56 protein-coding genes (1 of these 56 only partly in view) are annotated in these 56,811 nt (G+C 72.5%); 31 read left to right on the top strand and 25 right to left on the bottom strand.

Annotated features, from left to right (window positions below; all coding sequences use genetic code 11):
- The first annotated feature begins 110 nt into the window (after positions 1–110).
- Positions 111–1,247, top strand: coding sequence for an Mrp/NBP35 family ATP-binding protein (locus LB823_RS11215; RefSeq protein ID WP_224647194.1), 1,137 nt, complete (start codon positions 111–113; stop codon positions 1,245–1,247).
- A gap of 197 nt (positions 1,248–1,444) precedes the next feature.
- On the opposite strand, the gene LB823_RS11220 is transcribed toward LB823_RS11215, so the two are convergent.
- The 5 genes from LB823_RS11220 to sigE all read right to left on the bottom strand — a co-directional run bounded on the left by LB823_RS11220 (position 1,445) and on the right by sigE (position 5,798).
- On the bottom strand, positions 1,445–2,365 hold the full coding sequence (locus LB823_RS11220) for a type IV toxin-antitoxin system AbiEi family antitoxin domain-containing protein (RefSeq protein ID WP_224647196.1): 921 nt from the start codon (positions 2,363–2,365) through the stop codon (positions 1,445–1,447).
- A 242-nt stretch (positions 2,366–2,607) separates the two neighbouring features.
- Complete coding sequence (gene tatB / locus LB823_RS11225) at positions 2,608–3,099, bottom strand: Sec-independent protein translocase protein TatB (RefSeq protein WP_224647197.1); 492 nt, start codon at positions 3,097–3,099, stop codon at positions 2,608–2,610.
- Positions 3,100–3,159: 60 nt separating this feature from the next.
- Positions 3,160–4,635, bottom strand: a complete 1,476-nt coding sequence (locus LB823_RS24050) for a S1C family serine protease (RefSeq protein WP_224647198.1) — start codon at positions 4,633–4,635, stop codon at positions 3,160–3,162.
- A 10-nt stretch (positions 4,636–4,645) separates the two neighbouring features.
- Positions 4,646–5,026, bottom strand: coding sequence for an RNA polymerase subunit sigma-70 (locus tag LB823_RS11235; protein WP_224647200.1), 381 nt, complete (start codon positions 5,024–5,026; stop codon positions 4,646–4,648).
- Between the two features lie 118 nt (positions 5,027–5,144).
- Positions 5,145–5,798, bottom strand: a complete 654-nt coding sequence (gene sigE / locus LB823_RS11240) for an RNA polymerase sigma factor SigE (RefSeq protein WP_224647201.1) — start codon at positions 5,796–5,798, stop codon at positions 5,145–5,147.
- Between the two features lie 242 nt (positions 5,799–6,040).
- Between sigE and LB823_RS11245 the strand changes: the two genes are divergently transcribed.
- Entirely contained in the window at positions 6,041–6,694 is a 654-nt protein-coding gene (locus LB823_RS11245) for an O-methyltransferase (protein WP_224647203.1), read from the top strand.
- 180 nt (positions 6,695–6,874) lie between these two features.
- Here LB823_RS11245 and LB823_RS11250 read toward each other — a convergent pair whose 3' ends face one another.
- Genes LB823_RS11250 through rfbD form a run of 4 tightly spaced genes read right to left on the bottom strand, consistent with a single transcriptional unit; the run spans position 6,875 to position 10,601 of the window.
- Positions 6,875–7,681, bottom strand: coding sequence for an SGNH/GDSL hydrolase family protein (locus LB823_RS11250; RefSeq protein ID WP_224647204.1), 807 nt, complete (start codon positions 7,679–7,681; stop codon positions 6,875–6,877).
- Between the two features lie 8 nt (positions 7,682–7,689).
- A complete protein-coding gene (locus LB823_RS11255) occupies positions 7,690–8,793 on the bottom strand; it encodes a sugar phosphate nucleotidyltransferase (protein WP_224647205.1) in 1,104 nt (367 codons plus the stop codon).
- Positions 8,793–9,695, bottom strand: a complete 903-nt coding sequence (locus LB823_RS11260; RefSeq protein WP_224647207.1) for a glycosyltransferase family 2 protein — start codon at positions 9,693–9,695, stop codon at positions 8,793–8,795. Before LB823_RS11260 ends, LB823_RS11255 begins: the two co-directional genes overlap by 1 nt.
- Before the next feature lie 9 nt (positions 9,696–9,704).
- The gene (gene rfbD / locus LB823_RS11265) at positions 9,705–10,601 is read right to left on the bottom strand and encodes a dTDP-4-dehydrorhamnose reductase (RefSeq protein ID WP_224647208.1); all 897 of its coding nucleotides are present in this window, start codon (positions 10,599–10,601) and stop codon (positions 9,705–9,707) included.
- Between the two features lie 123 nt (positions 10,602–10,724).
- On the opposite strand from rfbD, the gene LB823_RS11270 reads away from it, so the two are divergent.
- Positions 10,725–12,467, top strand: coding sequence for an LCP family protein (locus LB823_RS11270; RefSeq protein WP_224647210.1), 1,743 nt, complete (start codon positions 10,725–10,727; stop codon positions 12,465–12,467).
- On the top strand, positions 12,455–13,156 hold the full coding sequence (locus tag LB823_RS11275) for a TIGR03089 family protein (protein WP_224647211.1): 702 nt from the start codon (positions 12,455–12,457) through the stop codon (positions 13,154–13,156). Before LB823_RS11270 ends, LB823_RS11275 begins: the two co-directional genes overlap by 13 nt.
- Positions 13,157–13,160: 4 nt before the next feature.
- Here the strand turns inward: LB823_RS11275 and LB823_RS11280 are convergent, their stop codons facing one another.
- Both LB823_RS11280 and LB823_RS11285 read right to left on the bottom strand, forming a co-directional pair.
- Positions 13,161–13,769 carry a hypothetical protein gene (locus tag LB823_RS11280; protein ID WP_224647212.1) on the bottom strand — a complete coding sequence of 203 codons (609 nt, stop codon included), beginning with the start codon at positions 13,767–13,769 and terminating at the stop codon, positions 13,161–13,163.
- Between the two features lie 98 nt (positions 13,770–13,867).
- The gene (locus tag LB823_RS11285) at positions 13,868–15,028 is read right to left on the bottom strand and encodes an acyl-CoA dehydrogenase (RefSeq protein WP_224647214.1); all 1,161 of its coding nucleotides are present in this window, start codon (positions 15,026–15,028) and stop codon (positions 13,868–13,870) included.
- 201 nt (positions 15,029–15,229) lie between these two features.
- Here LB823_RS11285 and LB823_RS11290 point away from each other — a divergent pair, with 201 nt between their 5' ends.
- Positions 15,230–16,003: a DUF6882 domain-containing protein gene (locus LB823_RS11290; protein WP_224647215.1), complete on the top strand. Its 774-nt coding sequence runs from the start codon at positions 15,230–15,232 to the stop codon at positions 16,001–16,003.
- Positions 16,004–16,013: 10 nt separating this feature from the next.
- On the opposite strand, the gene LB823_RS11295 is transcribed toward LB823_RS11290, so the two are convergent.
- The 3 genes from LB823_RS11295 to LB823_RS11305 are packed head-to-tail and all read right to left on the bottom strand — an operon-like array spanning position 16,014 to position 18,374.
- Positions 16,014–16,670, bottom strand: coding sequence for a dihydrofolate reductase family protein (locus LB823_RS11295; protein ID WP_224647217.1), 657 nt, complete (start codon positions 16,668–16,670; stop codon positions 16,014–16,016).
- A gap of 20 nt (positions 16,671–16,690) precedes the next feature.
- Positions 16,691–17,197: a 5-(carboxyamino)imidazole ribonucleotide mutase gene (purE, locus tag LB823_RS11300; RefSeq protein WP_224647218.1), complete on the bottom strand. Its 507-nt coding sequence runs from the start codon at positions 17,195–17,197 to the stop codon at positions 16,691–16,693.
- On the bottom strand, positions 17,190–18,374 hold the full coding sequence (locus LB823_RS11305) for a 5-(carboxyamino)imidazole ribonucleotide synthase (protein ID WP_255603462.1): 1,185 nt from the start codon (positions 18,372–18,374) through the stop codon (positions 17,190–17,192). Before LB823_RS11305 ends, purE begins: the two co-directional genes overlap by 8 nt.
- Positions 18,375–18,590: 216 nt before the next feature.
- Between LB823_RS11305 and LB823_RS11310 the strand changes: the two genes are divergently transcribed.
- Both LB823_RS11310 and LB823_RS11315 read left to right on the top strand, forming a co-directional pair.
- Positions 18,591–19,076 carry a GtrA family protein gene (locus LB823_RS11310; RefSeq protein WP_255603464.1) on the top strand — a complete coding sequence of 162 codons (486 nt, stop codon included), beginning with the start codon at positions 18,591–18,593 and terminating at the stop codon, positions 19,074–19,076.
- 11 nt (positions 19,077–19,087) lie between these two features.
- Entirely contained in the window at positions 19,088–20,395 is a 1,308-nt protein-coding gene (locus LB823_RS11315) for a HAMP domain-containing sensor histidine kinase (RefSeq protein ID WP_224647222.1), read from the top strand.
- 12 nt (positions 20,396–20,407) lie between these two features.
- Here LB823_RS11315 and LB823_RS11320 read toward each other — a convergent pair whose 3' ends face one another.
- Genes LB823_RS11320 through LB823_RS11335 form a run of 4 tightly spaced genes read right to left on the bottom strand, consistent with a single transcriptional unit; the run spans position 20,408 to position 24,066 of the window.
- A complete protein-coding gene (locus tag LB823_RS11320; protein ID WP_224647224.1) occupies positions 20,408–21,979 on the bottom strand; it encodes a GMC oxidoreductase in 1,572 nt (523 codons plus the stop codon).
- A gap of 48 nt (positions 21,980–22,027) precedes the next feature.
- Positions 22,028–22,714, bottom strand: a complete 687-nt coding sequence (locus LB823_RS11325) for a response regulator transcription factor (protein WP_224647226.1) — start codon at positions 22,712–22,714, stop codon at positions 22,028–22,030.
- Positions 22,711–23,256: a PH domain-containing protein gene (locus LB823_RS11330; RefSeq protein ID WP_224647228.1), complete on the bottom strand. Its 546-nt coding sequence runs from the start codon at positions 23,254–23,256 to the stop codon at positions 22,711–22,713. The genes LB823_RS11325 and LB823_RS11330 overlap by 4 nt, the downstream gene beginning before the upstream one ends.
- Before the next feature lie 3 nt (positions 23,257–23,259).
- A complete protein-coding gene (locus LB823_RS11335; protein WP_224647230.1) occupies positions 23,260–24,066 on the bottom strand; it encodes a biotin--[acetyl-CoA-carboxylase] ligase in 807 nt (268 codons plus the stop codon).
- Between the two features lie 61 nt (positions 24,067–24,127).
- Here LB823_RS11335 and LB823_RS11340 point away from each other — a divergent pair, with 61 nt between their 5' ends.
- The 14 genes from LB823_RS11340 to LB823_RS11405 all read left to right on the top strand — a co-directional run bounded on the left by LB823_RS11340 (position 24,128) and on the right by LB823_RS11405 (position 39,187).
- Complete coding sequence (locus LB823_RS11340) at positions 24,128–25,780, top strand: acyl-CoA carboxylase subunit beta (protein WP_224647232.1); 1,653 nt, start codon at positions 24,128–24,130, stop codon at positions 25,778–25,780.
- A complete protein-coding gene (locus tag LB823_RS11345) occupies positions 25,777–26,049 on the top strand; it encodes an acyl-CoA carboxylase epsilon subunit (protein ID WP_224647233.1) in 273 nt (90 codons plus the stop codon). Before LB823_RS11340 ends, LB823_RS11345 begins: the two co-directional genes overlap by 4 nt.
- Positions 26,050–26,069: 20 nt before the next feature.
- A complete protein-coding gene (locus LB823_RS11350) occupies positions 26,070–26,699 on the top strand; it encodes a nucleoside triphosphate pyrophosphatase (RefSeq protein ID WP_224647234.1) in 630 nt (209 codons plus the stop codon).
- 265 nt (positions 26,700–26,964) lie between these two features.
- Positions 26,965–28,206: a hypothetical protein gene (locus tag LB823_RS11355; protein WP_224647236.1), complete on the top strand. Its 1,242-nt coding sequence runs from the start codon at positions 26,965–26,967 to the stop codon at positions 28,204–28,206.
- Positions 28,207–28,261: 55 nt separating this feature from the next.
- A complete protein-coding gene (locus tag LB823_RS11360; protein WP_224647238.1) occupies positions 28,262–29,548 on the top strand; it encodes an acyltransferase in 1,287 nt (428 codons plus the stop codon).
- Positions 29,545–30,252, top strand: a complete 708-nt coding sequence (locus LB823_RS11365; RefSeq protein WP_224647239.1) for a VC0807 family protein — start codon at positions 29,545–29,547, stop codon at positions 30,250–30,252. The genes LB823_RS11360 and LB823_RS11365 overlap by 4 nt, the downstream gene beginning before the upstream one ends.
- Position 30,253: 1 nt before the next feature.
- Positions 30,254–31,636: a glycosyltransferase gene (locus tag LB823_RS11370; protein WP_224647241.1), complete on the top strand. Its 1,383-nt coding sequence runs from the start codon at positions 30,254–30,256 to the stop codon at positions 31,634–31,636.
- Between the two features lies 1 nt (position 31,637).
- Positions 31,638–32,885, top strand: a complete 1,248-nt coding sequence (locus tag LB823_RS11375) for an acyltransferase (RefSeq protein WP_224647242.1) — start codon at positions 31,638–31,640, stop codon at positions 32,883–32,885.
- On the top strand, positions 32,882–34,156 hold the full coding sequence (locus LB823_RS11380; RefSeq protein ID WP_224647243.1) for a hypothetical protein: 1,275 nt from the start codon (positions 32,882–32,884) through the stop codon (positions 34,154–34,156). Before LB823_RS11375 ends, LB823_RS11380 begins: the two co-directional genes overlap by 4 nt.
- Positions 34,157–34,226: 70 nt before the next feature.
- Positions 34,227–35,120 carry a sulfurtransferase gene (locus LB823_RS11385; RefSeq protein WP_224647245.1) on the top strand — a complete coding sequence of 298 codons (894 nt, stop codon included), beginning with the start codon at positions 34,227–34,229 and terminating at the stop codon, positions 35,118–35,120.
- Positions 35,117–35,533 (top strand): SufE family protein, encoded by a 417-nt coding sequence (locus LB823_RS11390; protein WP_224647247.1) that lies wholly within the window; start codon positions 35,117–35,119, stop codon positions 35,531–35,533. Before LB823_RS11385 ends, LB823_RS11390 begins: the two co-directional genes overlap by 4 nt.
- Positions 35,534–35,557: 24 nt before the next feature.
- Positions 35,558–37,018, top strand: coding sequence for a condensation domain-containing protein (locus LB823_RS11395; protein ID WP_224647249.1), 1,461 nt, complete (start codon positions 35,558–35,560; stop codon positions 37,016–37,018).
- 129 nt (positions 37,019–37,147) lie between these two features.
- A complete protein-coding gene (locus tag LB823_RS11400; protein WP_224647250.1) occupies positions 37,148–38,956 on the top strand; it encodes an acetyl/propionyl/methylcrotonyl-CoA carboxylase subunit alpha in 1,809 nt (602 codons plus the stop codon).
- Positions 38,957–38,959: 3 nt separating this feature from the next.
- Complete coding sequence (locus tag LB823_RS11405; RefSeq protein WP_224647251.1) at positions 38,960–39,187, top strand: hypothetical protein; 228 nt, start codon at positions 38,960–38,962, stop codon at positions 39,185–39,187.
- Here LB823_RS11405 and LB823_RS11410 read toward each other — a convergent pair.
- Positions 39,184–40,404, bottom strand: a complete 1,221-nt coding sequence (locus tag LB823_RS11410) for an HNH endonuclease signature motif containing protein (protein WP_224647253.1) — start codon at positions 40,402–40,404, stop codon at positions 39,184–39,186. The genes LB823_RS11405 and LB823_RS11410 overlap by 4 nt on opposite strands.
- A gap of 186 nt (positions 40,405–40,590) precedes the next feature.
- On the opposite strand from LB823_RS11410, the gene LB823_RS11415 reads away from it, so the two are divergent.
- Positions 40,591–41,007: a hypothetical protein gene (locus LB823_RS11415; protein ID WP_224647255.1), complete on the top strand. Its 417-nt coding sequence runs from the start codon at positions 40,591–40,593 to the stop codon at positions 41,005–41,007.
- A 3-nt stretch (positions 41,008–41,010) separates the two neighbouring features.
- Here LB823_RS11415 and LB823_RS11420 read toward each other — a convergent pair whose 3' ends face one another.
- The 3 genes from LB823_RS11420 to LB823_RS11430 are packed head-to-tail and all read right to left on the bottom strand — an operon-like array spanning position 41,011 to position 42,280.
- Complete coding sequence (locus LB823_RS11420) at positions 41,011–41,589, bottom strand: helix-turn-helix domain-containing protein (RefSeq protein WP_224647257.1); 579 nt, start codon at positions 41,587–41,589, stop codon at positions 41,011–41,013.
- 20 nt (positions 41,590–41,609) lie between these two features.
- Positions 41,610–42,023 (bottom strand): type II toxin-antitoxin system VapC family toxin, encoded by a 414-nt coding sequence (locus tag LB823_RS11425; RefSeq protein WP_224647259.1) that lies wholly within the window; start codon positions 42,021–42,023, stop codon positions 41,610–41,612.
- Positions 42,020–42,280 carry a type II toxin-antitoxin system Phd/YefM family antitoxin gene (locus LB823_RS11430; protein WP_224647261.1) on the bottom strand — a complete coding sequence of 87 codons (261 nt, stop codon included), beginning with the start codon at positions 42,278–42,280 and terminating at the stop codon, positions 42,020–42,022. The genes LB823_RS11425 and LB823_RS11430 overlap by 4 nt, the downstream gene beginning before the upstream one ends.
- 125 nt (positions 42,281–42,405) lie before the next feature.
- Between LB823_RS11430 and LB823_RS11435 the strand changes: the two genes are divergently transcribed.
- The 8 genes from LB823_RS11435 (at position 42,406) to LB823_RS11470 (ending at position 52,162) form a co-directional block, all read left to right on the top strand.
- The gene (locus LB823_RS11435) at positions 42,406–42,966 is read left to right on the top strand and encodes an NADPH-dependent FMN reductase (protein ID WP_224647262.1); all 561 of its coding nucleotides are present in this window, start codon (positions 42,406–42,408) and stop codon (positions 42,964–42,966) included.
- 93 nt (positions 42,967–43,059) lie between these two features.
- On the top strand, positions 43,060–44,823 hold the full coding sequence (locus LB823_RS11440) for an amidohydrolase family protein (RefSeq protein ID WP_224647264.1): 1,764 nt from the start codon (positions 43,060–43,062) through the stop codon (positions 44,821–44,823).
- Between the two features lie 177 nt (positions 44,824–45,000).
- Entirely contained in the window at positions 45,001–46,272 is a 1,272-nt protein-coding gene (gene mdo / locus LB823_RS11445) for an NDMA-dependent methanol dehydrogenase (protein ID WP_224647266.1), read from the top strand.
- 29 nt (positions 46,273–46,301) lie between these two features.
- Positions 46,302–47,363 (top strand): MoxR family ATPase, encoded by a 1,062-nt coding sequence (locus tag LB823_RS11450; RefSeq protein ID WP_224647268.1) that lies wholly within the window; start codon positions 46,302–46,304, stop codon positions 47,361–47,363.
- Positions 47,350–48,846, top strand: a complete 1,497-nt coding sequence (locus tag LB823_RS11455) for a VWA domain-containing protein (RefSeq protein WP_224647270.1) — start codon at positions 47,350–47,352, stop codon at positions 48,844–48,846. The genes LB823_RS11450 and LB823_RS11455 overlap by 14 nt, the downstream gene beginning before the upstream one ends.
- 159 nt (positions 48,847–49,005) lie before the next feature.
- Positions 49,006–50,178, top strand: coding sequence for an iron-containing alcohol dehydrogenase (locus tag LB823_RS11460; protein WP_224647295.1), 1,173 nt, complete (start codon positions 49,006–49,008; stop codon positions 50,176–50,178).
- Positions 50,175–51,509 (top strand): histidine kinase, encoded by a 1,335-nt coding sequence (locus tag LB823_RS11465; RefSeq protein WP_308011446.1) that lies wholly within the window; start codon positions 50,175–50,177, stop codon positions 51,507–51,509. Before LB823_RS11460 ends, LB823_RS11465 begins: the two co-directional genes overlap by 4 nt.
- On the top strand, positions 51,506–52,162 hold the full coding sequence (locus LB823_RS11470) for a response regulator transcription factor (protein WP_224647271.1): 657 nt from the start codon (positions 51,506–51,508) through the stop codon (positions 52,160–52,162). The genes LB823_RS11465 and LB823_RS11470 overlap by 4 nt, the downstream gene beginning before the upstream one ends.
- 6 nt (positions 52,163–52,168) lie before the next feature.
- On the opposite strand, the gene mftM is transcribed toward LB823_RS11470, so the two are convergent.
- The 3 genes from mftM to LB823_RS11485 form a co-directional block, all read right to left on the bottom strand.
- Positions 52,169–52,975: a mycofactocin oligosaccharide methyltransferase MftM gene (gene mftM / locus LB823_RS11475; RefSeq protein WP_224647273.1), complete on the bottom strand. Its 807-nt coding sequence runs from the start codon at positions 52,973–52,975 to the stop codon at positions 52,169–52,171.
- Positions 52,976–53,062: 87 nt separating this feature from the next.
- Complete coding sequence (locus LB823_RS11480; protein WP_224647275.1) at positions 53,063–53,680, bottom strand: LGFP repeat-containing protein; 618 nt, start codon at positions 53,678–53,680, stop codon at positions 53,063–53,065.
- 109 nt (positions 53,681–53,789) lie between these two features.
- Complete coding sequence (locus LB823_RS11485; protein WP_224647277.1) at positions 53,790–55,214, bottom strand: carboxylesterase/lipase family protein; 1,425 nt, start codon at positions 55,212–55,214, stop codon at positions 53,790–53,792.
- 171 nt (positions 55,215–55,385) lie between these two features.
- Here LB823_RS11485 and LB823_RS11490 point away from each other — a divergent pair, with 171 nt between their 5' ends.
- Positions 55,386–56,811, top strand: partial view of an ATP-dependent helicase gene (locus LB823_RS11490; protein WP_224647279.1) — the start only. It continues 3,041 nt past the right edge of the window; only the first 1,426 of its 4,467 coding nucleotides appear in the window; its start codon is at positions 55,386–55,388; the stop codon falls past the right edge of the window.

The following is a 56,811-nucleotide window of genomic DNA, read 5'->3' on the forward strand; positions in this document are numbered from 1 at the left end:
GCCCCGCCCCGTCGAGAGGGCCCGCGCCGTCGTCCTCGCCGACGGTGCCCCGTCCCCCGCGGTAAGGCGGATTTCTCGCGCCCGGGCCTGCGGATACGATGGAGGGCGTTATGAGTGCGGTTACGGAAGACGCGATCCGGTCGGCCCTGGCCACCGTGAACGACCCCGAGATCGGCAAGCCGATCACCGACCTGGGGATGGTGAAGTCGGTCGCGGTGCAGGCCGATTCGTCGATCGACGTCGAGGTGTACCTGACCACCTCCGCCTGCCCGATGCGCACGCAGATCGTCGACCGCGTGCGGGCGGCCGTCGCCGACGTGCCGGGCACCGGCGAGGTGCGCGTCGAGCTGGACGTGATGAACGACGAGCAGCGCGCGGAGCTGCGCAAGACGGTGCGCGGCGACAAGGCCGAGCCCGTGATCCCGTTCGCCCAGCCCGGCTCGCTGACCCGCGTGTACGCGGTCGCGTCGGGCAAGGGCGGCGTGGGCAAGAGCTCCGTGACGGTGAACCTCGCGGCGTCGCTGGCCGCACGAGGGTTGTCCGTGGGCGTGCTCGACGCCGACATCTACGGCCACTCCGTGCCGCGCATGATGGGCACGGACGCGCGGCCCACCCAGGTCGACTCGATGATCATGCCGCCGCAGGCGCACGGCGTGAAGGTGATCTCGGTGGCCATGTTCACCACCGGCAACACCCCGGTCGTGTGGCGCGGGCCGATGCTGCACCGTGCGCTGCAGCAGTTCCTCGCCGACGTCTTCTGGGGCGACCTCGACGTGCTGCTCCTCGACCTGCCGCCCGGCACCGGCGACGTCGCGATCTCCATCGCGCAGCTCATCCCGGGCGCGGAGATCCTCGTGGTCACGACCCCGCAGACCGCGGCCGCCGAGGTCGCCGAGCGGGCCGGCGCCATCGCGCTGCAGACCCGTCAGCGCGTGGCCGGCGTCATCGAGAACATGTCCGGGCTGACGCTGCCCGACGGCACCGTCCTCGACGTCTTCGGCTCCGGCGGCGGCGAGCAGGTCGCGGCGCGGCTCACCCGCGCCGTGGGCGCCGACGTGCCCCTCCTCGGCCAGATCCCGCTGGACCCGCAACTGCGCGAGGCCGGCGACTCCGGGACCCCGGTGGTGCTCTCCGCGCCGGACTCCCCCACCGGCTCCGCCCTGCGCGCCATCGCCGACAAGCTCGCCGTCCGCAAGCGCGGCCTGGCCGGCATGTCGCTGGGGATCGACACCACCCGCCACCTCTAACCCGACGGTCTGCGGTCCGCTCGCGCCGCGGAGATCGAAGCCGCGGGTGGCGATCCGCCCCTTGATGCTGCCGCAGGTAGCGATCCGCCCATCCGCTGCCGAAACTCGCGTGCGCTGCCGATCCGCGGCAGCGTCCGTTGATATCAGCAGCGCGGCAGCGAGTACCGGCAGCGTGCGCCGAAGTCGGCAGCGCACGATCACGCGGCCGACGGGATGATCCCGTTGCGCGCCATCGCGGGGAGGAGCAAGCGACGCAGGCCGTCGTTCGCGTTGAGCACTCGCCAACGCCAACGGACCACCTCGATCCCCGCGTCCGCGAACAGCTCGTGGCGACGCTTCTCCTCGGCCATCGCGGCGTCCACGTCCGCGGGCTCGTCGCCGTATTTGCCGCGGCCGTCGAACTCGCCGGTCATCGCGCCCCAGTCGAAATCGGCGTAGAAGAGCTCGTCGCCGAGGATGCGCGGCACCTGCAGGCGCGGCATCGGGAGGCGGGCCGACAGCATCTGCATGCGCGACAGCGACTCACCGGCCGATTCGCTGCACTCCACGGACAAGGCGAGCGCCCGGCGGGCGAGCGCCGCACCCCGGCAGCGGCCCAGCATCGCGATGCAGTCCTCCAACTGCGCCAGCGGCACCGGGGCCGGTTCCTCCGGTTGCCCGAACCGCGGTACCAGACGAACCGCGTCGAAGGCGACGACTGCGCGCTCGAGTCCGCCGGTCATGGCCGCATCCACCGCCGTGCGACACCGGGTGGTCACGCACACGCCGTCGCGGATCATCGTGTGCTCCGCGGGCAACGGCCGCGCGTGCACGTGCAGATTGCGTCGTCGGTACCCACCGCTCGTGCGGTCGATCGTGAAATGGACGTACCTCCGCTCGGGCCGGAGGAAGGGAATTCCGTGGAGGGCCGCAGCGCTTTCGTGACTGACCACACCGTCGCAGGTCAATGCGGTCGCTCGCACCCGATCGCGGTCCCTCACCCAGACCGGTGCGTCGTCGTCGCGCACGCCGTAGACACCGTGCGCGAGCCGCTGGATCTCTTCCTCGGAGGCACGCGCGATCCGCGTGTCACTCCACCCCATCGCCGTGAGCTGTCGCCGTGTCCAGATCTCCCCCATGCGGACCATTGAACCCGGGTGACTCCGCCCGGCTGACGCCCGTGACCGAGTTATCCACAACTTCAGCGTTATCCACAGGCCGCCCCGCACCCGTCGGGACGAGCAACGTCGCCGCTGCCGCGAACGAGCTTGAAAGCTGCCGAAACTCGTCAGCGCTGCCGGTAGTCGGCAGCGTTCGCAGATGTCGGCAGCGCGGCCCTGAACTCGGCGGGAATTCGCGGGCCACCGGAGGTTCGGACGCGCTACGTCGCGTCGACGTCGAAGGGCGGGCGCTCCTCGGGGGCCAGCGGCTTGTGCATCCGCGGCATGGTGGGCATCGGGCCGGCCGGGACCTCGGGCAGCGCCTTCTCCAACGAGGCGACGGGCGCGACGGGGGCGACGGGCGCGGCCGCGTCGACCGCCTTGCGCAGGTTCAGCGCATCAGCGGTGGAGCGCACCTGATCGCTCATCTCGCGGATCACGGAGTCGTCGCCGTTCAGGAGGTGCTTGGTGACGATCGCCGTCGGCGTCATGCCGCGCAGGTTCTGGATCTGCTGCAGGGGCTCGCGGATCGCATCGAAATCGCCGCCCATCTCGTCCTTGAGCTGCTGCGTCGCGCCGGTGGCGTAGTCGCGCACCTGCCGCAGCGCCGTGAAGAACCAGTTGACCGCGCCCGGGAGTCGCTCCGGCCCCAGGATCACCAGACCCACGACGACCAGCATGAGGATCTCCCCCATACCGAGATTCGAGAACACCCCGCCATGCTACGGGAAGCTCAGGAGCTCACGCACCTCGCGGCGGCCCGGCCCGGCCCCTCAGCTCAGCGGTTCGGGCGTGACCTTGATCGGGACCTGCCGGCCGTCGCGGGCGACGGTCACCGTCGTCTCCTTGCCGACGCCGACGGCGCGGATCGCGACGATCACGTCGGCGGCCTCGGCGACCTCGGTGTCGCCGACCTTGGTGATGACGTCGCCCTCGCGGATGCCGGCCTTCTCGGCGGCGCCGCCCTTCTTCACGTTCTCGACGCGCACGCCGGACGCAGCCTCGTTGCTCACCTCGCGGCCGTTGATGCCGAGGTCGGCGTGGACCACCTTCTGGCCGCGGATGATCGACTCGGCGATCGGCCACGCGACGTTCGACGCGATGGCGAAGTTCAGGCCGATCGACCCGGCGCCGCCCGGGGACAGCCCGAGCGTGTTGATACCGATCTGCCGCCCCTGCAGGTCCAGCAGCGGGCCGCCGGAGTTGCCGGGGTTGATGGCGGCGTCGGTCTGCACGGAGTCGAAGGTCGCGGGCGGGTTCGGGCCGCTCGCGGGCCCCTGCACCGGACGGTGCGTCGCGGACACGACGCCGGAGGTGACGGTGCGCCGTAGCCCCAGCGGCGAGCCGATGGCGACGACCTGCTGGCCGGCCGCGAGCTCCCCGGAGTCGCCGCGGGCGATCTGCTGCAGCCCGTCGACGGAGACCTTGACGACGGCCACGTCGGTGTACGGGTCGGTCCCGACGAGCTGCGCCGGGGTGCGGGTGCCGTTGAAGAAGACGACCTCGATCTTGGCGTCCTTGTTGGTGGACGCGGTCTCGACGACGTGGTTGTTGGTCATGATGTAGCCGCGCTCGGCGTCGATCACGGAGCCGGAGCCCGTCTCGCCGGACGTCTTGGTGCGCACCTCGATGGTCACGACGCTCGGCCCGACCTTGCCGACCATGGAGGCCACGGCGCCCGCGTCGGCCGGCGGGCCCTGCGCCGCCGGCAGCGACGCCCGCGAGTCGGTGAGCTTCTCGATCGTGGTGCCGGTGATCCGGCCGATGGCGCCGCCGAGCAGGCCGATGACCAGCGCCAGCACGCCGAGGACCGCGAGTGCGCGGATCGATACGCGCCGCCCGAAGAGGACGTCGCGGACGCCGAGCTGCTCCGGATCCGGCTGCGGGACCGCCCGCGGCGGCGCCGTGACGCCGGGCTCGCCGATCCCGGCGAGCGAGTCGGTGTCGCGCCACGGATCCTCGGGCTCGGGCTCCGGCTCGGGCACGAGCGGACCCGCGTACGGGTCGCGCTGCAGCGCCTCGGGGGCGCCCGGAGGGCGGGAGAAGGCCTCGGTGAGCACCGGGTCGGGGGCGGCGGCCTGCGGCTGCGGCCCGCGGGCGGTGGTGGCGCTGCGGACGGACTCGGGCGCGAAGGCACCGTCGACCCCGTCCGGCCTGCCGAAGACGACCTGCTCCCCCTCGGACACCGAGGGACGGTACGTGGGGCGCGGCTCCAGGCGCGGACGCCGAGTGTCGGGTTCGGAGGTCACGGAGTCGAATCTACCGAGCGTTCCGCCGCCGGCCGCGCTTGTTGCGCTCGTCGCGTCGCGAGGCCTCGGGCGTGAACGTCGGGAAACCGTCGAACGGCGGGCGACCCGTGTGGCAATCGGTGGGGATCTGGGACAGCTGGCCCAGCAGCCGGTGCGGCACGGTGATCTCGCCGGACTCGCGCAGCGCGGTGCGGACCTGCCGCTGCGCGTCGACCTCCGCCGCGCACACGGCGCACTGGGAGATGTGGGTCCCGGCGCGCAGGTGCGCGTTCATCCGCAGCTCGCCGTCGACGAACGCGACGACCGCCTCGTAGGCGAGGTGCTCGGTGGACGAGAACTCGCCCGGGCGACGCGAGAAGGCGCGCTTGATACTGCCACTGAGGTGCTCCACGCGCTCCCCTCCTCTGCTCGGTCCGATGGCGTACTGCGGATCTACCGCCACAGTACCTGCACTCCTCTACCCAACGAGCCGAGTCGCTCGGGAGTTCCCGACGGTGCCGGGCGCGCGCTCAGTAGGCGAGCGCGGCGCTGCTGGTCAGACCCTGATTCGCCAGGGCCTCGCGGATGGATTTGCGACCGCGGTGGATGCGCGAACGGACGGTGCCGAGCTTCACGCCCAGGGTGGCCGCGACCTCCTCGTACGAGAGGCCCTCGATGTCGGCGAGGACGACGGCGGCGCGGAACTCCGGCGCCAGCGCGTCGAGCGCGTTCTGCAGCTGCGGGCCGAGGTTGGCGTCCGCGTAGATCTGGCCGGGGTCCGGGTCGGACGACGGTACGCGCTCGTAGTCCTCCGGCAGCGCCTCCATGCGGATGCGGTTGCGGCGGCGGACCATGTCCAGGAACAGGTTCGTGGTGATGCGGTGCAGCCAGCCCTCGAAGGTGCCGGGCTCGTAGTTCTGCAGGCTGCGGAAGACGCGGATGAAGGTCTCCTGCGTGAGGTCCTCGGCGTCCTGCGCGTTGCCGGAGAGGCGGTAGGCCAGGCGGTACACGCGGTCGGCGTGCTCGCGGACGAGCTCGTCCCAGGTGGGCATGTCAGCACGGTCGCCCGACGCATCGAATGCGGCGGTACCCGCGGGTTCGGCGGCGCGCTCGTCGTCGAACGTCGCGTACGCAGCCTGGGGCTGCGGCTCCTGCCGGGGTCCGGCCTTGCGGGCCAGGGCCATGCGCTCCTCCTCGTGCCTCCGCCGGACGGCGGGGCGCTCTTACTACTGCAGAACTCCCGGAGTGACCGTTTTGTTCCCACGATCGGCAATTCCAGGTCGGGCGTTCTTCACTGTCCGATACCTTTCCCTGCCGCGGTGTGGGAGCGCTGATTCCTCCCTGAGTGTTGCCTGTGCATACATCGCCTTTGCTAACGATCGCGTCACGGCGGGGTGACCGGTGGGCGACGGGCTACGATTGCGGCGTGTCCAACTCCGCCGCATCCGCCCTCGTCACGTACGCCGAGAACGCCATCGTCGAGGACGAGGCGATGTCCTCCGCCCGCGAGCGGGCCGCCGACCTGGGCGTCGACGCCGTCTCCCCGTCCGTGGGCGCGCTGCTGTCGGTGCTGGCCGCGGCGGGCGGCGCGAAGTCCGTGGTCGAGGTCGGGACGGGCGCCGGCATCAGCGGCCTGTGGCTGCTCTCCGGCATGCGCCCCGATTCGGTGCTGACCACGATCGACTCGGAGCAGGAGTTCCAGGCCGCCGCGAAGATCGGCTTCCAGCAGGCCGGCATCGCCGCGAACCGCACGCGCCTCATCAACGGCCACGCACTCGACGTGCTCCCCCGGCTCGCCGACGCCGCCTACGACCTCATCTTCATCGACGGCGAGCCCGTCGACCACCCGCGCTACGTCGTCGACGCGGTGCGCCTCCTCCGCCCCGGCGGGGTCGTGGTGGTCAACCTCGGCGACGCGGGCTACCGCATCCCCGATCCGGAGGCCTACGACGACGAGGCCTTCGCCGCCCGCGAGGCCACCCGCATCATCGCCGCCGACGAGAACCTGCTCCCCGTCATCCTCCCCCTGGGCGGCGGCCTCATCGCCGCCGCGAAGGCCTTCGTCCCCCCGGAGCAGTAGTCCGGCCCCGTTCCCCGGTCCGACGGTCCGCGGCGCCCGCCCCACGGCGGGTCCCATCGCCCGTTCCTAGCGGTTTCGGCGGCGCTCACCTGCGATTTCCCCGCCGAAACCGCAGGGAACCGTGACGCCTCGGTGGATACCGGATCTGTCACCCATGGTCACGATGACATAGCCGACGGGTCAGGACAGCTCGCCCGCCGCCTCCGGCTCGCCGGCGTCCACCCCGACGGGCCGCAGCAGCGTCGGGTACTTCGGCGGCAGGCCGTCGCCGGTGGAGATGCCGCGCACCCGGCGCGAGATCCACGGGTAGGCGAACTCGCGCCGCCACTTCCGCTTGATCTCGCGGTCCTCGGCGGGCGTGATCACGGGCTCGGGCCCCAGGTCGGGGACCTCCAGCGCATGCGGCACGCCCAGCACGTCGAGCACCTCGATCGCCATCCGCAGGTGCCCGGGCTGCGACATGTGGATGCGGTCGAACTCCCACATCCGCAGGTCGCGATACTCCTTCATCCGCCAGTAGTCGAGCAGCAGCAGCCCCCGGTCGGCGGCGATCTCGCGGACCAGCTCGTTGTAGATCGCGAAGCGGCCGCGGAGCGCGCCGAAGATCCCGCTGCCGTGGGTGTCCGCGGCGGTCCACACCACCACCGTCGCGCCGGAGTCCACGAGCCGCGACAGCAGCGCATCGTAGGCGGAGACCACCGCATCCACGTCCACCGACGGTCGGATCAGGTCGTTCGCCCCGGCGTACACCGTCACCAGATCCGGCGCCAACTCCAGGCACGGCTCCAGCTGTTCGTCGACGATCTGGTCCATCTTCTTGCCGCGGATCGCCAGGTTCGCGTACCCGAAATCCGCGGAGCGCGACGCCAGCACCTCGGCGACCCGGTCGGACCAGCCCCGGTACTCGTGGGTCCCCGTCGGATCGGGGTCGCCGACCCCCTCGGTGAACGAGTCCCCGATCGCCACGTACCGCAGGAAGTCAGTCACCGGAGCCCCTATACGTCCGTCGAGAACCGCACGCCGCCGTCGGGCAGCTCGACGCCGGGCCAGACCCGCGCGCCGTGCAGCAGCTCGCAGCGGGCGCCGACGGAGGCACCGTCGCCGATGACGGCCTCGCGGATGCGGGCCCGCGGCCCGATGTGCGCGCCGAAGCCGATGATCGACCGCTCGACGATCGCGCCGGCCTCGATCCGCACCCCGTCGAAGACGACGGCGCCGTCGAGCCGGGCGCCCGCGCCGATCTCCGCGCCGCGCCCCACGACGGACCCGCCGATCACCAGCGCGCCGGGCGCCACGGAGGCGCCGGGGTGGATGAGGCACTCGCCGCGACCGCCGTCGAGGGCGGCCGACGGGGCGATGCCGCGGACCAGGTCCGAGCTGCCGGCGACGAAGTCCTCGGGCGTGCCCATGTCGCGCCAGTAGCCGTAGTCGACGTGGCCGTAGAGGCGGCTGCCGCCGTTGAGCAGGGCCGGGAAGACCTCGCGCTCGACCGACACCGGCCGGCCCGCGGGGATCTCCTCGATCACCGAGCGCTTGAAGACGTAGCAGCCGGCGTTGATCTGGTCGGTCGGCGGATCCTGCGTCTTCTCGAGGAACGCGGTGACCCGGCCGGTGGCGTCCGTCGGCACGCAGCCGAAGGCGCGGGGATCGGGCACGCGCACGAGGTGCATCGTGACGTCGGCGTCCTTCTCGCGGTGCGTCTGCACGACGGCGCGGATGTCGGAGCCGCCGAGCACGTCGCCGTTGAAGACCAGCACGGTGTCGGCCTTCAGCGCGGGCAGCACGTTGCGGATGCCGCCGCCGGTTCCCAGCGGCTCGCTCTCCACCACGTACGAGAGCTCGAGTCCCAGCTCGGTGCCGTCGCCGAAGTACTCCTCGAAGACCTCCGCCTTGAACGAGGTGCCCAGCACCACGCGACGGATGCCCGCGTCGCGGATGCGCGAGAGCAGGTGGGTGAGGAAGGGCTTGCCCGCCGTGGGCAGCATCGGCTTCGGCGCCGACAGGGTGAGCGGACGCAGGCGAGTGCCCTTGCCGCCCACCAGGATCACGGCCTCCACGTCGCTGAGGTCCACACCGGCGTCCTGATCCACCGAGGTCATCATTCCCCTTTTCGTCTCCGCGTCGCCGCGAGAACACTGATCCGCGAGCGCGCGGCCAGCCCCACCTTCATCGCCGCGCGCAGGGGCGCGGCCGCCGGACCGGGGTGCCGGTCGGCGAAGAACCGGTACGCGGAGGCGTGGTGCGCCGGGAGCATGAGCTCCGGCACCTTCCCGGCCGCGTGGCCCTTGGCGTGCACGATCTCCGCCGTCGGGACGTAGACGTTGCTCCAGCCGGCGCGGGCGAGCCGGTCCCCGAAGTCCACGTCCTCCATGTACATGAAGTAGCGGTCGTCGAAGCCGCCGATCTCCGCGAAGGCCTCCGGCCGCACCAGCAGGCAGGAACCGCTGAGCCACCCGGCCTCGCGCTCGGCCACCTCGGCCTGCGACTGCTGGTAGGCCCGCGTCCACGGGTTCGACTTCCAGACGGCGCCGAGCAGCGCGTGCCCGATCCCGAACCGCATGCTGGGCACGTTCCGCGCCGAGGGGTAGACAGTGCCGTCGGGGTCGCGGATCAGGGGGCCCAGGGACCCGGCGCGCGGGTGCCGCGCGGCCGCCTCGATGAGGGCGTCGATCGAGCCCGGGCCGAAGACCACGTCCGGGTTGCTGATCAGTAGGAAGTCGGGGAACGCGGCGTCATCGGCGCGCAGGCGGGCCACGGCGTAGTTGATCGCGCCGCCGTACCCCAGGTTCGCGCCGGTACGCAGCAGATCGGCCTCGGGATGGGCGGCCTCGGCGGCCTCGGGGGAACCGTCGACGGAGCCGTTGTCGGCCATCAGCACCCGCGGGGCGACCCCGGAGAAGGCACCGTCGATGCTGGTCAGGAAGTTCTCGAGGTGTTCACCCGGCGAATAGGTGACGGTGACCACGGCGAGCGTGGGCAGCGCATTGTCGGTTCCGGGCACGCGGCCAGGCTACCGGGCGGGGTTTGCGGGCGCGTCCAGCGCCCGGTCGAGCGCGTCGCGCCAGTCCGGCAGCGGCGTCAGCCCCCACGCGACCCAGGAGGCCGGAGAGAGCACCGAGTACGCGGGGCGCGGCGCCGGGCGGGGGAACTCCGACGTGCCGCACGGCGACACCCGCGCGGGATCGGCCCCGGCCCGTTCGAAGACCCCGCGGGCCACGTCGAACCAGGTGGCGGTGCCGCCGCCGGCGGCGTGCAGCACCGCGCCGGGCCGCTCCGGCTCCGCGCCGAGGAGCACCGCGAGGTCGAGGAGTCCCGCGGCCAGGTCCGGGGCGTAGGTCGGCGAGCCGGTCTGGTCGTCGACGACCTTCGGGTCGACGCCGTCGTCGGCGAGCCGCCCCATCGTCCCGACGAAGTCCCGCGCCCAGGCACCGTCGGCCCCGCGCCCCGTGTACACCCAGGCGGTCCGCACCACGACGGTCCGCGGGTCGGCGGCGGCCGCGTTCCGCTCCCCGTCGAGCTTGGTGAGCCCGTAGACGCTCGCGGGTCCCGTGGGGTCGCCCGTCTCCCACGGCCGCGGCGGCACGGGCGCAGGGCCGAAGACGTAGTCGGTCGAGACGTGCACGAGCCGCGCGCCGGTGGCGGCGCACCGCTCGGCGAGCAGCCCCGGGGCGATCGCGTTGAGGGCCGTGGCGGCGCCCGGCTCGGTCTCCGCGGCGTCCACCGCGGTGTGCGCCGCGCAGTTGATCAGCACCGTCGACGGGCCCAGCGCGAGCTCGGCGACGGACTGTGGCGAAGTCACGTCGAGGTCTCCGCGGCCCAGGGCGCGGGTCGCGATTCCCCGCGACGCGGCGCCCGCGACCAGCGCCGACCCCACCTGTCCGGCCGCGCCGGTGATCACCAGTTCCACACCGCGAACGGTACGGGACGGCCGCGTCTGCGGAGTCTTCACATGTCGAGTCGGTACCGTTATGGAGATGTGACCAACCGGGCCGGAGCAGATGGCCCGGTCCCGAACGATGAGGAGTGGTGGGTGTCCGACAGCCCGAGTGGACGCGGCGCGCGCCATTCCCGGAGCGCCGACGCCAAGCGCGCGGCCGCCGAGCGGTCGACCGCGCAGGGTGACGACGCGCGGGGGCGCGGCCGGCGCCGGAGCGTCCGCGCCGAGAACGAGGGCGACGGTGCGCAGCCCCTGCGCGCCCGGCCGGTGCCCCGCGCCGGCGACCTCTCGGTCGACACCCGCGAGCGGCTGCAGCGCAGCGGCAAGGCCCTCATCGCGCTGATCACGGCCATCGTGCTCGTGGTGACGGGCGTCGCCTGGTTCTGGTGGTCCCAGTTCGCCGGCGACATCACTCGCGGCCCCAGCATCGCGGCCAAGCCCGACGGCGCGACGGACATCCTGCTGGTCGGCACCGACTCGCGTACCGACGCCAAGGGCAATCCGCTCACCAAGCAGGAGCTGGCGCGGCTCAACGCGGGCGTCGACGACGGCACCCTGAACACCGACACGATCATCCTCATCCGCATCCCCAACGACGGGAAGTCGGCCACCGCGATCTCGATCCCCCGCGACGCGTACGTCGCGATCCCCGACCAGGGCAAGGGCAAGATCAACTCCGCCTTCGCGGGCGCGGCCAACGTGACCCGCGACAAGGCCATCGCCGACGGCGACGACGAGAAGACGGCCGTGCAGAAGGGCAACGGCGAGGGCCGGAAGGCGCTCATCGAGACCGTCGCGAACCTGACGGGCGTCTCGGTCGACCGGTACGCCGAGATCGGCCTCGTCGGCTTCTCCCGCCTCACGAACGCGGTCGGCGGCGTCGACGTGTGCCTGAAGAAGCCCGTCAACGACCCGTACTCGGGCGCGCGGTTCAAGGCGGGCAAGCAGACGCTCAAGGGCCCGCAGGCGCTGAGCTTCGTGCGCCAGCGTCACGGCCTGCCCCGCGGCGACCTCGACCGCGTCACCCGCCAGCAAGTCTTCATGGCCTCGCTGGCCAGCAAGATCCTCTCCACCGGCACCCTGACCAGCCCCAGCAAGCTCAGCCAGCTGCAGGACGCGCTCTCGACCTCCGTCACCCTCGACCAGGAGTGGGACGTGATGGGCTTCGCGAAGGAGCTGGCGAACCTCTCGGCGGGCAACGTCCAGTTCTCGACGGTGCCCGTGGTCCGCGACGACGGCTGGAGCGACGACGGCCAGCAGTCCGTCGTGGTCGTCGATCCCAAGCAGGTGCAGGCGTACGTCGCGGGCCTCCTCGGCGACAAGCCCGGCACCACGAAGCCGAAGGCCACCTCGACCAGCTCATCCCCGGCCGTGCCGTCGGTGAACCGCTCCTCGTACACGGTGGACGTGGTGAACGCCGGCACCACGTCGGGCCTCGCGAGCACCGTCTCGACGTTCCTCGGCGGCAAGGGCTTCGCGCAGGGCTCCACGGGCAACGCCTCGTCCACCGAATCCTCCTCCAGCTCGAAGAGCGCCGTGCTCGCGAGCTCCGCGAACGACCAGGGCGCGAAGGCCGTGGCCGCGCTGCTCGGCGGCCTGCCCGTCGTGGCGAGCACGTCCGTGCAGTCCGGGCACGTCAAGGTGCTGATCCAGGACGGCTACAGCGGCCCCGGCTCGTCGAGCGACTCCGGCTCGGACTCCGCGGCCACCACCACGTCGATCCCGCCCGGCATGACCGAGGCGCTCGACCCCAGCGAGGCGGCGCGCATCAGCTCGCTGCTCAATCGACCGGGCTTCACCGCCCAGCAGGACGGGGGCGTGCCGTGCGTGGACTGACCGTGACCGACCGGCTGCTCGTGCCGATCGTCCAGGCCGACGGGGCCGCACCCCGGTTCACCTGGTACGACGACGCCGCCGGCGCCCGCATGGGCCTCTCGGCGATCACCCTGGGCAATTGGGCCGCCAAGTGCGGCAACCTGCTGCGCGACCAGTACGGCCTCGGCCCGGGCGACCCCGTCGGGGTCCTGCTGCCGGCGCACTGGCAGACCGCGGGGATCCTGTTCGGCGCCTGGTGGGCCGGCTGCGAGGTCCGCTTCGGCGAGTCCGGCGACGTGACCTTCGCCGCCCCCGACCGCCTCGACGAGGCGGAGGGCGACGAGATCCTCGCCGTCGGCCTCGACGCCTTCGGCCTGGCCGTGCCCGACCTGCCGCCGGGCATCGACGACTACACCACCGAGGTCCGCGTGCACCCCGACGCGTTCACGCCGGGCGGCGCCGGCACCGCGCTCGCGGGCGACGACGCCGAGATCGTGCTGGCCCGCTCCACGGCGCTTGCCGCCTCCGCCGGATACGCCGCCGGCGACCGGGTGCTGTCCACGCGGGAGTGGCGCGCCGTCGACGACCTCTACGACGGCCTGCTCGCGCCCTTCGCCGCCCCGGCCTCGGTCATCCACGTCTCGCACCCCGACGCCGCGAAGCTCACGGACAAGTTCGCGACCGAGAAGGCCACCGCCCGCGTCGCCTGACGCGCTACTGCTGCACGTCGACGACGATGCGCCCCGGCCCCGTCAGCGTGGAATCGGCGTAGCGCTGCGCGTTCCCGGTGAGCTTGAGCGCCACCTGCAGCTGCCCCTCGAAGGAGCAGGTGATGATCGCGCGGGAGACCGCGCGCCCCGGCCCGGCGACGGTGCGCTCCCCCGCGTACGCCGCGTTCCCGTCGTCGTCGAAGATCGCCACCGGCTCGACGCGCACCACGAGGTACTCCCCCGGCCCGCCGAGCACCGCGCCCGAGCCGCAGTCCATGACCGGCCCCGCCTCCCGCGTGACCCGGTACGGCGGCACCGCGCCGGTGAACTCGAGCACCACCCGGTCGGCGCCGTCGCGGGCGCCGGTGCGCAGGTCCTTCAGCATCGTCGTGCCCGGCGCGGCGGTGGCGCTCGTGCTCGTCGTCACTCGAGGGCTCGCGCTGGTCACCGAGCTCGGGCTCGACGGTGCCGCCCCGGCCACCGTCGTGACCGACGACGGGCGCGCGATGCCCGACGGTGCCGTGACCAGCCCGTCCTGGCCGCACGCGGTCAGCGCCGCCCCCAGCACCACCGCCGTCGCCCCCGACAGCGCTCGTGTCGTCCTCGAATGCACGTCCGCCCCTCTCGTCCGGTCCAGGCTATGCAGGGATCGGTCGGGAGGGGCGGATCGTTATCGAACCGTGGGCGAGCCGGTACCGGCCCGCGGGCGGGTCAGCGGAGCAGCTGGCGCGACATGACCATGCGCTGCACCTGGTTGGTGCCCTCGTAGATCTGGGTGATCTTGGCGTCGCGCATCATGCGCTCGACCGGGAAGTCGCGGGTGTAGCCGGCTCCGCCGAGCAACTGCACGGCGTCGGTGGTGACGTCCATCGCGACGTCGGAGGCGAAGCACTTCGACGCGGAGCTGATGAAGCCGAGGTTCTTCTCGCCGCGCTCGGCGCGGGCGGCGGCGGTGTAGACCATGAGGCGCGCGGCCTCGAGGCGCATCGCCATGTCGGCGACCATGAACTGGACGCCCTGGAACTCGGAGATGGACTTGCCGAACTGCTTGCGGTCCTTGATGTACTCGATCGCGACGTCGAGCGCGCCCTGGGCGATGCCGACGGCCTGCGCGCCGATGGTCGGGCGGGTGTGGTCGAGGGTCTGCAGCGCGGTCTTGAAGCCGGTGCCCTCCTCGCCGATCATGCGCATCGCGGGGATGCGGCACTCCTCGAAGGCCAGCTCGGCGGTGGGGCTGCCCTTGATGCCCAGCTTGTGCTCGTAGCCGGTGACGGAGAAGCCGGGGTCGTCCTTGTGGACGATGAAGGAGCTGATGCCGTTGGCGCCCTTCTCGGGGTCGGTGACGGCCATGACGGTGTACCAGGTGGACTTGCCGCCGTTGGTGATCCAGCACTTGGAGCCGTTGAGGACCCACTCGTCGCCGTCCTTGCGGGCGCGGGTGCGCATCGACGCGGCGTCGGAGCCCGCCTCGCGCTCGGAGAGCGCGTAGGAGGCCATGGCCTCGCCGCTGGCGAGCGACGGCAGCACGTGCTGCTTGAGCTCCTCGGAGCCGTTGAGGATCAGGCCCATGGTGCCGAGCTTGTTCACGGCGGGGATCAGCGAGGAGCTGCCGCAGACGCGGGCGACCTCTTCGATGACGATGCAGGTGGCGACGGAGTCCGCGCCCTGGCCCTCGTACTCCTCGGGCACGTGGATGGCGTTGAAGCCGCTGGCGACCAGCGCGTCGAGCGCCTCCTGCGGGAACCGCTCCTTCTCGTCGACGTCCTTGGCGTGCGGCGCGATGTCGCGCTCGGCGAGCGCCCGGATGGCGGCGCGCAGTTCCTCGTGCTCCTCGGGGAGCTGGAACAGGTCGAAGTCGGGGTTGCCAGCCATGAGGCCTCCATCAGCGTCTACGTGTTAGGTCCGCGCTGATTGTATCCATGCCGGTCCCGCGGTCAGTTAGTCGCACGTAACCAACATCCGACGGTGCGGTTGTTCCCCGGAACAACCGCCCTGCCACTCATCCGGCTGTGACGCACAACGCACGGCACCCTTACCTACACTCACCTCCGTCGGAGACGAATGGAGACGACGATGGCCGGGTTGAACGAACTGTGGATCGACCCGCACCGCGACGCGGTGCGCATGCTCGCGGACCAGACGACTGTGCTGGCCGAGGAGGCACAAGAACTGTTCGCCGAGAAGTACGCCGGTTATCCGTGGCAGGTGGACCTCTCCGGGGCGCCCCGGTTCTGGTTCGAACGCGAACCGATCGCCGAGTTCCGCGCGCACTTCATCGGTTCGGTGTCCGAATACTCCAACACCTGGATGTGGGGTTGGGAGAACATCAACGGTTACCCCGAGGAGGCTGTTGCGCTCTCGACATCGGTGAGGGACGCGGGTGAGCGCCTCGACTGCCCGGAGTTCACGACTCCGGTTCTTCCGCTCGACCCGCGCGAACGGAGCGATGCGGACCTACCCGCACGCGAACACGCCGTGCACGACTACGTGCACGCCGCGATGGCGATGACCGACCTCATCGAGCCCGTCTACTACCGCGGCTCGAACGGCAACGGCGGCTACGCCTGGTTCGTGCTGGAGAACCGCGCCGAGTTCCACCTGCCGCCGGCGTCAATCATCTCGGCGGTCGGTGTCCTCACCCGAATCACCGCGGCCGGCCTGGTCGCCGACCCACACCTCGCGACGTGGGCGTACGCCGTGCGGCGCGAGGGTCTGACGATCGAGCAGACGGGCACCGACATGATCCTGACGGCGCAGGACGGCAGCGCGACCGTCTCCTTCGACGATCGGGGCCGTCTGGCCCGCATCGATGCACACGCGGGCCCCACCGCGGCGGGCGGACACTGAGCCTGGAAAGTCAGCGAGATAGGCGGGTGAAGACACGGTGCACGACGCCCGCGGCGGGGCTCACCGTCGACTCGATCGAGAACCGCTCCTGCACGCCCTCGAGCCCGTCCCACAGCCGCTCGCCGCGGCCGAGCACGATCGGCGTCTCCACCAGGTGCAGGTGATCGATCAAATCGGCGGCGAGGAATTCGCGCACCGTCGACACGCCCCCGCCGATGCGGATGTCCTTCTCGCCCGCGATCTCCCGGGCGGCCGCGACGGCCTCGGCGGGCGAGGCGTCGAGGAACCGGAACTCGACGCCGTCCTCCGTGCTGAACGTGGGCCGGGGCCGACTCGTGAGCACGATGATCGGGGTGGTGAACGGCGTCTGCTCGCCCCACCAGCCGCGCCAGGACTCGTCGGCGAGCACCTCGGGCGTGGGCGCGAACTTGCCGCGGCCCATGATCTCCACGCCGATGCCCTCGTCCCAGGCCTCGGCGAAGGCGTCGTCGACGCCGCGCGCCGCGCTGGTCAGCCCGTGGATCGCGGCGCCCCGTCGCGTGCCGAAGAACCACTCCATGAGCGACCCACCCGCATGCCCGAAGGGCGCGTCCACGCTCTGGTCCGCGCCGGTGCCGAAGCCGTCGAGAGAGATCGCGAAGTTGTGCACCCGCACCTGACCCGTCATGCGGATCAGGCTAGCCGCGATCAGCCCTCGAGGAGCTTCTTCCGCAGCGCCTCGTCCTTGGCCAGCACCATCTTCTCGAGGTCCGCCTGGAAGGCGGCCATCCGTGACCGGAGAGCGGGGTCGGCGGCGCCGAGGATGCGCACGGCCAGGAGGCCGGCGTTGCGGGCGCCGCCCACGGACACCGTCGCCACGGGGATGCCGGCGGGCATCTGCACGATCGACAGCAGCGAGTCCATGCCGTCGAGGTGCTTGAGCGGCACCGGCACGCCGATCACCGGCAGCGGCGTCGCGGAGGCGACCATGCCCGGCAGGTGCGCGGCGCCGCCGGCGCCGGCGATGATCACCTCGACGCCCCGGTCCGCGGCGCCCTTCGCGTAGTCGAGCATCCGCTGCGGGGTGCGGTGCGCCGAGACCACGCCCACCTCGAACCGGATCCCGAACTCGGCGAGCGCCTCGGCGGCGGCCTCCATCGTCGGCCAGTCCGAGTCGCTGCCCATGATCAATCCGACGCGGGGTCCGTCAGCCATGCTCGCTCCATCCATCGGTCCACTCCGCGGTCGCCATCCAGTGCGCCGCGCGTTCCGCCCGCTCCCGCAGCTCCGCCACGTAGTCGGGATCGTTCCGGTCGCCGTCCAGGCCGCCGACCAGGTTCACGTGCCCCACCTTGCGGTCGGGCCGCCCGTCCTTGCCGTACATGTGCACGTGCGCCTCGGGCATCCGGGCCATGAGGTGGTGCAGCCGCTCGTCGACGCCCATCTCGGGCTCCGACGGTGCGCCGAGCACGTTCGCCATCACGGTGAGCGGCGCGGTCGCGGCCGTGTCCCCCAGCGGGTAGTCGAGCACCGCCCGCAGGTGCTGCTCGAACTGGCTGGTGACGCTGCCGTTCATCGACCAGTGACCGGAGTTGTGGGGACGCATCGCGAGCTCGTTGACCAGCATCTCGCCCGACGGGGTCTGGAACAGCTCGACCGCCATCACGCCGACGACGCCCAGCTCGTTCGCGAGCCGCAGCGCGAGCGACTCGGCGAAGGAGGACTCCTCGTCGGAGAGGTTCGGCGCGGGCGCGAGCACGACGGCGCACTGCCCGTTCCGCTGCACCGTCTCCACGACGGGCCAGGTCGCCCCTTGCCCGAAGGGCGAGCGCGCGACCATCGCCGACAGCTCCCGGGCCAGCTCGACCCGCTGCTCGGCGAGCAGCTGCACCCCGGCCGCGAGCTGCTGCTCCGCGACCTCCAGCGCCTCGTCCAGCGTGTCCGGCAGCCACACGCCGCGGCCGTCGTAGCCGCCCCGCACGGCCTTGAGCACGACGGCACCGTCGAACCGCTCCCAGAAGGCCTCGACGTCGGCGACGGTGGCGATCTCCGCGAAGCCCGGCACGGGCGCGCCGAGCTCGGCCAGACGGTGCCGCATCGCCAGCTTGTCCTGCGCGTACAGCAGCGCCTGCGGCGGCGGGTTGACGGTCACGCCCTCGGCCTGCAGCTGCAGCAGGTGCTCGGTGGGCACACCCTCGTGGTCGAAGGTCAGCGCATGCGCGCCGGTCGCGACGCGGCGCAGGTCCTCGATCCGGTCGTGGTCGCCGAGCACCACGTCGGCGCACACCTGGGGCGCGGGCTCGTCGGGGGCGGCGGCCAGGACGCGCAGGGACTGCCCCAGCGCGATCGCGGCCTGATGGGTCATGCGGGCCAGCTGACCTCCGCCGACCATGGCCACCACGGGCCGCGACCGGCGCGGTTGAACATCACTCACCGCTCCATAATCGCAGGTCCACGCCGCCGCGGGGGCGCCCGGCACGGCGCACGCCCCCGGTACCGACCGCGTCACACTCTCCGCGGTACTATTCACAGTTCCGTTAGAGTGGCGCACGTGGCTTTCATCGAGGCGATTCTGGATCGCACCCCGGCACCGCTCCGCGGTCTCGTCATGCAGCACCACGAGCTGATCAAGTTCGCCATCGTGGGCAGCACGACGGCGGTCTTCGACCTCGCCATCTTCTACGGCCTCGTGCTCACCGTGCTGGACGAGAAGCCGACCGTCGCGAAGATCTTCTCCGGCGTCTGCGCCGTGATCCTCTCCTACATCCTCAACAGCGAGTGGAGCTTCAAGCACCGCGGCGGCCGCGAGAAGCACCACGAGGCGCTGCTCTTCTTCGCGATCTCGGGCATCGGCGTGCTCATCATGGCCGCCCCCATCTTCATCGCGAACAACTTCTTCAACCTGCGCGCCACCGACTCGAAGACCACGCTGATCATCGTCGACTTCGTGCTCAACTACATCGTCGGCAACCTGCTGCAGATGGCCTTCCGGTTCTGGGCGCTGCGCCGCTACGCCTTCCCCGAGGACATGCGCGACGCCCCGGTCGAGGAGTCGATCCCCGACGACGAGACCAGCGCTTCCACCGAGCGCTGAGCCTCCCGGGCGTGCGGCACCGGATCCTCCGCTCGACCATCGCGGTCGTCGCGGTCACCGGCCTCTTCCTGGGCCTCCCGCTCATGTTCTACACGTGGCGCTGGCTCGACGACGCGGCCCGCACCGACCTCCAGCACCGGCTGCAGCGCGCCTCGTCCGCGATTCTGCTCCAGGAGCAGAGCACCGGCGTGACCGACGAGCCGCCGGTCGAGGCGCTCCGGCTGCTGGTCCCCTCCGACGGCCGCCTCGTGCTCACCTACACCGACCGGACCGGGGCCCCGCGCGAGCTCGCCGTCGGCAGCGGCCCGATCGAGCACGCCATGGTCGAGGGCACCTCGCTGGGCGACGCGGGGATGCTGCGGATCGAGCAGGACTACGCCGGCGTGCGCGACGGCCAGTTCCGGGCGCTCAGCGTCGAGCTGATCGTCATGGTGCTGTCGCTGACCGCGGGCGTCGTCGTCGCGGCGGTCACCGCGAGCCGCGTCGCCGACCCCGTGCAGGAGGTCGCCGAGCGCGCGCAGCGCCTCGCGAACGGCGATTTCCGGCCCGACCCGCACCGGCACGGCATCGAGGAGCTCGACCGCGTGCTCGACGTGCTCGACACCGCGACGGTGGAGATCGCCGACCGGCTGCAGCGCGAGCGGCAGATCGTCGGCGACGTCTCGCACCAGCTGCGCAGCCGCCTCACCGCCATCCACATCCGCCTCGACGAGCTCACCCTGCACCCCGACCCCGAGGTGGTCACCGAGGCGCGGGCCGCCCTCGACCAGGTCGACCGGCTCACCTCGTCCGTCGGCGACATGGTCAAGATGTCGCGGACCGAGCGATCGCCGCAGGGCACCGTCGACGTGCGGGCCGAGCTCGCGCCCCTGCTGGCCGACCTCGCCCCGTCGTTCGACCGGGCCGGGAGGCGCCTCACGGTGCTCCCGCCCGACGGTCCGCCGCTCCCCGCCCGGGCCACCGCCACGCGGGTCCGGGAGGCGACGGCGGTGCTCGTAGACAACGCCCTGATGCACGGCCGCGGCGAGGTCGTCGTGCGACTCGGCTCCGTCGGCGCGCACACCGTGCTGGTCACGGTCACCGACGAGGGCTCCGGCATCTCCGACGGTGACGCCCAGCGCATCTTCCGGCGCGGCTACTCCGTGGGCGACGGGACCGGGGTCGGCCTGGCGCTGGCCCGCGCCTTCGTCGAGGGCGACGGCGGGCGCCTCCAACTGCAGAGCCGCAAGCCGACGACCTTCGCCATGTTCCTGCCCGCGGCCGCGCCCGACGTCACGCCGGCCGGCGCCCCCGCGGCGCCGGAGCCCGAGCCCCGCTGAGCGCAACGCCCGTCACGCCGCCGCTCGGGCGCGGTCCATGACGTACTCGGCGAAGGCGGTGATCACCAGTGAGGGGTTGGCGCCGCAGGCGTACCCCGGGTTGAGCGCGCCGTCGACGACGCGGATCGCCGGGTGCCCGTGCAGGCGACCGGTGTCATCGGTCGCGAGCCCGATCGGGACCCCGCCCAGCGGGTGGGCGGTGAAGGAGAGCGGCAGCGCGTTCGAGCTCGTCCCGAACCCGGGCACCGGGCCCCCGACGGGCACCCCGGGGAGCGGATCGAGGGCGATGCCGCCGTTGGCGTCGGTCACCCGGCGCAGGATCCGGGCGTTGGCCGCGCCGGCATCGCGGGTGATCGCCGCGGGCGCCACGATCAGCGCGGCGCGGCCACCCACGGTGGTCCACGACGTCCGGTTCTCCCAGTCGACGGTCTCGGTGAAGTACGAGATGAGGGGCAGCGGCAGCGGCAGACCCGCGGTCTCGACGCGCACGGGCAGGTGATGCGGGTCGTCGTCGACGAACGCGGAGGTGACGATCGGCGCGGCCTGGAGCTCGAGCGGGCGGCCCACGAGCCGCGCGCTGAACTGGTTGCCGTTGTCGCCCACGCGCGTCCCGACGTGCTCGTTCAGGCGGGTCAGCCCGCCCGCCAGGCGGGAGTTCAGCAGCAGCTCGGTGCTGCCCCACGCGCCCGCGCCCAGATACAGCTCGTCGCACGTGTACGTCCGCCGGCGGAGCACGCCGCCGGCGGCGTCGAGCTCCTCGGCGTGCACGGCGACCCGGCCCCGCTCCTGGGACAGTCCGGTCACCCGCTGCAGGGTCCGCAGCCGCACGCTTCCGCTGCCGAGGGCCGTCCGCAGGTAGGTGCCGCCGAGTTCCCGCTTGCTGCCGTTACTGTTGCCGAAGACGATCTCGCCCGCCGTCATCGACGGCCGGACCTCGCCGCGCAGCTCGCGGCGCACGACGTCCCAGTTCACGGTGGAGAGCAGGGATGCGCAGGACCAGCCCGCCCGCGCCATCGACTGCTCGAACTCGACCATGGCCGCGAAGGGGCGGCTGCGCCGGACGTCGTCGGGGATCGCGGCGGCGCGCAGCCGCCGGACCGCCCGCGGCACGTACTCCCCGATCAGCTCCGGGTACCGGGGCCCGTGACGGAACACCTTGTCGTAGTACTTCGGGTGCGGCGGCACCGTCGCGCCGTGGTAGACGACGGATCCCCCGCCGACGGCGGCGCCGCGCGCGACGCCGACGGTGCCCGCGACCTCCACATCGAGCACTCCGGTGCGCCCGAGCGCCGGCTCCCAGAGGGCGTTGGGGTGCAGCACGTCGGTCCCGGCCGCGTACACCGCGGCGTGGTCGTCGTGGTCGTACGAGCGTCCGCGCTCGAGCACGAGCGTGTCGACGCCCGCCGCGCCGAGTCGGGCCGCCGCCACGGCGCCGCCGAAGCCGGTGCCGATGACGATGGCGGCGAAGTGCGTCTGCTCGGGAGCGGCCCGCACGGGCGCGGGCAGGGCCCCGGCGGCGATCGCGGCGGCGGCGCCGAGGAGCACCGACCGTCGAGTCACGGCGGGGCGGGGTTCGACTTTCACCGCGTGAGCATATGTTGCGTTCGCAACATGGACGCGCGTTCGGGGTACCTACACGGCGTCGAACCGGAAGCCGACGCCGCGGACGGTCACGATGCGCCGCTGCGTGCCGGTGTCGTCGCCGATCTTCCGGCGCAGCCAGGAGATGTGCATGTCGAGGGTCTTGGAGCCGCGCAGGTCGGAGTCGCCCCAGACGTCGGCGAGGATCTCCTCGCGGGTGAGGAGGCGGCCCGCGTGCTCCATGAGGAACCGCAGCAGCTCGAACTCCTTGTTCGCGAGGGCCACGTCGGCGCCGTCGACGGTGACCCGCCGCGCGGTCGAGTCCAGCCGGATGCCGCCCGCCTCCACCACCTCCGGCGCGTCCTGCGCGGGCGCGCTGCGCCGCAGGAGGGCGCGGGTGCGGGCCATCAGCTCGAACATGCGGAAGGGCTTTCCCACGTAGTCGTCGGCGCCCGCGTCGAGGCCCACCACGAAGTCCATCTCGTCGGTGCGGGCGGTCAGCATCAGGACGGCGAGTTCGGGGCGCGCGGCGCGCACCTCGCGGCACACCTCGAGCCCGTCCAGCTCGGGCAGCCCGAGATCGAGGATGAGCAGCGCGTACTCCTCGTCGAGCGCCCGCCGGAGCGCGTCGGTGCCCGTGCCCGCCACGTCCACCTCGTAGCCCTCGCGCGACAGCGCACGGGCCAGTGGTGAGGCGATGGCCTCGTCGTCCTCGGCCAGGAGCACCCGCGTCGTCATGACCGCCGAGAGTACTCCGCGGAGCCGTCGTCGCGGCCGCGGTAGTCGTCGGCGTCGTCGAGCGCGTCGACGATGAGCGCGTGGGTCGCGGCGATCCGCGGCACGTCGGGGAAGTCGAGCGGGTCCTCCCCCGCCGATTCGACGGTCAGTACACCGCTCCGCAGCGCGCGGTCGACCAGTCGCTGGTGGTACTGCACCGAGTTGATGCGGCGCAGCGGGATGTCGATGCCGCGGCGCCGCACGATGCCCGAGCGGAACATGATCCGCAGGTCGGTGACCACGAGATGGGTCGCGCGCCAGACCGCCCACGGGCGCGCCGTGAACCAGCCGACGATCAGGACCCACACCACGACGATCGCGAGCAGCAGCCAGTCGGGCAGCGCACCGTCGAGCTTCGCGCGGCTGAGCAGGCCGAGCGCGACGCCCGCCGCGGCGCACGCGGCGAACAGCGCGAGGACCGGCACGATCATCCGGGTGGCGTGCGGCCGGGTGTGCAGCAGGATCCGCTCGTCGTCGACGAGCGCCTTCGCCGGGAACCCCACTGCTCAGGCCGGTCGTAGGTGGGTGACGTCGCCGGCGGAGAGCACGTGCCGCTTCCCGGCCGCGTCCTGCACCACGATGCGGCCCTCGGCGTCGACGTCGACGGCGGTGCCGCGGAGCACCTCGTCGGCGGGGAGCGAGACCGTCACCTCCTGCCCGACGGTGACGCAGGCGGCCAGGTAGTCGGCGCGGGCGGCGGCGGGGTCGTCGGTCCAGGCGGTCAGCCCGGCGTCGAGGTGACGCAGGTAGGCGATCGCCAGCGCGGTGCGGTCGGGGTCCTCCGCGCCGGCCAGCTGGAGCGACGTGGCCGTCTCGACCGGCAGGTCGGCCTCGGCCAGCGTGGTGTTGAGGCCCGTGCCGATCACGGCGACGAGGTTCCCGCCGGGCGCGGTCGCCAGCTCGGAGAGGATGCCGGCGGTCTTGCCGCCGCGCCCCCCGGGCTCGGCCTCGAGCAGCACGTCGTTCGGCCACTTGAGGCCGGCGCGCAGGCCGGTCACCTCGCGCACCGCGGCGACGGCGGCGACGCCGGTGACCAGCGAGAGCCAGCCCGCGCGGGGGGCAGCGGCGGCGGGCACGGCGACGGTCACCGAGATCGGCAGGAAGCTTCCGGCGGGCGCGGACCACAGCCGCTGGTGCCGGCCGCGGCCGGCGGTCTGCACGTCGGCGATGAGCACGCGGCCGGGCTCGTCGCCCGCGCGGACGCCGTCCGCGAGATCGGCGTTGGTGGAGCCGGTGCTGGGCACCACTGACACCTGGTGCCAGCGCGTGCCGCGCACGGCTGCGGCGATCGCCGCCTGATCGGGGAGCACCACGACGTCCTCCTTCTATGGGCAGTGCGGTTCGGAATCGACTCTATTGGTTAGAGTCGGGTCCATGACGAGTGCCTCCACCACCGACGGCGCCTCCGGCGGCAACACCGCTGACGCCGAGCCCAGCATCCACACCACGGCCGGCAAGCTGGCCGCCTTCCGCAAGAAGGACGCCGAGGCGATGGCCCCGATGGGCCAGGGCGCCATCGACAAGGTGCACGAGAAGGGCCGGCTGACGGCCCGCGAGCGCGTGCTGGCGCTGCTGGACGAGGGCTCGTTCGTGGAGCTGGACAAGCTGGCGCAGCACCGGTCCACCAACTTCGGCATGGCCGCGCGCCGCCCGATCGGCGACGGCGTGGTGGCCGGCTACGGCACCATCGACGGCCGCGAGGTGTGCGTCTTCAGCCAGGACTCGACCGTCTTCGGCGGCTCGCTCGGCGAGGTCTACGGCGAGAAGATCGTCAAGGTCATGGACCTGGCCACCAAGACGGGCCGCCCGCTGGTCGGCATCATCGACGGTGCCGGCGCGCGCATCCAGGAGGGCGTCGTCTCGCTCGCCCTGTATTCGCAGATCTTCTTCCGCAACACGCAGGCCTCGGGCGTCATCCCGCAGATCTCCGTGGTGATGGGCGCCGCCGCCGGCGGCCACGTCTACTCCCCCGCGCTCACCGACTTCGTGGTGATGGTCGATCACGAGAGCCAGATGTTCATCACCGGCCCGGACGTCATCAAGTCCGTGACCGGCGAGGAGGTCACCAAGGAGGAGCTGGGCGGCGCCCAGACCCACATGACCAAGTCGGGCACCGCCCACTACGTCGCGTCGGGCGAGCAGGACGCGCTGGACTACGTCCGCGAGCTGCTCACGTACCTGCCGTCGAACAACCGCGCCGAGGCCCCGCGCTTCGTCCCGACCGACCCGCTCACGGGCTCGATCGAGGAGTCGGTCAACGACGAGGACCGCGAGCTGGACACGCTGATCCCGGATTCGCCGAACCAGCCGTACGACATGCACGAGGTCATCCGTCGCCTGCTCGACGACGACGAGTTCCTCGAGATCCAGCCGCAGCGCGCGATGAACATCATCGTGGGCTTCGGCCGCATCGACGGCCGCAGCGTCGGCATCGTCGCGAACCAGCCCACCCAGCTGGCCGGCTGCCTCGACATCGACGCCTCGGAGAAGGCCGCCCGCTTCGTGCGCTTCTGCGACGCCTTCAACATCCCGATCGTCACCCTCGTCGACGTGCCCGGCTTCCTGCCCGGCACCGGCCAGGAGTACGACGGCATCATCCGCCGCGGCGCGAAGCTGCTCTACGCCTACGGCGAGGCCACCGTCCCGAAGATCACCGTGGTCACCCGCAAGGCGTACGGCGGCGCGTACTGCGTCATGGGCAGCAAGGACATGGGCGCCGACATCAACCTCGCGTGGCCCACCGCCCAGTTCGCGGTGATGGGCGCGGGCGGCGCCGTAGGCTTCGTCTACCGCAAGGAGCTCGCGGAGGCCGCCGACAAGGGCGAGGACGTCGAGGCCCTGCGCCTGAAGCTGCAGGAGGAGTACGAGGACACCCTGGTCAACCCGTACGTGGCGGCCGAGCGCGGCTACGTCGACGCGGTGATCCCGCCCTCGCACACCCGCGGCCAGATCGTCACGGCGCTGAACATGCTGGAGCGCAAGGTCGTCGCCACCCTGCCCAAGAAGCACGGGAACATCCCGCTGTGAGCGCCGAGCAGAAGCCGGTCAAGGCCAGCGCCACCGACGTCGAGAAGCTCAAGGCGGCCATCCGGTTCGAGAAGGGCAACCCGTCGGCCGCGGACGTCGCCGCTGTCGTCGCGGTGCTCGCCGCGGCCACCGGCTCGGCGCCGCAGTCCGGCCCGGAGGGCCCGAAGTCGCTGTGGGGCCGGAACCGCGACCGCATGCGGCCGCAGTACTTCAACGGCCCCAACGCCTTCACCAGCCAGACGCCGGTGTTCTGGACCAAGGGGTCCTGATCCCCGCTCCCGTGCGGCTCGTGCTCGCGTCGGCTTCGCCGGCGCGGCTGTCGGTGCTCCGCGCCGCGGGCACGTCGCCGCTGGTCTCCGTGTCGCAGGTCGACGAGGGCGCGATCCTCGCCGGCCTGGGCCCGGACGTCGCGCACGAGGACGCCGTCGCCGCGCTCGCGCGGGCCAAGGCGCAGGACGTGGTCGCGCGGATCCTCGCCGAGGAGCCGCTGCCCGGCCGCGCCGTGGTGATCGGCTGCGATTCGATGCTCTCCATCGACGGGGAGCTGGTCGGTAAGCCGCACACCCCCGAGGTCGCGGCGGCGCGCTGGCGCGCGATGCGCGGCCGCACGGGTCGCCTCCTCACGGGGCACTGCGCGATCCTCCTCGACGACGGTGCCGTGGCCGGCGAGGCCGGCGGCACCCGCGCGACGACGCTGCGGTTCGGCGCACCGTCGGACGCGGAGATCGAGGCGTACGTCGCGACGGGCGAACCCCTGCAGGTGGCCGGCGCGTTCACGCTCGACGGCCTCGGCGGCTGGTTCGTCGAGGGCATCGACGGCGACCCGAGCTCCGTCATCGGCATCTCCCTGCCGCTGACCCGGCAGCTGCTGACCGAGTTGGGCGTGTCCCCGGTCGCCCTGTGGTCGGACCGAGCCTGATCTTCGTCATCACGGACGTGGTGGACCTCACAGGATTCTCGATCCAAATTTCGTAAGCATTGCGTTAACTCCCCGCAATCAGCGCGTTTCCGCAGCTGAGAACCACTGTCGAAGCTTCAATCGCGTACACCGTTCGAGCTGCAAGAACACCGAAGCAATCGCCCACCACAATGTTCACCAACCCTGGTCAAGGGTCCGGGAGCGTGACGAGCGACACCACTACTTCGCCTCGCGAAAGGAATGGACGTCGTTTTAGCGTCATCCCATGACCACGACGCTCCGCCCCCTCGCCTCCTCCGAGATCGGCTTCGTGGGCCCGCACCCCACCACGTGCGCCTTCGAGCTGACCGTGCGCGGCCCGCTGGACTCCGAGGCGCTCACCCACGCCTTCGCCGCGCTGCGCGCCGAGCACCCCGCACTCGACGCCGCCGTCGCGCCCGCGGGTGACGGCTACGCCTTCGTCGCCCCCGCGGGCGGCGCCGCCCGCACCGACGGCCCCGGCGCGCCGCTCGTCGACCCCGCCACGGCCCTGGCCCGCCTGCACGTCACCTCGTTCGACGACCGGCACCGCATCGCGCTCGCCGTCAACCACGCCCTCGCCGACGGCACGCACCTCTACGCACTGCTGCGCAGGCTCTGGTCGCACTACACCGCGCTCGTGCGCACCGGCGCCACGGACATCGGGGCGCCGCAGCCGTTCCCGGGCTCGGCGCAGCGGGTCCTCGCCGACCTCGACGTCCCCAAGGTCAGCACCGGCCGCGCCCGGCTCGACGGTGCGCGGTGGTACGGCAGCGCGCCCGTCCTCGGCCCGCGCGGCGGCGACGCCGTGCTCCCCGAGACGATCTCGCTGCGCTTCTCCCCCGAGACCACCGCGGGGCTCCTCGCCGCCGCCGAGGGCATCGGCCTGAACGCCCTGCTCTCCGGCATCCTGCTCACCGCGGAGCGGGCCGGCTTCCTGGGCGAGGACCCCGCCGCACCCGTCCGGATCGGCGCGATGACCCTCGTCGATCTCCGCCGCCGGGTGCGCCCGCTGCTCGACCCGACCGAGGTGACCAACTTCGTCGGCGCCTCGTACGCGGCGCCCGAGCTCACGTCCGCCTCCGACCCCGCCGCCGTGGGCGACGAGCTCGCCCGCACCGTCCGCCGGGACGTCCGGGGCGGCCGCGCGCTCACGGCGCTGGCGATCGCGGCCGCGGCGGGCGAGGCGCCCGAGCCCCCGGTCGTGCTCAGCAACCTCGGCCCGATCGACGTGGAGCTCCCCGACGGGCTGCTCGCGGAGGACCTGCGCCCGATCCTGTCCATGGACTCCGCCGCCCTGCACGTGCCCGACGGTCCGCGGCGCCCGTCCCCGTCGGCGACGATCCACCAGATCTCGACGTTCCGCGGCCGCCTCGGGATCGAGGCGATCACCCTGGGCGGCACCGCCTCCGCCGACGCCCGGGCCGCCGTCGCCGACCGCATCGACGCCCTGGTCCACGCCGCGGCCCGCCGGGCACCCGCCGCCTGACGCCCCGCACCGCCGCCGTCCCCGCCGAACCCGCCGTCCAGAACAGGAGCCGCACATGCAGAACCACCGCGCACTCACCTTCTCCGAGGCCTCCTTCGTCCGCCCCACTTCCCGGGAGGTGATCGGCACGTCGTTCGAGCTGCGCGGCACGGTCGACGGCACCGCGCTGCGCTCCGCGTTCACGGCCCTGCTGGAGGAGTACCCCGTGCTCGCGGCCCGCATCGTGGACGTCAAGGGCCGCCCGCACTTCGCCCCGGGCGACGCCGCCGTCGCCGCCGCGATCGGCTTCCGCGACACCACCGCGCCGTGGACCGGCTACGAGCAGACGCCGCCGTGGTTCGTCGGCTCCGAGCAGCTGGCGGCGCTGTCGCTCACCGGGATCGGCGATCGGTACCGGCTCACCCTGTGGGCGAGCCACGCTGCGACGGACGGCTCCGGCATCGTCGCGATCGCCGCCCGGTTGTTCGAGCTGTACACCGCGCTGGCGAGCGGAGCGACGCCGATCATCCGGCGCGCCAACGATTTCCCCGCCGAGCCGCACCTGGTGATGGCGGCGCGCGGCCACCTCCCCGAGGAGCTGGATTACGAGGAGCGGCTGGCGGGCACGGTCTGGCACGGCGCGGTCCCGGCGGAGTTCCCCGACGAGCCCGGGCCGGACGTCGACGACGCACTGCGGGTCCGGTTCACCGCCGGCGAGAGCGCGGCGCTCGACGCCGCCGCCCGCTCCCACGGGGTCTCGTCCCACGCGCTGGTCAGCGGCCTCATCGCCCGCGCCGAGCTCGCCGAGTGCGCGGAGGACTCCACCGTCGCCCTCCTGACGCCGGTCGACTTCCGCAGCCGCATCACGCCGCCGATCCCCCTGCGCTCGGTCACCGCGCTGTGCGGCTTCTCCTACGTCGCCGTCGGCGACGGCCCGACCGCCGAGATCGCGCGCGCCGTCGCCGATCGGATCCGCTCCGACGTGCGCGACGGGACCGTGCTGCGGACCGCGGTGAGCCCGATGCCCGACGCGCGGACCCGGCGCCACGGCCCGCCCGTGCTCATCAGCAACCTGGGCGAGGTCCCGGCACCGGCCGTCCCCGGCGGGCTCGAGGTGCTCGACTTCCACGCGCAGATCGTCCGCAGCGCCGGCGGGATCCGCGAGTACGCCGCGGGCCACACCGGCACGGGCGTGCCGGCCGCGCCGATCGGCACCTCCTACCTGGTCTCCGCCTTCGGCGGGCGGCTCTCGATCGAGCTGCGGGTCCTGCCCGGCACCCTCGACCCGCAGACCCGTCTCCGCCTCCTCGACCGCATCGCCGACGGTGCGCACGCCCTGTTCGAGATCGGCACCGCGGCATGACGGTCCCCCTCGCCGACACCGAGTCGCCGCCGGCCCCGCCGGTGGCGCTGCTGGTCGACGTCGGCCTGCAGCTGGGCGTGTACTTCGCGCTGCGCTACCTCGTCGGCGCGGGGCAGCTCGTCGCGCTCGTCACCGGCACCGCGCTGGTGGCGGTCCGGATCCTGGCCCGCTCGATCGCGCGCCGGGCGGCCGACCCGCTGGAGCTGTTCACCCTCACGCTGCTCGCCTGCTCGATCACCGCGGCCGCGATCTCGGGCAGCCCCCGCGTGATCCTGCTGGTGGAGACGGCCATCGGCGGCCTCATGGCCGTCGCGATCGCCGCCGGCCTGGTGCTGCGGCGGCGCGCCGTCGCCACGCTGATGATGCGGCTCACGGTGCGCGGCGACGCGGCGCGGGCCCAGCAGTGGAACCGCCGCGTGCGCACCGAGCGCCGCTGCGTGCGGGCGATCGGCGCCGTCGACCCGCTGTGGCTCGTCGCGGTCGTCATCAGCACCACCGCCTCGATCAGCGCGGCGCTGGGCCTGCCCATCGACTACGCGGTGGTCGCCTGCCAGGTGATCCCCCTGCTGGTCGCCGTCCCCGTGCTCCCGCTCACGCTGCTCCTCCTGCGCCCCGTCCGGGCCGCTCTCGCCGGCGCCGCCGACGAGGGCGTCGTCCGGGCTTCTCGAACCGAGCTCCATCCGACCGTCGAAAGGACGAACTGACATGAAGGTCTGCATCCTCGCCATGGGGAGCCGCGGCGACGTCCAGCCGACGATCGCGATCGGGCTCGCGCTCCGCGCCCGCGGGCACGAGGTGACCATCGCCGCGATGGGCGATCCGCTGGTGCGGCTCATCCGTTCCGCGGGCCTGGACGCCCACCGGCTCAACGACTTCGTGCCGGACTACGACGACGACTACCGCGACGTGATCCACCGCCCCGTCGAGCGGATGCGTGCCTACGGCCGCTGGCTGGTGCGCAACATCGCCACCATCTCCCGGGAGACCGAGACCGTGTGCCGCGACGCGGACGTGGTGCTGACCCACTCGGACGCCGTCGATTTCGCGCTGCCGATCACCCGCCGCAGCGGCGCGACGATCATCAGCTACCGGTTCTTCCCCGGCACCACCAACAGCGTCTACCCGATGACGCAGTACACCCCCGCAGGCCTGACCAGCGACGTGCTGTCCCGGTCGCCGCGCATGGTCAAGCGCGCGACCTGGGCGCTCGGCGACTCCTTCACCTGGACGCACGTGCGGGCCGCGGTGAACTTCCACCGGATGTCGGTGGGCGAGGCGCCGTACCGCTCGCGGCGCGCGAAGAACCGCGACGCCAACGAGATCGTCGATCTGCAGCTCTACGACCCCGCCCTCACCCCGGACCTGGTCCCCGAGTTCAGCCGGACGCGGCCGATGCTCGGCTTCCTCGAGGTCCCCGCCGACGCCTGGCTCCGCCAGGGCGAGCAGAAGCGCACCGACGCCGACCTCATGGCCTGGCTCGAGGACGGCGACGCCCCGATCTATTGGGGCTTCGGCAGCATGCGAATCGCGGACCCGGACGGCATGGCACGCACCTTCGCCCGCGTCTGCGCCGAGCGCGGCCGCCGCGGCCTCATCGTCGCCGGCTGGAGCGATCTGGTCGGCGCCGACCTCGGCGACCACGTCCGGGTCGTCGACGAGGTGGTGCACGCGGAGGTGCTGCCGCACTGCGCCGCCGCCGTGCACCACGGCGGGGCGGGCACGACGGCCGCGTCGCTGCGCGCCGGGCTGCCCACGCTGATCTGCCCGGTACTCGCGGACCAGCCCTTCTGGGGCGCGCGGGTCACCGACCTCGGCGTCGGCGCCTGCCTGCCGATGCGCAATCTCACCGCGGAGCGCCTGCACGCGGCCTTCGACCTGCTGCTCGATCCGGCCACCCGCCGTCGGGCGCAGCGCATCTCGTCGCTCATCGACCTCGGCGACATCCCCGCGCGCCGGGCCGCGACGATCATCGAGTCGATCGCGGAGGACGACGGCGTGGACGTGCGCACCGTCGCGGCCGTGACGGCGCCCGACACCGTCGACTTCGACGCCGCCGACGTGGTCTCCCTCGCCGGGCTGGAGGTGTGAGATGTCCCGACGAGCCCTGACCCCGCTCGAGATCCCCTACGTGCTGACGGGGACCACCTCCAGCGGCAGCTTCACCGTCCGCGGCCCGATCGACGCTGGCCGCCTGGCCCGCGCCTACGCCGCGCTCCGCCGGGAGTACCCCGTCCTCGCGGGCCGGATCGAGCCCCACGCCTTCGGTTTCGACCTCGTCGCGCCCGACGCCGCGCCCGACGAGGAGTCCGCGCCGATCCAGGTCGAGCTGCGCGCGTTCGCGCCCGGCGACGTGCGGCTCGGCGTCGACGCCGAGCGGGCGATCGCGGCGGTGCAGCTCGTCTCCGACGGCGACCTGCACCGCGTCACGCTCGGGGTGAGCCACGCCGTCGCCGACGGCGCGCACGCCCTGTACCTGAATCTGCGCCTGTGGGAGCTGTACTCGGGCGCCGAGCCCGCGGACCCCGCCGGGCTCCCCGCCGCCCCGACCGAGCTGGCGGACCGCCTCGCGGCGGGCGAGCCACCCGCGCCGTCCGTCGTCGACGTCCTCCCCACCGCGACGGTGCCCTCGCCGGCCGATGTCGATGCCGGCGACTTCGTCTTCGAGCGGATCCGCCTCGACGCGGCCTCCACCGACGCCCTGCGCCGTCGCGCCAAGGAGGCCGGCCTGAGCCTGCACGGCCTGCTGGCGGGCATCATCGTCGCCGCGGAGCGCGCCGAGCTCGACCGGCCCGACGACGAGGCGGTGCCCCTCGCCGTCTTCAGCCCCGTCGACCTCCGGGCCCGCGCCGAGCCCGCCGTCCCGGCCGCAGCGGTCACGAACTTCGCCGGCTCGTCGACGGTGCCGGTGGCGGTGCGCGGCGACACCTCGCCCGAGGAGATCGGCCGGGCCGTCCTGGAGGGGCTGCGCGCCGACCTCGCCGACGGCACCGTCGCCGCCGCCCTCACCGGCGCCGCCCCGGTGACCGTGACCGGCGGGGTTCCCGTGCGGCTGAGCAACATCGGGGCGATCCCGGCACCGGCGACCCCGGAGGGCGTGACCGCGCTCGACTTCCACACCAGCTCCGAGGTCGACATCGAGCGGGTCCGCGCGCTGGTGCGGGGCGCCCCGCCCGAGGCGCTGGCGCCGCTCGTCGGCCTGCACCACCACGCCCTCACCTTCGACGGACGGCTGTCGATCGAGCTGCGGCACGCGCCCGGCACGCTCGCGCCCGACGCCGCCCGCCGCATCCGGGACCGGATCGAGTCCGGTCTCGTCGGCGCCGGGGCCGCCGCATGACGGCCGACCTGCTGGCGTTCGTCGACCAGGGCGCGGCCTCGGGCACCCGCGCGACCGGGCGCAACTCGCTCATCCAGGTGACCTGGATCTACGACGACGGCGTCGACCTCGCCGGGCTCGAGCGGTTCCGCACCGCGCTCACCGGCGGGCTGCTGGGCCGCCGGATCGCCCACTCGCCGCTGCCCTTCGGCCGGGACCGCTGGGTCGCGACCACCGCCGCGCCGCGGATCGCCGTGGAGGCGGCACCGCGCCCGCGGGAGGCGATCGACGGCTGGCTCGACGAGCGCGCCGCCGCCCCGATCGACCCGTGGTCGGGGCCGGGCTGGCACCTGGGCGTGCTGCCACTGACCGACGGCGGATCCGCCGTGACCCTGGTGGTCTCGCACGTCCTCGCCGACGGGGTGGGCACCGCGACCGCCGTCGCGGAGGCCGCATCGGGCGCCGTCCGCGACCTGCCCTACCCCCGCGAGGCGACCACCCCGCTGCGGGCCGTCCGCCGTGACGCCGCCCTGGTCGCGCGCGAGCTCCCCGCCGCGGTGCGCGCGGCCGCGACGGCGGCCCGGCTCGCCCGCGGCCGCCTGGAGCACGACGGTCCTGCGCCGGCGCACCCCGTCGGGCCCGACCGCTGGGCCGTCGCGCACCTCGACCGCGCGGCGCTCGCGGCGCGGGCCGAGGAATCCGGGGGCACCGAATCGACCCTGCTGTTCCGGTCCGCCGCGCGGATCGCCGCCGAACTCGGCTGGATCCGGCCCGACGGGCAGGCCGTGCTCGGCCTGTCCGTGAACCGGCGCGAGGACGGCGACCTGCGTGGCAACGCGATCGTCGACGCCGAGCTCCTCGTCGATCCGGCCACGGGCCCCGACGGCATCGTGGCCCTGCGGGCCGACGTCAAGGGCGTGCTCGGCGCGCTGCCCGACGCCGGCCGCTACGACGCCTTCGGCCCGCTGCTGACCCTGCTGCCCCGTCGCACGCTGGCCTCGCTCATCGACGCCCCCGCCGATCCGGCGCACCCGGTGACGACGTGCGCCGGCGTCGGCGCCCTGCCCGCGCCCGTCCGCGCGCCCGACGGCACCCCCTCCGACCGCGCGTGGTTCCGCCTCGCCTGGTCCGCGCTCCCCGGCCGGATCGCGCCGCCGCGCCCGCCGTACCTCTACGTGGGATGGACGGGCACCGAGGCGGAGACCTCGTTGTTCGTCGCGAGCAATCTCGCGGCCGCCGCGGACCTGCAGGGCGTCGTCGAGCGGTCGCTGCCCGAGTACGCGGACCACTGAGTGCGGGAACACGCCGCCGCCCGGGGTCGCCGCGGGGCGCCCGGGCGGCCTGGGGGCTAGGCTTGCGGACGTGGCTATCGAGACCGATCCGAGCGCGGAACTGCAGGACTACGCACACCCCGAGCGCCTCGTCACCGCGGACTGGCTGAGCGGACACCTGGGGGTCCCCGGCCTCAAGGTGATCGAGTCCGACGAGGACGTGCTCCTCTACGACATCGGGCACATCCCGACCGCGCAGAAGGTGGACTGGCACCTGCACCTGAACGACCCGGTGACGCGCGACTACATCACCGGCGAGCAGTTCGCGGAACTCATGCGCGCCAAGGGCATCAGCCGCGACGACACCGTCGTGATCTACGGCGACAAGTCGAACTGGTGGGCCGCGTACGCGCTGTGGGTGTTCACCCTCTTCGGCCACCCGGACGTGCGCCTGCTCGACGGCGGCCGCGACAAGTGGATCAGCGACGCCCGCGACGTCTCGCTCGAGCAGCCGGAGTACCCGCGCAGCGACTACCCCGTCGTCGAGCGCGACGACACGGTGATCCGCGCGTTCGCCGACCAGGTCCGCGCCGACATCGGCACGCGCGCCCTCGTCGACGTGCGCTCGCCGCAGGAGTACACGGGCGAGCGCACCCACATGCCCGACTACCCGGAGGAGGGCGCCCTGCGCGGCGGCCACATCCCCACCGCGGTGTCGATCCCGTGGGCCAAGGCCGCCCGGCAGGACGGCCGGTTCCTCCCCCACGCCGATCTCCTCGAGGTCTACGGCGGCCTCGATCCGCAGGCACCGGTCACGGCCTACTGCCGGATCGGCGAGCGCTCGAGCCACACCTGGTTCGTGCTCACCCACCTCCTCGGCTTCACGGACGTCAAGAACTACGACGGCTCGTGGACCGAGTGGGGCAACACCGTGCGGGCCCCCATCGTGCGCGGCGAGGAGCCCGGCGCCGCGCCCGGCGCATGAGCGCCCTGCCCGCGCCCCTGGCGGAGATCGTCGACGACTTCGCCGGGGTCGGCGAACAGGACCGGCTCGAACTGCTGCTGGAGTTCTCGCGCGAGCTGCCTGAGCTCCCCGAGCACCTGACCGCCGCGGCGATGGAGCCGGTGCCGGAGTGCCAGTCGCCGCTGTTCCTCGACGTCGACGCCTCGGACCCCGAGGCGGTGCGGCTGTACTTCAGCGCGCCGCCGGAGGCCCCGACCACCCGCGGCTTCGCGTCGATCCTGGCGCAGGGCCTCGACGGGCAGCCGGCCGCGGCGATCGTCGCCGTGCCCGACGACTTCCACCACGCCCTCGGCCTCGACTCCGTGGTGAGCCCCTTGCGCCTGCGCGGGATGTCGGCGATGCTGGCCCGCATCAAGCGCCGGCTCGCCGGGTAGCACTGTCACGAAGCGAGCCCCGCCATGCAATTCACCGAACTGGACGCGTACCCGCTGCGCCCGGGTGAACTGCGCAACTGGATCCCCACCACGGGTCCCGCCGCGCGCTGGCGCGACGACCCGCGCGCCACGTCGCACGTGCACGAGGCGCACCTGCGGGGCGCGCAGGCGGTGCTGCGGCGCCGCCACATCGACGGCGGGCGCGAATCCTGGCTCGGCCTCGGCATCGAGTTCGACGAGCCGCTGTCGATCCCCGGGATGCGCACCGCGCTGCGCGCGTGGATCGACCGGCACGAGGTGCTGCGCACCCACGTCTTCCTCGAGGACGACCGGCCGCGCCGTCGGAGCGCGCAGACCGCCACCGTCGACCTGCGGATCAAGACGATCGGCACCTACCGGTCCACCGGCCCCCTGGCCGAGCAGCTGCTCGGCGAGTTCGACCGGTCGACGGCCCCGCTGACCTGGCCCGCCTACATGTTCTCGACGGTGGCGCGCGAGGACTCGTTCACCCTGTTCTTCGCGGCCGACCACTCCCTGCTCGACGGCTACTCCCTCATCCTCAGCCCGTACGAGCTGCGCGAGTTCTACCGGGAAGCCGTGCACGGCGACCCGCCGCGGCTGCTGCCCACCGGCAGCTACGTCAACTACTCCGACACCGACCGGCAGTCCGCTGACCGCGCGGGAGCGGGCCACCCGGCCGCGCGGATGTGGGACGAGTACCTCAGCGAGACCGGCTTCAAGCCCGATCCCTTCCCCATGCCGCTGCTCCCCCTCAGCGCGAAGACACTGGCCGACGAGACGCGTGCCGCCCTGAGCCGCGACCCGGACGGCGTGCCCCGGCTGCCGCAGGGGTCGCTGAACTTCCATCTGCTCGACGACGACCGGTCCAACAACTTCACCCGCGTGTGCTCCGAGTCGGGCGCATCGCTGGTGACGGGCGTACTCGCGTGCATGGCGAAGATCAACACCGACCTCGGCTTCGGCCCCGTCTTCCGGTGCGCCGTCACCCGGCACACCCGCGACGCCGAACAGTGGATCGCGGCGCTCGGCTGGTTCGTCGGCATCGCGCCCTTCCGGCTCGACACCACCGGAGCCCGCACCTTCGGCGAGCTGGCGCAGCGGGCGCAGGCGGCGTGGAAGCCGTCCAAGATCGGGAGCACCCTGCCCTACCTGCGGATCGGCGAGGTGCTCGCCGAGGAGCCGGGCCGGTCGCAGGCGCCGCCGCCGCGCTTCGTCGTCTCGTTCATGGACACGCGCTCCGCCCCCGGCTCGGACGTCAACGACGCGGGCGGGGCCGGGGCGCTCCGCTCGCACGACTACTCGATCGACGACGTCTACCTCTGGATGCTGCGCACACCGTCCGGTCTGCACGTGGCGGCGCGCTTCCCCGGCTTCGAAACGGCACGCCGGAGTGTCACTCTGTACCTCGGCGCGCTACGTTCGTTGTTGACCGAAATAGGCGATGCGACGGTTACTCGCGGGTAACCGAACCCGCGAGGGGACTGTCGGCTGCGCCACAAGTGAGTAGGCATACACTCGTCAGGAGTTGCGCCCGGACGGGACATGGAGAGGGCGGCGCGCCGCTGTGCGCCGCAACGGAACGAGGAGACTTGAGTGGCAGCCCACGCTGACAAGAAGATCGAGAAGGTACTCATCGCCAACCGCGGTGAGATCGCCGTCCGCGTCATCCGCGCCGCCCGGGACGCCGGCCTGACCAGCGTCGCCGTGTACGCCGAGCCCGACGCCGACGCCAAGTTCGTGCGCCTCGCCGACGAGGCCTTCGCCCTCGGCGGCCAGACCTCGGCCGAGTCCTACCTCGTCTTCGACAAGATCCTCGACGCCGCCGCCAAGTCCGGCGCCGACGCGATCCACCCCGGCTACGGCTTCCTGTCCGAGAACGCCGAGTTCGCGCAGGCCGTCATCGATGCGGGCCTGACCTGGATCGGCCCGTCCCCGGCCTCGATCCGCGACCTGGGCGACAAGGTCACCGCGCGGCACATCGCCGAGCGCGCCGAGGCCCCGATGGCGCCCGGCACCAAGGACCCGGTCAAGGACGCCGACGAGGTCGTCGCCTTCGCCAAGGAGTACGGCGTGCCCGTCGCCATCAAGGCGGCGTTCGGCGGCGGCGGCCGCGGCATGAAGGTCGCGTACACCATCGAGGAGATCCCCGAGCTGTTCGAGTCGGCGACCCGCGAGGCCGTCGCCGCCTTCGGCCGCGGCGAGTGCTTCGTCGAGCGCTACCTGGACAAGGCCCGCCACGTCGAGGCCCAGGTCATCGCCGACCAGCACGGCAACGTCGTGGTCGCCGGCACCCGCGACTGCTCGCTGCAGCGCCGCTTCCAGAAGCTGGTCGAGGAGGCGCCCGCGCCGTTCCTCACCGAGGAGCAGCGCACCGCCATCCACGAGTCGGCGAAGCGCATCTGCCGCGAGGCGGGCTACTACGGCGCCGGCACCGTCGAGTTCCTCGTCGCCGCCGACGGCCTGGTCAGCTTCCTCGAGGTCAACACCCGCCTGCAGGTCGAGCACCCGGTCACCGAGGAGACCGCGGGCATCGACCTCGTGCGCCAGCAGTTCCGCATCGCCGAGGGCAAGGAGCTGACGATCACGGAGGATCCCACTCCTCGCGGTCACAGCTTCGAGTTCCGCATCAACGGCGAGGACGCCGGCCGCGGCTTCCTGCCCGCCCCCGGCCCGATCAGCGTGTACCGCGAGCCCACCGGCCCCGGCGTGCGCGTCGACTCCGGCGTGGACCAGGGCGACGTCATCGGCGGCCAGTTCGACTCGATGCTCGCCAAGCTCATCGTGACCGGCGCGACCCGCCAGGAGGCGCTGGAGCGCTCGCGGCGCGCGCTCGCCGAGTTCGAGGTCGAGGGCCTCGCGACGGTCATCCCGTTCCACCGCCACATCGTCTCCAACCCGGCGTTCGTGGGCGACGAGAACGGCTTCGAGGTCTACACCAAGTGGATCGAGACCGATTGGGAGAACCCGATCGAGCCGTACACCGGTGGCCAGGCCATCGAGGAGGACGACTCGCTGCCCCGCCAGAACGTGGTCGTGGTCGTCGACGGCCGCCGCGTCGAGGTCTCACTGCCCGGCGAGCTCTCGCTCGGCGGTGGCGGCGCGGCCGGCGGTGCCGGCGTCATCCGCCGCAAGCCGAAGGCGCGCACCCGCGACCGCGGCGCCGGTGTGGCCGCCACGGGTGATTCCGTGACCGCGCCCATGCAGGGCACCGTCGTCAAGGTGGCCGTCGAGGACGGCCAGCAGGTCAGCGCCGGCGACCTCGTCGTGGTGCTCGAGGCCATGAAGATGGAGAACCCGGTCGCCGCGCACAAGGACGGCATCGTCACCGGCCTGTCCGTCGAGCCCGGCACCGCCGTCACCCAGGGCACCGTGCTGCTCGAGATCAAGTCCGACGAGGCCTGATTCTTGGATCCGATCGGCCTGAACGTCGGGGCGTGGTACCTCACGGAACTGCGCCCCGACGCCTGGCTGGCCGATGAGGCCTACGCCTGGGCCGTCCGCGTGAACACCACCGGCGACTCGATCGGCGAGGTCACCCTCCTTCCCTCGGGGAAGGTCACCGTCGACGGCCCCGACAGCGAGGGCCTGCGCACCGCCCGCGCCGCCGTGCAGCGATTCGGCGCGAGTCTCTAGGCCGCCTGGTCCGGCGCGGTGGACCGGTGGTGGTGTCCGCTCGGGGTCCGCGTTTCGACGGTGTGCCGCCCGCTCGCGGCCAGTACCACGTGGCTGGTCCAGTCGGCTGCTTCCTTGGCGTAGTTGCACGCCGCGCACAGCCCCTGCCCGTTCTGAAACTCGGTGGGACCACCGGACGCGTGCGGAACCACGTGGTCGGTGTGCGCGATCGGAGCGTCGCAGTACGGGGTCCTGCAGTACCGGTCCCGTGCCCGGATCATCTCCGCGAGCCCGTCGGGGAAGCAGCGTTGCCGGGAGTCCATGCCGACGACCGCGCCGGATTCGGGCGCGAGGTAGAGGCGTTTGACCCACGCGACGCCGGCGGCGGTGGCCCGGCCGACGAGGTTGCGGGCGATCTCCGCCGGCACCGTCCCACCACCGTCCAGATGCGCGGTCCCGGGGCGGCCACCGAGGAGCACCGCCGCGGGCATCGTCAGGTTCACCATAACGGGCTGCCCGTCCGCAGCCTCGCGGCCGGTGATCCGCGCGAACGCGGTGTCGGCCATGATCTGACCCCGCGTCCGCAGGTCCGCACCGATCCCGATCAACGTGGCGGCGTGCTTGCGCAACGCCGCGTACACCCCGACGCCCTGCGCCACCGGCAACAGCAGTGACACCCTGGCCATCCCCTCGGGCAGCGGCCGGATCGTCACCGTCCGGTCCTTCTCCGCGGACGCATTCCGATCCACCGTCGCCTGCGCGTCCAGCCGATACGCGACCTGCTCGACCCTCGCGGCGAGTTGCTTGAGCCCCATCCCCGCGAGCGTCGCCGGATCGGCACACAACTGCGCATCCGCGACATGGCGGTCCGATGCGTCCAGGTGCGCGAGGCCACCGACGATCACCGGGACCGCCTCCGGGGAGACGTCACCGTCCCGCAGGCGGGCGCGGGTGTGAGGCAGGCTCTTCTCCAGCTCCACCGCCCGATTTACAAACCTCGCGGCTGTGTTCGGCGACAAATGCATGGCCAACCCGACCTCCGCCGCCACACCCTGCTGCCAGCGATCCTGCGGCAACCCCGCCGCGACCCGCTCGCACACCCGCTCCCGCAGCAACTCCGCCGCCAACCGGTACTGCTCGAACACCGTCCGACACCGCCGCCGCTCCATCGAACGCAACCGCTCCGCAACACCACCGCCAGGCGGCTGATCATCATCTACACCAACGTCTTCGTCCATGCCCTGACGCTACGCCGACCCACCGACAAGTTTTCGCCATCGCAACACTGTATCGAACGATGCCTGTTCACACGGGCCACGAGAACACGCTGACGCCTCTCCTCCTCACGGACCAGTACCGATACCGAGTCGCGCGTCCAGAGCGAAATCCCACGCCAGGGCACCCTCGCGAGCGATGATCGAGACATGGCGAGAAAGCCGGAGCCCCCGAAGGCCCCACCCAGCATCAGCGAATCGGTCAACGACCTGGTCGACTCCGTGCGGTCCGCCGCCGGCAAGGCGATGGACAACACCGGCCGCACGGTGACCAGCGTCAGCAAGCTCAGCACCATCCCGCCCGACACCATCGAGCTCATCGCCGAGCTGCCGAAGGTGATGCTCGCGATGGCCGACATGATCGAGCGCGCCAACAACGTCATCGACCGGGTGGAGCGGCTCACCGCCGTCGCCGACCCGGCCCTCAACACCCTCGACGCCGTGCTCCCGCCGCTGGTCGACGTGACCAACAAACTCAGCGACGTACAGCGCGGCGTCGAGCGAGGGGTCGGCAAGCTCCCCGGCGTCAATCAGCTCAAGAAGGTCACCGGCCTCGGCGGCGACTGACCGCTACTCCGGCTCCGCGCGCCCCACGTGGTGGGCGCGCTCGCCCTGCGGGCCGTAGATGCCCAGGTACTCGACGGGCTCGCCGTCGGCGCTGCCGAACCAGTGCGGCAGCCGGGTGTCGAATTCGATCACCTCGCCGGGCTTGATCACCATGTCCTTCTCCCCCAGCAGCAGCCGCAGGTTCCCGTCGAGCACGTACAGCCAGTGGTAGCCGGGATGCGAGACCTGCGTGCGCGTCTGCGCCCCGGGCCGGGGCCGGATGACCTCCTTGAAGGTGCGCAGCCCGCCGGCGCGGCGGGTGAGCGGCACGATGACGTGGTCGCCGTGCCGCACCGGCTTGAGCCGCACGCGCGGATCGCCGGTCTCGGGAGCGTCGACGAGCTCGTCGAGCGGCAGGCCGTACGTGCGCGCGAGCGGCAGCAACAGCTCCAGGGTGGGCTTGCGGGTGCCGCCCTCCAACCGCGAGAGCGTGCTCACCGAGATCCCCGTCGCCTCCGCGACCGCGGTCAGGGTGATGTCGCGCTCCTGCCGGATCGCGCGCAACCGCGGCCCGACCTGCTCGAGAACCGGATCGTCTGCCATGGGACCGATTGTGCCCGCCATCAGCCGAACGGGTTCAGGGTCCGGACGTCGAGGCCCTCGAAGTCCTGGACGTTCCTGGTGACCAGCGTGAGGTCGTGGGCGAGCGCCGTGGCGGCGATGAGGGCGTCGACGATCGGCAGCGTCCGGCCCGTCGCCGATATCGCTCCCCATCGTGTAGCCGCGGGGATGTCCAGATCGATGATCTGATCGCGGTAGGCGTCCTCGATAGCCGCGATCCACGTCGCGACGGCCTCGGCCTGCCGGGGGTCCCTCCGAGCCAACATGCGCTCGCCACGGCGCAGCTCACCGATGGTGAGCACACTGAGATATCCGGCGTTCCCCACGCCGGCGAGCCATTCGACCACCGCCTGGTTGGGGCGGCGCTTCATGGACTCCGACACCACGTTCGTGTCCAAGAGGTACGCCGCGGTCAATCGAAGAGCCCCTCCGTGCGATCCGGGTCGACGGTGCGCTCGGGAATCTCGAAGTCATCGACGGCGGGCGCCGACAGCAGGAATTCGGAGAAGCTCGGCTTCCGATCCCGTCCGTGATTCGCGCGGAAGTCCTCGATGTCCACGACCACCGCGATGGGATCGCCGTGCCGGGTGATCACCTGCGGCTCCCCCTCGCCGACGGCGCGCAGCAGCTCACTGAGGCGCTGCTTGGCCTCCTGCACCTGCCATTCCCGCATGCGTCCAGGGTACCGAGATCTGTCCAGACAGTCTAGACCCACGACGCACCTAGCGGACCGCGGTCCGCTCCGCTACGGTGGACACCACGCCCGAGCGGGCGAGAAACCCCGTCGAAAGGACCCCTATGAAGATCGGCATCATCCTCGGCTCCATCCGCGACGGCCGCAAGGCCGAGCAGGTCGGCCAGTGGGTCGCCGCGGCCGCCGCCGCACGCGAGGGCGTCGAGGTCACCGTGCTGGACCTCAAGGAGTTCGACGTCCCGCTGCTCACCTCCGCCACCGTGCCGGGCGCCGCGAACCGTCAGTACGACAGCGCGGCGGTCACCGCCTGGGGCGAGGCGATCGACGCCCAGGACGGCTTCGTCTTCGTCACCCCCGAGTACAACCACTCCATCCCCGGCGCCTTCAAGAACGCCTTCGACTCGATCGGACCCGAGTGGGCCGGCAAGACCGTCGGCTTCGTCGCCTACGGCGCCGACGGCGGCGTCCGCGCCGTGGAGCACTGGCGCCAGATCACCGCCAACTTCTCCATGGTCGACGCCCGCGCCCAGGTCAGCCTGGGCCTGTTCACCGATTTCGACGGTGCCGGCGCCTTCGCCCCGATCGACCGCCGCCCTGCCGAGCTGGCCGCGCTGCTCGACGAGCTGACCGCCGCCACCGAGCGCCACCTGGCCTCCGCTCGCTGAGCTCCCGCGCGCCGGGCCCCTTCCCGCAGGGCCCGGCGCGCGACCGCGGGATCGATTACGCTTGCAATCGTCACACGACGAGCGGGGAGCCCCATGCGCTACGACCTCATCATCCGCGACGGCCTCTGGTTCGACGGGACGGGCGCCGAGCCCCGGCGCGCGCACCTCGGCATCGTCGGCGGCCGCGTCGCCACCGTCTCGGCGGAGCCGCTCGACAAGGCCGGGTGCCCCGAGGTGATCGACGCGAACGGGAAGTGGGTCCTGCCCGGCTTCGTCGACATCCACACCCACTACGACGCCGAGATCCTCCTCAACCCCGGACTCGGCGAATCCGTCCGGCACGGCGTGACGACCGCGATCCTGGGCTGCTGCTCGATGTCCACCGTCTACGCCCGCCCCGAGGACGCCGCCGACCTGTTCAGCCGCGTCGAGGCGGTGCCCCGCAAGCACGTCATCGCCGCGCTGGAGGACTTCCAGGACTGGACCGAACCCGAGGGCTACGTCAAGCGCCTCGACTCGCTGCCGCTCGGCCCCAACGTCGCGTCGTTCCTGGGCCATTCCGACTTGCGCACCGCCGTGATGGGCCTGCGCCGCGCCACCGACACCTGGTCGTTCCCGTCCCGGGCGGAACTGCGCCGCATGGCGGAGATGCTCGACCGCGCTCTCGACGCCGGCATGGTCGGCATGTCCGGGATGGACGCCCCCATCGACAAGCTCGACGGTGACCGCTTCCGCTCCCGAGCACTGCCCTCCACCTACGCCTGGTGGCACGAGCGGTGGCACCTCATCAACGTCCTGCGCAAGCGCGGCCGGATCCTGCAGAGCGCGCCCAACATCAACAACCCGCTCACGGTGGTGATGTTCTTTCTCGCATCCAGCAGCCGGCTGTTCGCGCGCGGCCGCAAGGTTCCGGTGAGCCTGCTGGTCGCGGCTGATTCGAAGTCCGCCCGCGGCGCGCACCGCCTCTTCAGCACCGCCGCCGCGCTCGGCAACCGGGTCTTCGGCTCCCGGGTCGCCTTCCAGCACCTGCCGCTGCCCTTCACCCTCTACTCCGACGGCATCGACCTGCCGGTCTTCGAGGAGTTCGGCGCAGGGACCGCCGCGCTGCACATCCGGGACCAGCTCGAGCGCAACGAGCTCATGGCCGACACCGAGTACCGCCGACGGTTCCGGCGCGAGTTCGCCCTCAAGAAGCACAAGCCCGGACTGTGGCACAAGGACTTCCACGACGCGGTCATCGTCGACTGTCCGGACGCGTCTCTGATCGGCCGGAGTTTCGGCGCGATCGCCGACGAGCGCGGCATCGCGCCGCTCGACGCCTTCCTGGACGTCCTCGTCGAGAACGGGGAGAAGAACGTCCGCTGGACCACCACCGTCGGCAACGACCGCCCCGCGGTGCTCGACGAGATGGCCAAGGATCCGAACCTGCACCTGGGCTTCTCTGATGCGGGAGCGCACCTGCGCAACATGGCCTTCTACAACTTCCCGCTGCGCTTCCTCAAGCGGATGCGCGACGCCGACGAGGCGGGCCGCACGGTGCTGCCGCTGGGCCGGGCCGTCCACCGCCTCACCGGCGAGCTGGGCGCCTGGTTCGGGCTCGACGCCGGCTTCCTGCGCGAGGGCGACCGCGCCGATTTCGTGATCGTCGATCCGGAGCGGCTGGACGAGACCGTCGACGCGTACAACGAGGCCGAAGCGCCGTTCTTCGACGACCTCTCACGCATGGTCAACCGCAACGACGCGACCGTCGTCGCCACGGGCATCGGCGGCCGCATCGTCTTTCGGCTCGGCGAGTTCGTCCCCGGCTACGGCCGCGATCAGCAGACCGGGCACTATCTCCGCGCCGGCACGCATTAGAGCGCCTCAGCGCCCGCCGGTCGGGCCGGTGCCGCACCTGCCCGACCGGACGGGGCAGGGGTGGCGGCCGGACGGTTTCGCCCCGAGGCCCTCCCCCGCACGACTCTCCGCGCCCACAGTGTCCCTGTGAGATGGATCACGCCATCTCGCCCGGACCGCAGACGCAGGAGAGACGACATGGCCATCGAGCTGAACCAGATCTGGGACTTCCCGATCAAGGAGTTCCATCCCTTCCCCCGCGCGCTGATGGGGGTCGGCGCGCACGACATCATCGGCGTGGAGGCGAAGAACCTCGGCTTCAAGCGCGCCCTGCTGGTGACCACCGGCCTGCGCGGCTCGGGCATCATCGAGGAGCTCATCGGCAAGATCGAGTACCAGGGCGTCGAGGTGGTCCTGTTCGACAAGGTGGAGTCGAACCCCAAGGACTACAACGTCATGGAAGCCGCGGCCATGTACGAGAAGGAGAAGTGCGACAGCATCATCTCCGTGGGCGGCGGCTCCAGCCACGACGCCGCCAAGGGCGCGCGTGTGGTGATCGCGCACGACGGCCGCAACATCAACGAGTTCGAGGGCTTCGCCAAGTCCACCAACAAGAAGAACCCGCCCCACATCGCCGTCTCCACCACCGCCGGCACCGGCTCGGAGACCTCGTGGGCGTACGTCATCACCGACACCTCCGACATGGACAAGCCGCACAAGTGGGTGGCCTTCGACGAGGCCTCCATCGTGACGCTCGCGATCGACGATCCGCTGCTGTACTACTCGTGCCCGCAGCACTTCACGGCGTACTGCGGCTTCGACGTCCTCGCGCACGGCAGTGAGCCCTACGTCTCCCGGCTCGACTTCGCGCCGTCGCTGGGCAACGCCCTGTACTCCATCGAGCTGGTCGCGAAGAACCTGCGCGAGGCCACCTTCGAGCCGCGCAACCTCAAGGCCCGCGAGGGAATGATGAACGCCCAGTACATCTCGGCGCAGGCCTTCAACTCGGGCGGCCTCGGCATCGTGCACTCGATCTCGCACGCGGTCTCCGCCTTCTTCGACAGCCACCACGGCCTCAACAACGCGATCGCGCTGCCCCGCGTGTGGGAGTACAACCTGCCCTCGCGCTACGAGCGTTACGCCGAGATCGCGGTCGCGATGGGGGTCGACACCCGCAACATGACCACGGTGCAGGCGGCGGACGCGGCTGTGGAGGCGGCGATCCGGCTGGCGAAGGACGTGGGCATCCCGGACAACTTCGGGCAGATCCGCACGGACTCGTACGAGAAGAACCAGATGAATTCGGGCAAGTACGCGGGCCGAGGCGAGGTGATCAAGGGCGACGAGAAGTCGGTGCTCGCCATCTCCGAGCACATCCAGGGCGACTGGTGCACGCCGGGCAACCCGCGCGAGGTCACGGTCTCGTCGATGATCCCCGTCGTCGACCACTGCATCAACGGCACGTACTGACACCACGAGGACTCGGGAGGAGAGCAGAGATGACCACGGTGGCCTTGATCGAGACGCCCACGGCGGAGGCGGGATTCGCCGACGGGCCCGCGCTGCGGGAGGCGCTGCGCGGCGCGGACTACATAGCGGACCCCGACCTGGCCACCGTGGTCCACCTGTCGACGGTGCTCGGCCGGCCCCTGCTGCTGGAGGGGCCGGCGGGCGTCGGCAAGACCGAGCTCGCCAAGGCGCTGGCGCAGGTCGCCGGCCGTCGGCTCATCCGGTTGCAGTGCCACGAGGGGCTGGACGACAGCCGGGCGCTCTACGAGTGGGACTACGCACGGCAGCTGCTCCACGTGCAGATGCTCCGCGACCGGATCGGTACCGAACTGGCAGGCTTCGACACCCTGGAGCAGGCGTCGGCGCACCTGGCCGCCAAGGACTTCGGCCTCTACTCGGAGACCTTCCTCGCGGCGCGCCCGCTGCTCGCCGCGATCCTCTCGGAGGAGCCGGTGGTGCTACTGGTCGACGAGGTGGACCGCACCGAGGAGTCGATGGAGGCCCTGCTGCTCGAGGTCCTGGCGGAGAACCAGGTGACGGTGCCCGAGATCGGCACCTTCGCCGCCCGCACCCGGCCGTGGGTCGTGTTGACCTCCAACGACACCCGCGAGCTCAGCGCCGCCCTCAAACGCCGCTGCCTGCACTACCACCTCGGCTACCCCGCCGCGGATCGCGAGCGCGACATCGTCGCCGCGCGCGCCCCCGAGGTCGAGCCGGCGGCGGTCGCGGAGGTGGTCGAGCTCGCGGGCCGGCTGCGGGACCTGCCACTGCGCAAGAGCCCGTCGATCTCGGAGGTGATCGACGCGGCCCGCATCGCGGCCGTGCTGGCCGGCAGCGGAACCGCGCCGGCCGACCGGCCGGAGCTGCTCTACGCCGCGCTCCTCAAGTACTCGACCGACGTGGACCTGGTGCGGACGCGGGACGCGGGCGCACCGTCGGGCCCGGTGGAGGCGACGGGCCGGCCGGACCGGACGACGGTGGCGTCGAACCCCGCCAACACCACGACGGCCGTCTTCCGCGGGCACGGGGGCCGGGGCCGTGGCGGCAACTGAGACCGCGGGCCTGCTCGACGTCGTCGCGGCGGCCTTCGGCGCCCGGCTGCGCGCGCACGGCGTCGGCGCCTCCCCCGCCGAGGTGATCGAGGTGCGGCGCGTGCTGGCGCTCTACGGGGCCCGCGACCGGGCTCGACTCGGCGCGGGCCTGCGGGCGACCTGCGTCAAGTACGCGCACGAGGACGCCGGCTTCGACGCCGCGTTCGCCGAGCTCTTCGCCGCCGCGCGGCACGGCGTCGACGCCCCGGACGCGGCACCGGCCCACGCGGCGCTCACCGGCGGCCTGCCCGAGGACCTCGTTCTCGACCCCGACGCGGAGGTCGGCCGCTACGCCGACTACAACGAGCGGGCCGCGGAGGTCGGCGACCTCGTCGTCGACGCCCCCAAGGCGGACGAGGGCTTCAACCCGCACAAGGACGACGACGACTTCTCGGTGACTGCGGCGGCGGACGCGGAGCTCGCGGTCTCCGCCGAGGACGGCGGCCGCCGCGGCGTCAGCTACACCCTCGACGTGGCGCGGGCCGGGACCGCCGAGGTCGGGGCGCTGTCCGACGGTGCCGCGATGGCCGCGTCCGGCACGCTGCGCTGGGACGATCCGGCGGCGATCCTGGCCTGGCTGGACCGCTACGACCCGAGCCGCGTCTACGCCGACGCCGGACCGGAACAGGAGCTCACGCAGGCCACCGCGGACCGCCTGGCTGCGGCGCTGAGCGCCTTCGTCGAGGCGCTGGCCGCGGCCGGCCAGACCCCGCCCGGGCCGCCGGGCGAGGTCGAATCGCGCCCGCACGCCGAGCTGGAACTGGCGGTGCACGAGGTGCTGCGCCGCATGCGCGGCGCGCCCCGCGAGCGGGTGCGCTACCACGGTCACGGCCGGCTCGACCTGCGTGCGACCGCCCGGACCGCGCAGCGCACCGACGGCGTCCCGTTCCGTCTCGCCACCCGAGTCCCCCGCCCCGACCGGCTGCGGCTGCTGATCCTCGCGGACGTGTCGCTCTCGGTGCGGCCGGTCACCGCGTTCGTCCTGCGCCTCGCGCAGTCGCTCCGGCGGCGCACCGCGCGGTGCGAGGTCTACGGCTTCGTCGACCGGCCGGTGGACGTGACCGAAGCCCTCCTGCCCGGCGCGGGCGACGACGCCCTCGCCCGCGTGCTCGCCGACCCGGGGATCGACCTCGAGGCCTCCAGCGACTACGCCCGGGTCTTCGCCGAACTGCTCACGGCGCCCGCCGGTCTCACCCGGCGCACGTCGGTGCTCATCGTGGGCGACGGGCGCTCCGGCGGCCTGCCCGACGGTGCCGAACACCTCGCGGAGCTTCGGCGGCGGGTGCACCGGCTGGCCTGGATCACGCCCGAGCCGGAGCGGTACTGGGCGCAGGCCACGTGCGCGATGCCCGTCTACCGCGAGCACTGCGACGCGGTGGTCACCGCCCGCGACGCGGACCAGCTGATCGCGCGGGCGGCGGAGCTCGGGAACGCGCTGCGCTGACGGGTACCTGCCCGATCGGGCAGGTACCCGCCCCTGCGAACGGCCCGCCGCCGGCACCCCGGGCTGACGTAACATGGGTCACATCGATCCATTGAGGAGCAGCCCGTGAACCACCTCGATGATCGCCCCGCCGCCGGCCCGGATCAGCGCGCCGCGATGATGCCGCTGGTGTCCCGGGAGGTGCCGCGCACCGTCAAGTTCCACGCCCCGGAGATCGTCTTCGGCGTCGACTCCCTCGGCGAGGCCGCCCACGCGGCGGTCCGCCTCGGCGCGGTGCGCCCACTGCTCGTCACCGACCCGGGGCTGATCGAGGCGGGCTGGGTCGCCGAGCTCCTCGGGCACCTGCGCGACGCCGGGCTGCGGCCCGAGGTCTTCAGCGCGGTGACGCCGAATCCGAAGGACCACGAGGTCGCAGCCGCCTTCGAGCGGTACGCCGAGGCGGGTTGCGACGTGGTGCTCGGCATCGGCGGCGGGTCCGTCATGGACGCGGCGAAGGGCGTGGCGATCCTCGCCACCAACGGAGGCCGGATCCTCGACTACGTGGGCGTGGACCGGGTGACCCGCCCCATCCCGCCGACGGTCATGGTTCCCACGACCGCGGGCACGGGCGCCGACGTGTCCCAGTTCTGCATCGTCACCGACACCGAGCGGGCCACCAAGGCCACCATCCTGGGCAGGGCACTGGTCCCGGACGTCACCGTCATCGACCCGCGACTGTTGACCACGATGCCGGAGTGGCTGGGCGCGGCGAGCGGCCTCGACGCGCTCACGCACGGCGTGGAGGCGTACGTCTCGCTCGCGCACAACCCGCTCACCGACCACCACGCGCTGCGGGCCGTCGGCCTGGTCTCCGAATCCCTGACCGCGAGCATGGCGAACCCGCGCAGCATCTCGGCCCGGCTGGTGATGGCCCAGGCCAGCCTCGAGGCGGGGATGGCCTTCACCAACGCGATCCTCGGTGCCGCGCACGCGATGAGCCACCAGGTGGGCGGGCTCCTGGACAAGCCGCACGGCGTCATCAACGGCATCCTGCTGCCGCACGTGGTGCGGTTCAACGCCGCCGCCGATCCGACGCCGTACGTGGCGATCGCCGCCGGGATGGGGCTCGACGAGCAGCAGGCGCCGGCCGCGGAGGCGGCTGCCGCCGTCGCCGACCGGGTCGAGGAGCTGGCGCGGGAGGTCGGCGTCCCGCGGGGCCTGTCGGAGCTCGGCGTGCCCGAGGAAGTTCTCCCGCGCCTGGCCGCGCAGAGTCTCGAGGACTCGTGCATGACGACGAACCCGCGGGCGGCGACGGTCGGCGAGATCACCGAGCTCTTCCGGGCGGCGATGTGACCGCCGAATCCGACCTCGCCGCGCTCACCGGCCTGCGGTCGGGCAAGAGCAGTTACTACCCGCAGTACCGCGGGGCGGTAGAGCGCGCCGAGCGCGTGCTGCACGCGCTGGACCTCATCGCGGGCGCGCTGGTGCGCACCGTCGAGGGCCCGGAGACGCTCGTGTGCTCGGTCGCGGAGGTGGCGCGCGAGCACCTGCGCGCCGACTGGGTGGTCTTCGCGCTCACCGATGGCCGGCTGACGGCCGCGGGCATGCGACGCCTCGTGCTGGGCCCGGACGGGATCCCGTATCTCGTGGACCGGGTCACCGGCCCGCCGCTGCCCTACGAGGTCGTCGACTGCCTCGAACGGATCCGGGACCCCGCGACCGTGTCGGACCGGACGTCCCTCGAGGGGCGGCACGCGTTCGTGCCGCTCGTGCTCGACGGTGCGGTGGTCGGCGCGATCGCCGCGTGGGTGCCCGAGGGACGCGAGCTGGACGGCACCGACGCCGCGGTGCTGAGCATCCTGGCCAGCCAGACGGCGGTCGCGCTGCACAACGCGGCACTCTACGAGGGCATCGCAACGCTGCTCACCCGCTCCGAGCAGGCCCACGCGCAGGCCCGGCGGACGGCCGCCGACCTCGCGGTGCGCAACGCGGAGCTCATCAGCACGCAGCGCGAGCTCGGCGTGGCGCAGCGACAGCGCGTGCTCGACGACGAGCGGCACCGCATCGCGCGCGAGCTGCACGACAGCGTCACGCAGGCCGTGCTGTCCGCGGGCATGCAGATCGAGGTGTGCCGCAGCGACATCCCCGCGGCGGAGCGCGCCGAGCGGCTCGACCTGGCGAAGGAGATGACGCGGCGAGGCGTGGAACAACTGCGCGCGGCGATCTACACGCTGGGCAACAGTCACGACCACGAGGACGCGGCCTTGCCGGAGATGCTGCGGCGGCTCGGCGTCGTACACGAGCCCGACGAGCTGACCGTCTCGGTCCGGGTGCGCGGCGAGACCCGCGAGCTGCCCGCTGCCGTCGATCACGCACTGCTGCGGATCGCGGGCGAGGCGCTGTTCAACGTCGCCGTCCACGCCGAGGCCACCCGCGCGGTGGTCTCCCTGCGGTACGGGCCGGACGTCGTCGAGCTCGCCGTCGACGACGACGGTGCGGGCGATCCCGCGGCACTGCGCTCCGCGCTCGCCACCAGCCGGGAGCGCGACCTCGACGGTCACGGGCGCGGCCTTGCGAACATGGCCGCGCGGGCCGCGGAATGCGGTGGGCGGCTCGCGATCCGGCGTTCGCGGATCGGCGGCGTCCGCGTGCACGTGGCACTACCGGTGGAGGAGGAATCGTGACGGAGACGCAGGAACGGACGGAGCGGTCGCGGCTGGTGCTGGTCGACGACCACGCCATCCTGCGGCAGGGGCTGCGGTCCGTGCTGGAGCGGGAGCCCGACCTGGAGGTCGTGGGCGAGGCGGTGTCCCGGGCCGAGGCGCGCGCGGTGGCCGAACACGTGCGGCCCGACGTGATGGTCATCGATCTGAAGCTGTCGGGCGGTTCGGAACTCGAGGGCCTGAGCCTGTGCCGCGACCTCACGGCGGCGCACCCGGAGATCGGGCTGCTCGTGCTCACCACGTTCCTCGACGAGCGGCTCGTGGTGGAGGCCGTCCAGGCCGGTGCGCGCGGCTACGTGGTCAAGGACGTCGACACCACGGAGCTCGTGAGCGCCATCCGGTCGGTCTCGCGCGGGCAGAGCGCCTTCGACTCGCGCACCGCCGTCGCCGTGGTGCGGACGCTCGCGGGCGGCGCGCCCGACGACACCCTGACCGTCCGCGAACTGGAGGTGCTGCGCCTGTTGGCGAAGGGCCACTCCAACAGCCGGATCGGCGAGCAACTGTTCATCTCGCCCACCACGGTCAAGTTCCACGTCAGCAACCTGCTGCGCAAGCTGGGCGTGAGCCGCCGCACCGAGGCGGCCTACGAGGCCAGCAAGCGCGGGATCATCTAGCGAGCGTCACCGGTCGAGAACGAGCCACCCGCCGTGGTGCTCGGAGACCGAGAAGCCGAGGCCGGTCGCGGCGCCGAGGTCGCGCAGCGCCGCGGCCGTGAAGGTGCGCACATGCCCGTACCGGGCGTCGGGCTCGTCCTCGTAGGGCACCGCGACGATCACCCGGCGGCGGGCCAGCCGCACCGCCTCGGCGAGGATCGCGCGCCCGGCCGCGGGCGGCACGTGCTCGAGCAGGTGCAGGGCGGTGACGGTGTCGGCGTACCCGTCGGACAGGCCGGTCGCGGCGGCGTCCGCGGCGACGGTGCGCAGCGGCGCCCCGAGGTCGGGAGCGACCCGCGCGAGCAGGTCCATGGCGCCGGGGCACAGGTCCGAGGCGGTGACGCGCCACCCGCGGCGGGCCGCGCGCAGCGCGAAGAAGCCGAAGCAGGAACCGAGGTCGAGCAGCGAATCCCCCTCCAACAGTTCCTCTGCACGGGCGTGGACGGGGGCGAAAGGGGTGCAGCCGGATTCGAGGTCCGCGAGGGAGTTGCGGTAGTAGGTGAGCCAGGCCGCGTCCGCGGCGTCGACGGTGCTGCGCACCGCGCCCACGACGAGCCGCTCGAACTCGTCGACGGTGCGCGGCGCCGCGACGGCGGCGAGGCGCGCCGCGAGGGAGTCCCGCAGGTGCTCGGGCCGCAGCCGGTGCCGCAGGTGCACCCGCCCGCCCGCGCGTTCGACGGTGACGAGCGCCCCGTCGAGCTCGGCCGACCGGGACACGGTCACCGTTCCGTCGGACCAGGTTCCGGGCCGTTGCGGGGCGAGGACATCGATCATCCTCCGAGCGTAGGAACGCCCGCGGCGCACCGCGCCGGGCCGACGGCGGGGCGGAGGCCTACCCGGTCGGAGGGGACGCGCCGGCCGTCACGGCCAGGTGATCACGCCGCGCTGGAAGGTCTGGGAGAAGGTGCTGCCGGTGCGGATCTCGGGGCCGGTCGGGTAGCCGTACTTGCCGGACTCGCGCTTGTCGGCGCTCCACTTCACCAGGATCTCGCCCCACACGGGCCACGCGCCGGACGCGGGCGACCAGTAGATCACGCCGCCCTGGAAGGCGTTCATCGCGCCGGTGACGGCGTTGAACGGGCCGCGGGACTGCAGCTCGTCGGTGGTCGGGTAGCCCAGCGGGCCGTTCTCCCAGCGGTTCTCGCCCCACTTGGCGCGGATCGCGCCGCCGATCTGGTGGGCGTTGCCCCCGTCGGCGCCGGGGTGCCAGTAGAACGAGGCCTGGTTCTTGAAGGTCTGGAACTTGCCGCCGCGGCCGGCGTTCGTCTCGGCGATGAGCGGCACTCCCCACGTCGACGGCCCGCCCGTCGCGAAGTAGGAGACCTCGATCTGGCCCTTGACGAGGAAGCGGCCGACCTGCTGGTCGGCCCTGGCTACCGCAGCCACGGTGCCGCTGATGCCGACGGCGACGGCCGCCGCAGCGACGGCACCCCGGACCCAGGCGCGACGGTGGCTGTTCGACGAGACGTGCGTGGTCATTCCTGCTCCTTAGGTCCGTACCTCCTGAACATCATGAATCACATGAGTCACACAAACAACAACAATCACTGGTGTGTCGCCGGGCGTGTGCCCGGCGACACACCGGACGTCAGTACTGCCAGGAGCCCAACGCGTCCAGGTTCCGCGTGGCGGGCGGCCCGAACACCTTGACGTCGGCCTCGGAGCCGAACGGCCGCCAGTCCTGTCCCGGAACGCCGGTGGCGATGAACTCCATCCAGCGCCCGTGGATGTCGTCGGCCAGGGCCTGCGGCGCGGCGTCGCCCGCGTACATCGCGAAGCCGGGGTCGGCCACGTTGTCGAAGGCGAAACCGAGGTCGAGGGTGTGCATCGCCGACTTCGTGTGCACGCTCGACGGCCACGTGAAGTAGTAGGCGTAGCAGTTCTCGCCCTGTCCCCGCTGCGCCGCGTAGCTGGGTCCGCCGAAGGCACCGTCGGACAGCAGCTCCAGCACGATCTCGCCCGGTGTGAGCGTGTCGCCGTACACCTTCCGGTACGCGCCCACGATCGGCGCCGTGTCGCCGAACGGGCGCAGCAGCACGTCGAGCGCCTTGAGCGGATTGTCGCCGGGCACGAACTCGCCGAACACTCGCCAGAAGTCGGACTCCTTGTGGTTGTTGCCGATGATCATCCGGACGGGCACGGGTCCCTTCGCCAGGCGACTCACCGGGTTCTCGGGCAGCAGCTCGCCGTCGATCACGGGCGGGAACAGCGTGAGCACGTTGTGCGGGCTCAGCTTGCGCAGCACCTTCGCGACGGCGGCGGCGGACTCCCGAGGGTCCTTCTCACGCAGCGCCTTCGCGGTCAGGTGCAGGCCCAACGCGGCCTTGAGCGGGTCCGCGAGCTTCGCCGCCGTCGGCACGTCGGCCGCCACGCCGATGCCGGATTCGCAGATGACCTGATGGAACAGCTTTCCGGCGAACTCCGTGGTCGCGAGGGACGACACCGACATCGAGCCCGCGGACTCGCCGCCGATCGTCACGCGCCCGGGGTCGCCGCCGAACGCGGCGATGTTCGCCTGCACCCAGCGCAGCGCCTGCAGCTGGTCGTGCAGGCCACGATTGTCGGGGGCGTCCGGCAGGTGCGTGAAGCCCTCGAGGCCCACCCGGTAGTTCGCCGAGACGTACACCGCGCCGTCGCGCGCGAAGGCGGTCCCGTCGAAGAGCGATTGCGCGGTGTTGCCCATGGCGAACGAGCCGCCGTAGATCCACACGTAGACCGGGAGCGCGTCGCCCGGCTGCGCATCGGCCGGCGCCCAGACGTTGAGCGTGAGCCAGTCGTCGCCCTCGATCACCGGGTAGGTGTAGGGCTGCGGCAGTTCCATCGACGGCGGCGGCGTCGGCCCGAACGCGGTGGCCTCGAAGACACCGTCGAACGGATCCGCCGGCTCGGGCAGCGCGAAGCGGCGCTCCCCCACGGGGGGCTTGGCGTACGGGATCCCGAGGTACCGCGCGACACCTCCCACCAATGCGCCGCTGATCTCGCCGGCCGGGCACACGACCCTGGGTCCACTCATTCCGCACCACCTTCACCGGGGCCGGCGGTCGCCCGAACGGCCCGTTCCAACACCTGTCCTTTGCGATTGAAGCAGAACTCGCGGCGGTCCGACGGCTTTGCGACCGACCGATGCACACGTGCGGCATTCCGGCCGCGGCCACATGTCGGAGGGCTGCGCCATGATGGACCCATGCCGGACGCCCTCCGGGCGTTCACGCCCGCCACCGCCGAATGGTTCGCCGAGTCCTTCGCCGCGCCCACCGCGGCACAGGCCGGCGCCTGGCGGTCGATCGCGCAGGGGAACAACACGCTGGTCGTGGCCCCCACGGGCTCGGGCAAGACCCTCTCGGCGTTCCTCTGGGCCCTCGATCGGCTCGCGGACCGCCCCGCACCGTCGGAGTCCGACGGTCCGCGCGGCACGTCGGTCCTCTACGTCTCCCCACTCAAGGCCCTCGCGGTCGACGTCGAGCGCAACCTCCGCGCGCCCCTCGCCGGGATCGCCCGGGTCCGGGAGCGCCGGGGCGAGCCGGCGCCCGCGGTCACCGTCGGCGTGCGCTCGGGCGACACGCCGGCGCAGCAGCGGCGGCAGCTCGTCCGCAGGCCTCCGGACATCCTCATCACCACGCCCGAGTCGCTCTTCCTCATGCTCACCTCGCAGGCCCGCGAGACCCTGGCGCAGGTTGGCACGGTCATCGTGGACGAGGTGCACGCCGTCGCCGGCACCAAGCGCGGCACGCACCTCGCGCTCTCGCTCGAGCGCCTCGACGAGCTGCTGGACGAACCCGCCCAGCGGATCGGGCTGTCCGCCACCGTCGAGCCGGCGCAGGAGGTGGCGGCGTTCCTCGGCGGCCCGCGGCCGGCGACGGTCGTGCGCCCGCCGTCGCAGAAGGAGTTCGAGCTCACCGTCACGGTGCCGGTCCCGGACATGACGGAGCTGGACGTGGTCTCGGAAGATCCGGACGAGCCGGTGCAGCAGGGTTCGCTGTGGCCGCACGTGGAATCGTCCATCGTGGAGCTCATCGAGCGGCACCGCTCCACCATCGTCTTCGCCAACTCCCGCCGCCTCGCGGAGCGGCTCACGGCCCGGATCAACGAGCTGGCCGCGGGCGTGCACGCCGGTCCGCCGAACCCCGCGGTCGCGGGCGGCTCCCCGGCGCAGGTGCTCGCCAGCGGCCAGACGCACGGTGCGGACGCGGTGCTCGCACGGGCGCACCACGGCTCGGTGAGCAAGGAGCAGCGCGCGATCATCGAGGACGATCTGAAGTCCGGCCGGCTCCGCTGCGTCGTCGCCACGTCCAGCCTGGAACTCGGGATCGACATGGGCGCGGTCGATCTCGTGATCCAGGTGGAGGCGCCGCCGTCGGTGGCCGCGGGCCTGCAGCGCGTGGGCCGCGCGGGCCACCAGGTGGGCGAGCCCAGCCGCGGCGTCTTCTTCCCCAAGCACCGCACGGACCTGCTGCACAGCACCGTCACGGTGCAGCGGATGCGTGAGGGCGCCATCGAGAAGCTCGTCGTCCCCCGCAACCCGCTCGACGTGCTGGCGCAGCAGACCATCGCCGCCGCGGCGATGGACCAGCTGGACGTGCACGACTGGCTCGCTCTGGTGCGGCGGGCGC

Origin of the sequence: Tsukamurella sp. M9C (assembly GCF_020169415.1) — a bacterium.
GTDB lineage: Bacteria > Actinomycetota > Actinomycetes > Mycobacteriales > Mycobacteriaceae > Tsukamurella.

Excerpts from the sequence above, each read along its gene's own strand:
- LB823_RS11305 (WP_255603462.1), bottom strand. The coding sequence starts at position 18,374 with ATGGTCGGCGGAGGTCAGCTGGCCCGCATGACCCATCAGGCCGCGATC.
- LB823_RS11255 (WP_224647205.1), bottom strand. The coding sequence starts at position 8,793 with ATGACCTCGGTGGATCAGGACGCCGGTGTGGACCTCAGCGACGTGGAG.
- LB823_RS11220 (WP_224647196.1), bottom strand. The coding sequence starts at position 2,365 with ATGGGGGAGATCTGGACACGGCGACAGCTCACGGCGATGGGGTGGAGT.
- LB823_RS11390 (WP_224647247.1), top strand. The coding sequence starts at position 35,117 with ATGAGCGCCCTGCCCGCGCCCCTGGCGGAGATCGTCGACGACTTCGCC.
- LB823_RS11480 (WP_224647275.1), bottom strand. The coding sequence starts at position 53,680 with ATGACCACGCACGTCTCGTCGAACAGCCACCGTCGCGCCTGGGTCCGG.
- LB823_RS11340 (WP_224647232.1), top strand. The coding sequence starts at position 24,128 with ATGACGAGTGCCTCCACCACCGACGGCGCCTCCGGCGGCAACACCGCT.
- LB823_RS11410 (WP_224647253.1), bottom strand. The coding sequence starts at position 40,404 with ATGGACGAAGACGTTGGTGTAGATGATGATCAGCCGCCTGGCGGTGGT.
- LB823_RS11215 (WP_224647194.1), top strand. The coding sequence starts at position 111 with ATGAGTGCGGTTACGGAAGACGCGATCCGGTCGGCCCTGGCCACCGTG.
- LB823_RS11460 (WP_224647295.1), top strand. The coding sequence starts at position 49,006 with ATGCCGCTGGTGTCCCGGGAGGTGCCGCGCACCGTCAAGTTCCACGCC.
- LB823_RS11325 (WP_224647226.1), bottom strand. The coding sequence starts at position 22,714 with ATGACGACGCGGGTGCTCCTGGCCGAGGACGACGAGGCCATCGCCTCA.
- LB823_RS11365 (WP_224647239.1), top strand. The coding sequence starts at position 29,545 with ATGACGGTCCCCCTCGCCGACACCGAGTCGCCGCCGGCCCCGCCGGTG.
- LB823_RS11380 (WP_224647243.1), top strand. The coding sequence starts at position 32,882 with ATGACGGCCGACCTGCTGGCGTTCGTCGACCAGGGCGCGGCCTCGGGC.
- LB823_RS11310 (WP_255603464.1), top strand. The coding sequence starts at position 18,591 with ATGCAGCACCACGAGCTGATCAAGTTCGCCATCGTGGGCAGCACGACG.
- LB823_RS11375 (WP_224647242.1), top strand. The coding sequence starts at position 31,638 with ATGTCCCGACGAGCCCTGACCCCGCTCGAGATCCCCTACGTGCTGACG.
- LB823_RS11420 (WP_224647257.1), bottom strand. The coding sequence starts at position 41,589 with ATGGCAGACGATCCGGTTCTCGAGCAGGTCGGGCCGCGGTTGCGCGCG.
- LB823_RS11355 (WP_224647236.1), top strand. The coding sequence starts at position 26,965 with ATGACCACGACGCTCCGCCCCCTCGCCTCCTCCGAGATCGGCTTCGTG.
- purE (WP_224647218.1), bottom strand. The coding sequence starts at position 17,197 with ATGGCTGACGGACCCCGCGTCGGATTGATCATGGGCAGCGACTCGGAC.
- LB823_RS11430 (WP_224647261.1), bottom strand. The coding sequence starts at position 42,280 with ATGCGGGAATGGCAGGTGCAGGAGGCCAAGCAGCGCCTCAGTGAGCTG.
- LB823_RS11450 (WP_224647268.1), top strand. The coding sequence starts at position 46,302 with ATGACCACGGTGGCCTTGATCGAGACGCCCACGGCGGAGGCGGGATTC.
- sigE (WP_224647201.1), bottom strand. The coding sequence starts at position 5,798 with ATGGCCCTGGCCCGCAAGGCCGGACCCCGGCAGGAGCCGCAGCCCCAG.
- LB823_RS11360 (WP_224647238.1), top strand. The coding sequence starts at position 28,262 with ATGCAGAACCACCGCGCACTCACCTTCTCCGAGGCCTCCTTCGTCCGC.
- LB823_RS11370 (WP_224647241.1), top strand. The coding sequence starts at position 30,254 with ATGAAGGTCTGCATCCTCGCCATGGGGAGCCGCGGCGACGTCCAGCCG.
- LB823_RS11440 (WP_224647264.1), top strand. The coding sequence starts at position 43,060 with ATGCGCTACGACCTCATCATCCGCGACGGCCTCTGGTTCGACGGGACG.
- LB823_RS11435 (WP_224647262.1), top strand. The coding sequence starts at position 42,406 with ATGAAGATCGGCATCATCCTCGGCTCCATCCGCGACGGCCGCAAGGCC.
- LB823_RS11395 (WP_224647249.1), top strand. The coding sequence starts at position 35,558 with ATGCAATTCACCGAACTGGACGCGTACCCGCTGCGCCCGGGTGAACTG.
- LB823_RS11485 (WP_224647277.1), bottom strand. The coding sequence starts at position 55,214 with ATGAGTGGACCCAGGGTCGTGTGCCCGGCCGGCGAGATCAGCGGCGCA.
- mdo (WP_224647266.1), top strand. The coding sequence starts at position 45,001 with ATGGCCATCGAGCTGAACCAGATCTGGGACTTCCCGATCAAGGAGTTC.
- mftM (WP_224647273.1), bottom strand. The coding sequence starts at position 52,975 with ATGATCGATGTCCTCGCCCCGCAACGGCCCGGAACCTGGTCCGACGGA.
- LB823_RS11295 (WP_224647217.1), bottom strand. The coding sequence starts at position 16,670 with ATGACGGGTCAGGTGCGGGTGCACAACTTCGCGATCTCTCTCGACGGC.
- LB823_RS11415 (WP_224647255.1), top strand. The coding sequence starts at position 40,591 with ATGGCGAGAAAGCCGGAGCCCCCGAAGGCCCCACCCAGCATCAGCGAA.
- LB823_RS11285 (WP_224647214.1), bottom strand. The coding sequence starts at position 15,028 with ATGGCTGGCAACCCCGACTTCGACCTGTTCCAGCTCCCCGAGGAGCAC.
- LB823_RS11290 (WP_224647215.1), top strand. The coding sequence starts at position 15,230 with ATGGCCGGGTTGAACGAACTGTGGATCGACCCGCACCGCGACGCGGTG.